Annotated in this window: 58 protein-coding genes (2 of these 58 cut by a window edge); 27 read left to right on the top strand and 31 right to left on the bottom strand. The window is 36.8% G+C overall.

Translation table 11 applies throughout. The features are described 5' to 3' along the window. The 5 genes from NTX65_14630 to NTX65_14610 form a co-directional block, all read left to right on the top strand. Positions 1-318, top strand: partial view of a LiaF-related protein gene (locus tag NTX65_14630; GenBank protein MCX6170579.1) — the 3' end only. The gene continues 450 nt to the left of window position 1, outside the view; 318 of the gene's 768 nt are visible here — the last part of the coding sequence; the start codon falls outside the window, past its left edge; it ends in the stop codon at positions 316-318. 17 nt (positions 319-335) lie between these two features. After that, a complete protein-coding gene (locus NTX65_14625) occupies positions 336-1385 on the top strand; it encodes a histidine kinase (protein ID MCX6170578.1) in 1050 nt (349 codons plus the stop codon). Position 1386: 1 nt separating this feature from the next. Continuing rightward, on the top strand, positions 1387-2145 hold the full coding sequence (locus tag NTX65_14620; protein ID MCX6170577.1) for a LytTR family transcriptional regulator DNA-binding domain-containing protein: 759 nt from the start codon (positions 1387-1389) through the stop codon (positions 2143-2145). Positions 2146-2286: 141 nt separating this feature from the next. Then, a complete protein-coding gene (locus NTX65_14615) occupies positions 2287-3879 on the top strand; it encodes an acetaldehyde dehydrogenase (acetylating) (protein MCX6170576.1) in 1593 nt (530 codons plus the stop codon). 88 nt (positions 3880-3967) lie between these two features. Further along, positions 3968-4159, top strand: coding sequence for a hypothetical protein (locus NTX65_14610; protein MCX6170575.1), 192 nt, complete (start codon positions 3968-3970; stop codon positions 4157-4159). A 165-nt stretch (positions 4160-4324) separates the two neighbouring features. Here the strand turns inward: NTX65_14610 and lptB are convergent, their stop codons facing one another. From lptB to NTX65_14500, 22 genes are all read right to left on the bottom strand, one after another. Continuing rightward, entirely contained in the window at positions 4325-5068 is a 744-nt protein-coding gene (lptB, locus tag NTX65_14605; GenBank protein ID MCX6170574.1) for an LPS export ABC transporter ATP-binding protein, read from the bottom strand. Then, positions 5040-6455 (bottom strand): hypothetical protein, encoded by a 1416-nt coding sequence (locus NTX65_14600; protein ID MCX6170573.1) that lies wholly within the window; start codon positions 6453-6455, stop codon positions 5040-5042. The genes lptB and NTX65_14600 overlap by 29 nt, the downstream gene beginning before the upstream one ends. Continuing rightward, positions 6452-6994: an LPS export ABC transporter periplasmic protein LptC gene (gene lptC / locus NTX65_14595; protein ID MCX6170572.1), complete on the bottom strand. Its 543-nt coding sequence runs from the start codon at positions 6992-6994 to the stop codon at positions 6452-6454. The genes NTX65_14600 and lptC overlap by 4 nt, the downstream gene beginning before the upstream one ends. Next, positions 6991-7968, bottom strand: a complete 978-nt coding sequence (locus tag NTX65_14590; GenBank protein MCX6170571.1) for a KpsF/GutQ family sugar-phosphate isomerase — start codon at positions 7966-7968, stop codon at positions 6991-6993. Before NTX65_14590 ends, lptC begins: the two co-directional genes overlap by 4 nt. Before the next feature lie 71 nt (positions 7969-8039). Continuing rightward, positions 8040-8744 (bottom strand): hypothetical protein, encoded by a 705-nt coding sequence (locus NTX65_14585; protein ID MCX6170570.1) that lies wholly within the window; start codon positions 8742-8744, stop codon positions 8040-8042. Continuing rightward, the gene (locus NTX65_14580) at positions 8728-9225 is read right to left on the bottom strand and encodes an HAD hydrolase family protein (GenBank protein MCX6170569.1); all 498 of its coding nucleotides are present in this window, start codon (positions 9223-9225) and stop codon (positions 8728-8730) included. The genes NTX65_14585 and NTX65_14580 overlap by 17 nt, the downstream gene beginning before the upstream one ends. Further along, a complete protein-coding gene (kdsA, locus tag NTX65_14575; GenBank protein ID MCX6170568.1) occupies positions 9215-10030 on the bottom strand; it encodes a 3-deoxy-8-phosphooctulonate synthase in 816 nt (271 codons plus the stop codon). The genes NTX65_14580 and kdsA overlap by 11 nt, the downstream gene beginning before the upstream one ends. 16 nt (positions 10031-10046) lie before the next feature. Further along, positions 10047-11078 (bottom strand): Holliday junction branch migration DNA helicase RuvB, encoded by a 1032-nt coding sequence (ruvB, locus tag NTX65_14570; protein MCX6170567.1) that lies wholly within the window; start codon positions 11076-11078, stop codon positions 10047-10049. A gap of 17 nt (positions 11079-11095) precedes the next feature. Further along, positions 11096-12199 carry a heparan-alpha-glucosaminide N-acetyltransferase domain-containing protein gene (locus NTX65_14565; protein ID MCX6170566.1) on the bottom strand — a complete coding sequence of 368 codons (1104 nt, stop codon included), beginning with the start codon at positions 12197-12199 and terminating at the stop codon, positions 11096-11098. A 135-nt stretch (positions 12200-12334) separates the two neighbouring features. Next, the gene (locus NTX65_14560; protein ID MCX6170565.1) at positions 12335-12742 is read right to left on the bottom strand and encodes a cobalamin B12-binding domain-containing protein; all 408 of its coding nucleotides are present in this window, start codon (positions 12740-12742) and stop codon (positions 12335-12337) included. Between the two features lie 84 nt (positions 12743-12826). Next, positions 12827-13603 (bottom strand): 3-deoxy-manno-octulosonate cytidylyltransferase, encoded by a 777-nt coding sequence (gene kdsB, locus NTX65_14555; protein ID MCX6170564.1) that lies wholly within the window; start codon positions 13601-13603, stop codon positions 12827-12829. A 6-nt stretch (positions 13604-13609) separates the two neighbouring features. After that, entirely contained in the window at positions 13610-13903 is a 294-nt protein-coding gene (gene gatC, locus NTX65_14550; protein ID MCX6170563.1) for an Asp-tRNA(Asn)/Glu-tRNA(Gln) amidotransferase subunit GatC, read from the bottom strand. Positions 13904-13906: 3 nt separating this feature from the next. Then, entirely contained in the window at positions 13907-15193 is a 1287-nt protein-coding gene (locus tag NTX65_14545) for a VWA domain-containing protein (protein ID MCX6170562.1), read from the bottom strand. A gap of 47 nt (positions 15194-15240) precedes the next feature. Then, positions 15241-16404, bottom strand: a complete 1164-nt coding sequence (locus tag NTX65_14540) for a M48 family metallopeptidase (protein ID MCX6170561.1) — start codon at positions 16402-16404, stop codon at positions 15241-15243. Then, positions 16355-17131: a tetratricopeptide repeat protein gene (locus NTX65_14535; protein MCX6170560.1), complete on the bottom strand. Its 777-nt coding sequence runs from the start codon at positions 17129-17131 to the stop codon at positions 16355-16357. The genes NTX65_14540 and NTX65_14535 overlap by 50 nt, the downstream gene beginning before the upstream one ends. Continuing rightward, positions 17128-18969, bottom strand: coding sequence for a BatD family protein (locus tag NTX65_14530; GenBank protein ID MCX6170559.1), 1842 nt, complete (start codon positions 18967-18969; stop codon positions 17128-17130). The genes NTX65_14535 and NTX65_14530 overlap by 4 nt, the downstream gene beginning before the upstream one ends. A gap of 78 nt (positions 18970-19047) precedes the next feature. Next, positions 19048-19743, bottom strand: a complete 696-nt coding sequence (locus NTX65_14525) for a tetratricopeptide repeat protein (GenBank protein ID MCX6170558.1) — start codon at positions 19741-19743, stop codon at positions 19048-19050. After that, on the bottom strand, positions 19740-20783 hold the full coding sequence (locus tag NTX65_14520; protein MCX6170557.1) for a VWA domain-containing protein: 1044 nt from the start codon (positions 20781-20783) through the stop codon (positions 19740-19742). The genes NTX65_14525 and NTX65_14520 overlap by 4 nt, the downstream gene beginning before the upstream one ends. Beyond that, on the bottom strand, positions 20780-21775 hold the full coding sequence (locus NTX65_14515) for a VWA domain-containing protein (GenBank protein ID MCX6170556.1): 996 nt from the start codon (positions 21773-21775) through the stop codon (positions 20780-20782). Before NTX65_14515 ends, NTX65_14520 begins: the two co-directional genes overlap by 4 nt. Beyond that, positions 21768-22715, bottom strand: coding sequence for a hypothetical protein (locus NTX65_14510; GenBank protein MCX6170555.1), 948 nt, complete (start codon positions 22713-22715; stop codon positions 21768-21770). The genes NTX65_14515 and NTX65_14510 overlap by 8 nt, the downstream gene beginning before the upstream one ends. Next, entirely contained in the window at positions 22709-23584 is an 876-nt protein-coding gene (locus tag NTX65_14505) for a DUF58 domain-containing protein (protein ID MCX6170554.1), read from the bottom strand. Before NTX65_14505 ends, NTX65_14510 begins: the two co-directional genes overlap by 7 nt. 76 nt (positions 23585-23660) lie before the next feature. Next, a complete protein-coding gene (locus tag NTX65_14500; GenBank protein ID MCX6170553.1) occupies positions 23661-24644 on the bottom strand; it encodes an AAA family ATPase in 984 nt (327 codons plus the stop codon). 399 nt (positions 24645-25043) lie between these two features. Between NTX65_14500 and NTX65_14495 the strand changes: the two genes are divergently transcribed. The 8 genes from NTX65_14495 (at position 25044) to NTX65_14460 (ending at position 32206) form a co-directional block, all read left to right on the top strand. After that, on the top strand, positions 25044-25397 hold the full coding sequence (locus tag NTX65_14495) for a hypothetical protein (GenBank protein MCX6170552.1): 354 nt from the start codon (positions 25044-25046) through the stop codon (positions 25395-25397). 45 nt (positions 25398-25442) lie between these two features. Further along, positions 25443-26762, top strand: a complete 1320-nt coding sequence (locus NTX65_14490) for an efflux RND transporter periplasmic adaptor subunit (protein ID MCX6170551.1) — start codon at positions 25443-25445, stop codon at positions 26760-26762. A gap of 14 nt (positions 26763-26776) precedes the next feature. Continuing rightward, positions 26777-27529, top strand: a complete 753-nt coding sequence (locus tag NTX65_14485; GenBank protein MCX6170550.1) for an ABC transporter ATP-binding protein — start codon at positions 26777-26779, stop codon at positions 27527-27529. A 13-nt stretch (positions 27530-27542) separates the two neighbouring features. Next, complete coding sequence (locus NTX65_14480; GenBank protein ID MCX6170549.1) at positions 27543-28763, top strand: ABC transporter permease; 1221 nt, start codon at positions 27543-27545, stop codon at positions 28761-28763. Between the two features lie 40 nt (positions 28764-28803). Continuing rightward, positions 28804-30135 (top strand): TolC family protein, encoded by a 1332-nt coding sequence (locus NTX65_14475; protein MCX6170548.1) that lies wholly within the window; start codon positions 28804-28806, stop codon positions 30133-30135. A gap of 261 nt (positions 30136-30396) precedes the next feature. Further along, positions 30397-31170: a hypothetical protein gene (locus tag NTX65_14470; protein MCX6170547.1), complete on the top strand. Its 774-nt coding sequence runs from the start codon at positions 30397-30399 to the stop codon at positions 31168-31170. 12 nt (positions 31171-31182) lie between these two features. Next, a complete protein-coding gene (locus NTX65_14465) occupies positions 31183-31734 on the top strand; it encodes a YceI family protein (protein ID MCX6170546.1) in 552 nt (183 codons plus the stop codon). 55 nt (positions 31735-31789) lie between these two features. Next, entirely contained in the window at positions 31790-32206 is a 417-nt protein-coding gene (locus tag NTX65_14460; protein MCX6170545.1) for a ubiquinol-cytochrome c reductase iron-sulfur subunit, read from the top strand. Between the two features lie 61 nt (positions 32207-32267). Here the strand turns inward: NTX65_14460 and NTX65_14455 are convergent, their stop codons facing one another. Beyond that, complete coding sequence (locus NTX65_14455) at positions 32268-33443, bottom strand: class I SAM-dependent rRNA methyltransferase (GenBank protein MCX6170544.1); 1176 nt, start codon at positions 33441-33443, stop codon at positions 32268-32270. 357 nt (positions 33444-33800) lie between these two features. On the opposite strand from NTX65_14455, the gene NTX65_14450 reads away from it, so the two are divergent. Beyond that, a complete protein-coding gene (locus NTX65_14450) occupies positions 33801-34673 on the top strand; it encodes an SPFH/Band 7/PHB domain protein (GenBank protein MCX6170543.1) in 873 nt (290 codons plus the stop codon). Positions 34674-34809: 136 nt separating this feature from the next. Here NTX65_14450 and NTX65_14445 read toward each other — a convergent pair whose 3' ends face one another. After that, positions 34810-37254, bottom strand: coding sequence for a prolyl oligopeptidase family serine peptidase (locus tag NTX65_14445; GenBank protein MCX6170542.1), 2445 nt, complete (start codon positions 37252-37254; stop codon positions 34810-34812). 276 nt (positions 37255-37530) lie between these two features. Between NTX65_14445 and NTX65_14440 the strand changes: the two genes are divergently transcribed. From NTX65_14440 to NTX65_14395, 10 genes are all read left to right on the top strand, one after another. Next, positions 37531-38970: an ATP-dependent DNA helicase gene (locus NTX65_14440; GenBank protein ID MCX6170541.1), complete on the top strand. Its 1440-nt coding sequence runs from the start codon at positions 37531-37533 to the stop codon at positions 38968-38970. 96 nt (positions 38971-39066) lie between these two features. Further along, positions 39067-39771, top strand: a complete 705-nt coding sequence (locus tag NTX65_14435) for a GW dipeptide domain-containing protein (GenBank protein MCX6170540.1) — start codon at positions 39067-39069, stop codon at positions 39769-39771. A 279-nt stretch (positions 39772-40050) separates the two neighbouring features. Next, positions 40051-41100 (top strand): mechanosensitive ion channel family protein, encoded by a 1050-nt coding sequence (locus tag NTX65_14430; protein MCX6170539.1) that lies wholly within the window; start codon positions 40051-40053, stop codon positions 41098-41100. A gap of 147 nt (positions 41101-41247) precedes the next feature. After that, positions 41248-41673: a hypothetical protein gene (locus NTX65_14425; GenBank protein MCX6170538.1), complete on the top strand. Its 426-nt coding sequence runs from the start codon at positions 41248-41250 to the stop codon at positions 41671-41673. A 25-nt stretch (positions 41674-41698) separates the two neighbouring features. Next, the gene (locus NTX65_14420; GenBank protein MCX6170537.1) at positions 41699-41911 is read left to right on the top strand and encodes a hypothetical protein; all 213 of its coding nucleotides are present in this window, start codon (positions 41699-41701) and stop codon (positions 41909-41911) included. Positions 41912-42147: 236 nt separating this feature from the next. Continuing rightward, the gene (locus tag NTX65_14415; protein ID MCX6170536.1) at positions 42148-42513 is read left to right on the top strand and encodes a cupin domain-containing protein; all 366 of its coding nucleotides are present in this window, start codon (positions 42148-42150) and stop codon (positions 42511-42513) included. 288 nt (positions 42514-42801) lie between these two features. Further along, positions 42802-44487, top strand: coding sequence for an energy-dependent translational throttle protein EttA (gene ettA / locus NTX65_14410; protein MCX6170535.1), 1686 nt, complete (start codon positions 42802-42804; stop codon positions 44485-44487). Between the two features lie 13 nt (positions 44488-44500). Next, positions 44501-44911 (top strand): hemerythrin family protein, encoded by a 411-nt coding sequence (locus NTX65_14405; GenBank protein ID MCX6170534.1) that lies wholly within the window; start codon positions 44501-44503, stop codon positions 44909-44911. 159 nt (positions 44912-45070) lie between these two features. Next, complete coding sequence (locus NTX65_14400; GenBank protein MCX6170533.1) at positions 45071-46750, top strand: DUF885 family protein; 1680 nt, start codon at positions 45071-45073, stop codon at positions 46748-46750. A gap of 84 nt (positions 46751-46834) precedes the next feature. Beyond that, positions 46835-47251 carry a peptidylprolyl isomerase gene (locus tag NTX65_14395; GenBank protein ID MCX6170532.1) on the top strand — a complete coding sequence of 139 codons (417 nt, stop codon included), beginning with the start codon at positions 46835-46837 and terminating at the stop codon, positions 47249-47251. Positions 47252-47340: 89 nt separating this feature from the next. On the opposite strand, the gene NTX65_14390 is transcribed toward NTX65_14395, so the two are convergent. Genes NTX65_14390 through bshB1 form a run of 3 tightly spaced genes read right to left on the bottom strand, consistent with a single transcriptional unit; the run spans position 47341 to position 49990 of the window. After that, positions 47341-47727, bottom strand: coding sequence for a DUF302 domain-containing protein (locus NTX65_14390; GenBank protein MCX6170531.1), 387 nt, complete (start codon positions 47725-47727; stop codon positions 47341-47343). Between the two features lie 48 nt (positions 47728-47775). Continuing rightward, entirely contained in the window at positions 47776-49251 is a 1476-nt protein-coding gene (locus NTX65_14385; protein ID MCX6170530.1) for an SLC13 family permease, read from the bottom strand. Positions 49252-49270: 19 nt separating this feature from the next. Beyond that, on the bottom strand, positions 49271-49990 hold the full coding sequence (gene bshB1 / locus NTX65_14380; protein ID MCX6170529.1) for a bacillithiol biosynthesis deacetylase BshB1: 720 nt from the start codon (positions 49988-49990) through the stop codon (positions 49271-49273). A 123-nt stretch (positions 49991-50113) separates the two neighbouring features. Here bshB1 and gatB point away from each other — a divergent pair, with 123 nt between their 5' ends. Further along, positions 50114-51556 carry an Asp-tRNA(Asn)/Glu-tRNA(Gln) amidotransferase subunit GatB gene (gene gatB, locus NTX65_14375; protein MCX6170528.1) on the top strand — a complete coding sequence of 481 codons (1443 nt, stop codon included), beginning with the start codon at positions 50114-50116 and terminating at the stop codon, positions 51554-51556. Here gatB and NTX65_14370 read toward each other — a convergent pair. After that, entirely contained in the window at positions 51539-52423 is an 885-nt protein-coding gene (locus NTX65_14370) for an SDR family oxidoreductase (protein MCX6170527.1), read from the bottom strand. The two genes, gatB and NTX65_14370, sit on opposite strands and share 18 nt — an antisense overlap. A gap of 134 nt (positions 52424-52557) precedes the next feature. Here NTX65_14370 and NTX65_14365 point away from each other — a divergent pair, with 134 nt between their 5' ends. Together NTX65_14365 and NTX65_14360 are read left to right on the top strand one after the other, a co-directional pair. Next, a complete protein-coding gene (locus NTX65_14365) occupies positions 52558-53412 on the top strand; it encodes a deoxyribonuclease IV (GenBank protein MCX6170526.1) in 855 nt (284 codons plus the stop codon). Positions 53413-53495: 83 nt separating this feature from the next. Next, a complete protein-coding gene (locus tag NTX65_14360) occupies positions 53496-55316 on the top strand; it encodes a chloride channel protein (protein ID MCX6170525.1) in 1821 nt (606 codons plus the stop codon). An 8-nt stretch (positions 55317-55324) separates the two neighbouring features. Here NTX65_14360 and NTX65_14355 read toward each other — a convergent pair whose 3' ends face one another. The 3 genes in view from NTX65_14355 to NTX65_14345 are tightly spaced (at most 1 nt apart) and all read right to left on the bottom strand, a layout consistent with a single transcriptional unit that may run on beyond the window. After that, positions 55325-56179, bottom strand: coding sequence for a DUF1460 domain-containing protein (locus NTX65_14355; protein MCX6170524.1), 855 nt, complete (start codon positions 56177-56179; stop codon positions 55325-55327). Then, complete coding sequence (gene dnaB, locus NTX65_14350; protein ID MCX6170523.1) at positions 56176-57651, bottom strand: replicative DNA helicase; 1476 nt, start codon at positions 57649-57651, stop codon at positions 56176-56178. Before dnaB ends, NTX65_14355 begins: the two co-directional genes overlap by 4 nt. Position 57652: 1 nt before the next feature. Next, positions 57653-57671 carry the end of a uracil-DNA glycosylase gene (locus NTX65_14345; GenBank protein ID MCX6170522.1) on the bottom strand. It continues 734 nt past the right edge of the window, so the window shows 19 of its 753 coding nt (coding positions 735-753); the start codon falls outside the window, past its right edge; it ends in the stop codon at positions 57653-57655.

The raw sequence follows: 57671 nt of genomic DNA, 5'->3' as shown, positions 1-57671 counted from the left end.
ATCTTTAACTCAACTAATAAAGTTATCCGTTCGGATAATTTCCGCGGCGGTAATATTACGACAATATTTGGGGGAACAAAATTGGATTTAACAAATTCAAAACTTTCACCAAGTGAAAACATTTTAGAGATAACCACATTATTCGGTGGAACGAATATTCGTGTTCCGCAAAATTGGAAAGTAATATTAAATGTCACTTCTATCTTTGGCGGCTTCGAAGATAAACGGTTCGCACATATTCATAGCGAGGAAAAAAGCGAAGGCATGTTAATTATCAAAGGTGTTGCGTTATTCGGCGGCGGCGAACTGCTTTATTAATAATTCAAGAGTAAAAAATGAGCAACCCATTTATTAGTAATAAAAAAATCCGTGCACTTTACTTCAGCATCTGGTTTTTTATCTCTCAAGCGCAGGTTCTATTACTTACATATTTCTTAAATGTAAAACTGCTTAATGCCTATTGCGACAGCTTGGTTTTTAATTTCTTGTATATGGCGCTTGGTCTAAGTTTTTGGTTCACGGTTAGTTTCAATTCCTTGGAAAATTATTCCACGTCAAAAGTTTTTCTAAATCATATTGCCGCGGCAGTAATTACTTCAGGTTTGTGGATTCTTATTGGATACTATACAATTATTAATCTCATAACGGGCGATAAAGTTTACTCGGATTTTCTTCTTAAATCTCTCGTCTGGAGATTTTTAATTGGCATTCTCTTCTATACGGTAATTATTGCAGTAGATTATGTGATCATTTACTACAATAATTTTCAAGAGAAACTTTTGAAAGAAGTTGAGTTGAATGCTCTTGTTAAAGAAGCCGAATTGAAAACTTTAAAATATCAGATCAATCCACACTTTATCTTCAACAGTTTGAATTCGATCAGCTCATTGACTATTTCCAATCCAATACAAGCACAGGAGATGACGATAAAACTTTCTTCATTTCTTAGAAGCATCTTATCTAAAAATGAGAAACAAAAAAATAAACTTATCGAAGAAATTAATAACGCAAAACTCTATCTCGACATTGAAAAGGTGCGTTTTGCCGAAAAATTTGAATTCATTGAAGATATTAAAATTGAATGCAAGGAGATGGAAGTTCCAAGCATGATACTTCAACCGATTTTAGAGAATGCTATAAAACACGGTGTTTATGAAAGTTTGGACAAAGTCACAATTAAACTTTCTTGCGGAATGGAAAATGAATATTTTAAAATTACAATTGAAAACAACTTTGATCCGGAATCAATTCCGCGGAAGGGTGAAGGAATTGGACTTAAAAATATCCGTAATAGATTAAAATTAATTTATAATCAAGAAAATCTTTTAACTGTTCAAAAAGAGACTAATCGATTTAGTGTAAACATTTTTATACCGGTTGGATGACATGGGACCAAAAAAGAAGATAAGAGTTGTAATAATTGATGACGAAACGCTCGGTCGTGAAATAATTAAAAGCTACTTGAAAAAGTTCGAAAATGTTGAATTGCTCGCCGAATGTTCAAATGGTTTCGAAGGAATCAAACAGATCAACGAACTTAAACCGGATTTAATCTTTCTCGATATTCAAATGCCTAAGCTAACCGGATTTGAGATGCTGGAAATTTTAGAAGAACCGCCGGTAATCATTTTTACAACCGCGTTCGATCAATATGCTCTCAAAGCTTTTGATGCCAATGCAACGGATTACCTTTTAAAACCATTCTCTGAAGAAAGATTTGCCGAAGCATTTAATAAAGCCCTTAAACTTATCACCAATATATCTCCGGCTAAACAGAAATTGGACGGGCTGGTAAAAGCCGTTGAAAAACGTGATGAATTTTTGGACCGCGTGGTAATAAAGAACGGACAGAAAATAATTATCATCCCGACAGATGATATAAGATATATTGAAGCTCAGGATGACTACACAATGCTTTACACCGAAAAAGGAAATTTTCTTAAACAGAAAACGATGAAATATTTTGAGGAAAATTTGAATGGTGCGGAGTTTATCCGAATTCACCGCTCATATTTTGTTAAGCTTACAGCAATCAAACAGATAGAATTATTTGAAAAGGATTCGTACCGGGTTCTGCTTCATGATGGAGTGAAGTTACCGGTTAGTAAAAGCGGCTATCAGAATTTAAAAGAAATCATCAAATAATTTATTTGTAGATCTCCGGATATTTTCATTTTAGTACTTCTTAATCCTCTTAGAGTAAAAGATCAGATTGTTCATCAAACCCAAGATTGAACTTTGTCCCCTCTTGCTTTATATTTAGCCCAGAAAATAACAGGCGCATTTATGAATTTTGACAAAGACCTTCAATCTATACAGGAAGCCAGAACACTTGCCGCAAGAGCAAAAGAAGCCCAACTAGAATTTAAGTATTACAATCAAGAACAAGTTGATAAAATTGTAAAAGCTATGGCAGATGCCGGATTCAAAGAAGCCGAACGCCTTGCTAAATTGGCTTATGAAGAAACCGGTTTTGGAAAAGTGGCTGATAAAGTTATCAAAAATCAATTCGGCACAAGAGATGTCTGGGAATCAATAAAGGATTTGAAATCCGTCGGTGTGATTGACGTTCAAAAAGACGGCAAAATTATTAAGATAGCCGAACCAATGGGAGTTGTTGCAGCGCTTGTACCTTCAACAAACCCAACTTCCACTGCGATGTTCAAAGCAATAATTTCTTTGAAATGCAGAAACGCAATTATTGTATCGCCCCATCCAAAAGCTCTTAGATGTACAACCGAAGCATTGAAGGTCGTAGCGGATGCCGCTGAAAAAGCGGGCGCACCTAAAGGATTGATACAATGTTTATCAATTCCAACTCTTGAAGGTACAAATGCGTTAATGAAAGATAAAAACATTGCTGTAATTCTTGCCACGGGAGGAATGCCGATGGTTTATGCTGCTTATAGCTCCGGCACACCTGCATATGGAGTTGGTTCAGGAAACGTTCCGGCATTCATAGAAAAAAGTGCGAATTATCAGAAAGCGGTTGCAGACATAGTTTATGGAACTACTTTTGACAATGGAACGTTATGTTCTTCCGAGCAGGCAATGATTGTTGACCGTTCTATTAAAGATAAAGTTATTGAAGAAGCTAAACGGATCGGTTGCTATTTTGTTAATGATGAAGAGAAGAAAAAATTAGAGGACAAAGTTGCCCGCGGTGCAAAATTAAACGCAGATATTGTTGGAAAATCCGCAGCATGGATTGCAAATTATGCGGGTTTCACTGTTCCGGATAAAACAACAGTTCTTATTGCAGAATGCAGTAGTGTTGGAAAAGAGGAACCGCTATCAATTGAAAAATTATCTCCGATGCTTGCGTTTTATACTGTTGACGGCTGGATGGAAGGATGTCATCGCTCTATTGAGCTTTTACAATTTGGCGGAATTGGTCATACAATGGCAATTCATTCTAACGATAAAGAAATAATTATGAAGTTTGCTCTTGAGAAACCAGCATTTAGAATTGTTGTAAACACACCGTCCTCGGTTGGCGCTGTGGGTTATACAACCGGATTAATGCCTTCAATGACTTTAGGACCTGGTACATGGGGTGGCTCAATAATTTCAGAAAATGTAACAGCCAAACATCTGATGAATATTAAAACACTTGCTTTCGAAATACATCCGGTAAACCCCGGCAATTGTGTAAACTCTTTTGATCTTCCTTCGACAATAAACATGAAAAGCGGATACCAGGAGGGGAATTTTACAAAACAAATTGAAGAAAGATTACGGGCACGCGCAGGCAATCCAAATGTAAGTTTGATGAGTAACACCGGTCAAAAATTTAACAAAACTTCAGAGAAAGCAGTTTTGGGAACCGGAATATCAGAAGAAGAGATACAAAAAATTATTCGCGAATTTAATAAATAATTTCTAATTGAAATTTTATTATATAATTAGATTAGATCCAACACATATAAAAAAAATAATCTCTTAGAAAATGGGGATAACGGAAACAATGAACAAACTGAATCGAAACAATTTTTATAAATGGTCTGTTGACAAAGGTGATTATAAACGGGATGAGGAATCAACTATAACTTATATGAGAAAGTTGATCTGGAAAAAAAGGATGAAAACTACAGGCTGGATTTTTCTCTATTTTTCTTTTGTGATTGTGATTTCCTATTTAATATTCGCCAAATATTAAGTATAACCGGTTGTGTGAAGTAGAATATAAACCGTTAAAACGGTTCTAACATTGCGTCTTGTGTTTCTAACCCCGCGATTAATCGCGGGGTTAATCAATGAAAAAGAGTTTTCTTTAACTGTTTCAACAGTTTATTAAACAATGTTTTTTAATTCACGCAACACGTTAAGTATAACGATCCAACTTAAATTTTTCCCCAAGATATAATTTTCTAACATCTGCATCCTCTGCCAGGACATTTGCAGTCCCATCTTTAAATATTTGTCCGTTAAGCAAGATATATGCACGGTCAACAATACTTAATGTTTCGTGAACATTATGATCCGTAATTAATATGCCGATCCCTTTATTTTTTAGATTTGCAACAATATTCATAATATCTTCAACGGCAATAGGATCCACGCCCGCAAATGGTTCATCCAGTAAAATAAATTTTGGATTAGTCGCTAACGCTCGGGCGATTTCGCAGCGTCTTCTTTCCCCGCCGCTTAATTGAAAACCAAGATTCTTTCTGACTTTCACGATTCCAAGTTCCTTCAATAATGATTCCTGTTTCTCTTTTCTTTCGTCATTGGTAAGCTTCATCATTTGCAATACCGCCATAATATTGTCTTCCACACTCAACCTGCGAAACACAGATGCTTCTTGCGGCAGATATCCTATTCCCATCTTGGCGCGTTTGTACATCGGTTCATCAGTAATTTCTTTACTTTCCAAATAGACTTTCCCGGCATTCGGTTTTATCATTCCCACGATCATATAGAATGTGGTTGTTTTTCCTGCACCGTTAGGTCCAAGTAAACCGACCACTTCTCCCTGCTGGACTTGAACAGAGACATTATTCACCACGGCTCTTTTCTTATAAACCTTTTTAAGATTATCACTTCTTAGTGTTAAGTTTTCCGGCATAATATTGTAAATCCTTAATTAAGTATGTAAGAATATCCTGCCGATTGAAAAGCAGATTCTCTTTTGTTGGTCTATTTGAAAATAACCTAAATGTTGGAATAGTAAAATCTTTTTCTTTACCAACAATTAAATTTTCGGGATGAAATTCTGTTACCGGCTTACCATAAAATCTGACATTGGAAACATTTTTATTCTTGAATAAGATTTTTGCCTTTGCTGAGCTCGATTTAATTAATCCGTTCGGTTCATTCTCTTCGTACATATAATAAATACTTAATGCGTTCCCTTCTACTTCGGTTCTTTCCAACCCGTCTTTATTGAAAAACAATTTAATATTTTTACCGGAGATTTGGTCAAATCGGTTTACAGAATCCTTGTTGGCTGTAATGATCGAAGCATTTGCTTCAATATTTATCATTTGCAACCGTTTATCTTTCATAAATAACGAAATTGAATCGCCTGACATTTGTGTTTCTTCATTCCATATAACGGGAGGTAGTGCATCGTTTTCTCTCCGGAAAGTTTCGATGCGATCACCTTTTTTATAATAAAATGTTTTACCATTGAGCGATGCAAAATTTTTACGGACTATTTTCACCGAATCGGTTATAACAAGCTTATTTGTGCTGTCGTCAAATGATTCCATTGTCTTGGAAGAAATTACAAGCGTATCGAGTTGACCGGTTTCGGTTGTGTCAATCCTGACTAAAAATGGTTTATCTGTAATTTTGGAATAATTCTTTTTGCCAAAGTCTTCAAGTTTATTTCCAAAAATTGCCAAACGATTGGAAGGATTATAGATTCTTATATTTTTAAATGCATACGTCTCATCAGTATTCCGGAAATGAATTAAACTATCGGCAAAAACGGTTGATGAGGTGTCGGTTACCTGAACATTGCCGACTGCAACTGCTTTATCGTTATCATCAAAGTAATTGAGATGATCTGAACTCATATTGGATGCCGAATCGTGAAGTTTTACATCTTCATAAAAGTAGGAGTGCTTTTCATCGAAATAATAATACCCATTTTTAGATTCCAGTTGAACATGTCCGTCTGTTAAAGCAATACCGACTTTCGAGAATGCAACTTTTTTATTGCCGTCATAAAAACCGTGTTCAGTTTTAATAATAATACTGTCTTGAGTTACAATTACATTTCCAATTAATTCCGCTTCGTTGCGCGCAACAAACTGGATTGCCTTATTGCAGGTGATTCTAACTGCACCTTGAATTATTATAACATTTCCTTCAAACTCTTGAATGGTCTCTCCATTTACAACACGGCCGGAAAAAGAGGCGCCTTTAATTTGAAGCGGTTCAGAAGATTGTGCACAAATGCTTCCGACCAAGATCAAGAAAAATAATATGATAAAGCGCAGAGTCATTTTACAATACCAGGCCTAGTTTTGGAATAGGTAACGTTGAAGATTTTGTAGTTCTCCAGAAATTGATCCGATTCCAAACCAAATCCTTGGATAATTTCTTTTGGTGATGTAATGGTAACAAATTTATCGGTAATAATTTTCTGATCTTTATTGCGCCACATCAATTCGCTTGTTTTGACCACGGTGCCGCTGTCGTTCAAAGCCACAACACTGTCAATTGCGTACATATCTTTTGTCAAATCGTTAACTTTACCCCTGAGCGAACTTAACCATGAAGTATTTTTTTGTTCTTTATTATAAAAATTAATCTTAACCCCATCGAGCAGAGTGAGTTTTTGCTGATCAAACATTTTTAAATGATTTGAATAAAGAATTGCTTTTATCTTCCCATCATCAGAAAAAATCATTTTGGAATTCCAGCTTTCGTTTGAAGGTATTTCTCCTTGAACAATAGACTTTTCTACCTGCGGCTCAATTTTTTCTTTGGAACAAGAAAGAAGGAAAGTTAAAACGATCAAAGAAAAAAAATATTTTTTCATCTTGATTGTAAACCAAGTTTCACTAGATCATGCAAATGTAGGATACCTTCCGGTTTATTGAGTTTATCCGCTACAATCAATGATGTTATATTAAATTTTTCCATTTGCTGAATTGCGAACGAAGCTAAAAATTCTTTACTGATTGTCTTGGGATTCTTAGTCATCAGATCAACTGCGGTCAAATTTTTGATATCGAGAGTCTTTTCCAAAAGTCTGCGTAAATCTCCATCAGTTATAACACCGGTCAAAATTCCATTTTCATTTACGACGCAAGTCGTTCCAAGTCGCTTTGAGGTAATTTCTAATATTGTATCCTTAATGGATGCATTTTCAATTACAACCGGAACATCCTTTCCCTTTATCATGATTTCCGAAATTTTGAGTGAGAGCCGTTTGCCCAAACTGCCGCCTGGGTGAAGGAGTGCAAAATCTTCTGCAGTAAATCCGCGCATTTCTAAAAGAGTAATGGCAAGCGCATCTCCCATAACAAGCGCCGATGTTGTGGATGCCGTAGGTGCAAGATCGTACGGGCATGCTTCTTCTTTAACGCTTACATTAAGGACAATATCGCAATCCTTCGAGAGTTTGGAATTCACTTCTCCAAGCATTCCTATAATTGTAACATTGATTCGCTTTAACATTGGCATTAGTTTGTGTAATTCTTCCGTATGCCCGCTCTTCGAAATAAAAATTACTATATCATCGTTGCGAACCATTCCAAGATCGCCATGAAGCGCATCAGTTGGATGCATATAAATCGCGGCAGTACCTGTAGAATTCATTGTGGCTACGATCTTACGGGCAATTATTCCGGATTTGCCGATACCCGTAAAAACAATTCTTCCCTTTGCATCATAAATTTTTTGAACAGCTCTAACAAAATTATTATCAATACTGTTGACTAAATCCTGGACAGCTTTAGATTCAATCCTAACAACCTCAATTCCTTTATTAATAATCTGTTCTTCTGTCACACATTCCTCTATTTATTTGTGATTCTTCCTACAGGAAAGAAGAAACTAAAAAATGTTTATTACGATCTTACTTATTTTTGAAAATAACTGTAATCCAGTTCAATTCTCTGCCAATACTTGTTGTAAGCCAAGAATCCTTGAACTAACTGCTCGTCTGTAAATTCATCAAGGTTAGTAAATAATCTGCCCGGGTTCAGCGCTTTCTCCGGATCCTTAATATTAAGAAGTATCATCATTTCATTAAAATAATTAGTTACTGGCACAAAGTGATTAATACCACTCTTAGCATTATAAACCCAAACTTTTTTATGAACAGGCGCAATTGCCAGAATAATTTCATTCTTGATCAATTTGACTTCTCGAACGTATGATTTATCAAACGGCGCTTTATCACCCGGCAACCAGTTCGAGTAAGTCCATACTTTTGCTTGTGTCAAATCATCCGGAATATTTTCACCCGCAGTTACTTTGATATCAACTTCTATTTGCCCTTCCTGTTCTTCGTGGATTGTAACATATACTTTACCGATATCAAAAGTTATATTTGCGACCGCAAGAATCGGAGAGGATGAAATATCGAGATCAATCTGATCATCTTTTTCGCCAAGTATAAAGTTTCCTTCACCAAATCTGCCGTAACCAATAACCAGAAGATTTTCAATTATATCGCGGTATTGTTTGTAGCCCAATTTATTTTCAGGCAAGGCAGCAAAAAGCCAACTTTTTTCTCTAGGGCTAAGTTCTCTCGGAAATATTTCGTTAATATTTTGTTGCACGGCTTGCTGGCTCCTTTGATTTTTTATAGTAATTTAATATTTCTTTCAGCAGCTCTTCGCAATTATCTGCGTTTGTGCTGAATGAAACAGCTCTCTTTACTTCCCTTCTTGCGCTTTTCGGAGCGCACGATAAACCGCATTTTTGTAAAAGAGGAATATCTAATATGCTATCCCCCATATAAAAAACGTTTTGATAAATGATCGATCTGGAGTTTAAAAAAACATTTACCATTGAGACTTTATCCAAAGTTCCGTTCAAGACAAAACAATTTTCTATAGTTTTTAATTTGTCGATCAACTTATCATCCGATCGAGCAGTAACGATTCCAAACATTGCATCAAGCAGTTTAAATTCATTGCAGATCCCGGCGACAGATTCTGTACATTTTTCAGCCGATTCACCATCGTTCATGAGAACACCATCAAGATCGAATAGAAATATCTTGATCTCCCGGAATTTATTCAGGAGTTCACTTTTCATTTTTCACTAATTCATCTATCTGTTTAATCAAGACTAAAAGTTTTTTAAGTGAATGAAGAGGTAGCTGACTTGCAGCATCGCTCAATGCTTTTGTAGGATCGGGATGAACTTCAAGAAACAATCCGTCTATTCCAACGGCGGCGGCGGCTCTTGCTAAAGTTGGAATGAACCGTGCTTCACCGCCGGAAACATTAGAATCGCTTGGCAATTGTACGGCATGAGTTGCATCCATAATTACAGGGTAACCTAAACCTTTCATAATATCGAGAGAACGCATATCAACAACAAGATTATGATAGCCGAATGTTGTGCCGCGTTCCGTTAATAGAATTTTTTTGTTTTTTACCGATTCAATTTTTTGGATAACGTGCTTCATATCCTCCGGTGCAAGAAACTGACCTTTCTTGATGTTGATAATTTTTCCGGTTCTTGCGGCTGCTAATAACAAATCGGTTTGTCTGCAAAGGAATGCCGGAATCTGTAATACATCGGCAATTTCAGAAACTGCTTCAATTTCTTTTTCATTATGAATATCTGTTAATATCGGAACTGAGAATTCTTTCTTAACCTTTTGTAAAATTTTAAGTGCTTTTTCAAAATGAATACCGCTGAAAGAATTAATATTTGTACGGTTTGCTTTTTTATAACTCGATTTGAAAATAAATGGAATATTTAAGTCGCCGGTAATTTTTTTAATTTCCTCGGCAGTATTCATTGTGATCTTTTCGTTCTCGATTACGCATGGACCGGCAATTAGTACAAATGGAGAATTACTTCCGATTTTAATTTTGTTTACATGGATCATAACAGTGTCACCTTATTTATTCAAAAAGACTTTCTTGAGATTTTTGAATTCCACGTTTTTTATTGAACCGGATATAAGCCAGATCTGTGGCTTCTCTTCCGCGAGGTGTTCTTTGTATAAATCCTTGTTGAATTAGAAACGGCTCATAAACTTCTTCAATTGTTCCAGGGTCTTCATTCACGGCAACGGAAACGGTATTCAATCCAACCGGTCCGCCGTTAAATTTTTCAATGATGGTAAGAATTATTTCTTTATCCATTTCATCAAGACCGAACTCATCAACTTCTAAAGAATTAAGTGCTTTTTTTGCAATCGAAATATCAATTATTTTTTTTTGTTCATAATCAGCAAAATCACGGGTCCGGCGCAACAGACGGTTTGCTATTCTCGGTGTGCCGCGAGAACGTTTTGCTAATTCAATAGCCGCGTCTTCATCAAGTTTTATGTTGAGTAGATCTGCAGAACGATGGATTATTTTTTTTATTAGATCGCTTTCATAATAGTCGAGACGGGATTTAATTCCAAACCGGTCGCGTAAAGGAGCTGTTAATAAACCGGCACGTGTTGTGGCACCGATTAATGTATAATGAGGAAGTTTAATCTGAACAGAGCGGGCGTTGGGTCCGCTGTCAATCATAATATCAAGTTTATAATCTTCCATTGCCGAATAAAGATATTCTTCTACAACGGGACTCAAACGGTGAATTTCATCAATAAATAAAACCGATTTTTCTTCGAGATTTGTTAAAAGACCGGCAAGATCACCAGGTTTTTCTAAAACAGGTCCGGATGAAACTTTAATTTTAACACCAAGCTCATTTGCAATAATATGAGCGAGAGTGGTTTTGCCGAGTCCCGGAGGTCCTGTAAGAAGAACGTGATCGAGACCTTCGTTTCTAATTTTTGCAGCACCGATAAAAACTTTTAGATTATCTGTTATTTTGGATTGACCGGTGAACTCATTAAATTTTTGCGGACGAAGAGAGTGCTCAATTTTTATTTCTTCCTCGTTAATTACGGGATTAAGATTCTCCGATTTTCTTTTCACTCATTTCTCCGATAAAATTAAATCTTAACCGATACAATTTTTTTGCGCCGATAGCTTTTCAATAGTTCAAGTAAAGAGATCATTCCAAACATAGTAACTATTAGAAGAATTGCAGCAAGAATAGAGAGAGGAATATTCAAAGTTTTGGGATAAAACATAGCAAAACCTGGAATCCAGGCACTGCCATAAAGAACAACAATATGAACAACATAGATGAGAAGTGTATTCTTTCCTACTTGCTGAATAATCTCCGGTATAGTCTTAAGACTAAGCGCAATGTAAGACATAATACTGTTGAGTATTAGAATAAAACCCAGGCGGTAAAAAATTAGAGCTGAGTTATCTGTCCAAAAAGTTTTTTGCCCGTATAAGTAGTTTTCAATTTGATGGATAAAAAAGCAGATAACCAGAGAGATCAAACCAAAGCCGAATAAATTGTAGCTGAATTTTTTGGTGTTATATGATAATGGATTTTTCGCAAGATAGGTGCCGAGTATCCCCCCGCTAATAACATAACCACTCCAAGGAAATAGAGGAAAGAATGAACCGGTGCCGTGATAAAAATAAGCGGCAAAAGGGATCGGCAAAAAATTTGCCCAGCTTATCTTTTCAGTCACAAGGAACATAAAAAAGAAGAATAAAGCACCTAATGAAAAAACTAAATAGTCGCTTGCTTTATACTTTTCGGCAATAAAAGAAAGAAACAAAATAAATAACAAACCGAATCCGATTAATTGTAAAGCATCAACAGTAAAAAATACAAGCCATTGCGCTTTTGTAACCTCACTAAAATCGAACATGCGGGGAGTTGGAAACCGAAGAAGGTAGCCGATTAAAACCAAGATAATAAATCGGTGAACTCCTTTCAGCACACGCGGATTTTGAAAAAACGGTTCTTTGTTCGACTTCAGCAGATACGTGAATGCAACACCTGAAGTAAACATAAAGATTGGCGCTGTGAACCCGCGTATAGTAAACCAAATATTGTAAAGAGGTGAATCAAACGATCTGAATTGATCGCCAAGAAAAGCATCAATAGTGTGCCCTTGAACCATCATTAGTACAGCTAATGCTCGCATAAGATCTAAAAAAATTATGCGTTTTCTAGGATTTGAAGACATCAAAAAATTTTCCAATTAATCTGGTTATAAAAATAAATAAAGAATACCACTTAAAAAACGGTAGAAATGAATTTGACTAAAACAAAAAATGCCTCCTAACAATTGGAGGCATCCATTTCAAAAATGATTTTTCAATTAATTCCGAGGGTGATTTTCAGTCCACTCTTTTAAAAATTTTATTATATCCTGTGTCGAAGTACCCGGAGTGAATAACTCACCAACCCCAAGTTCTTTTAATTTTGCTAGATCTTCTTTTGGAATAATGCCTCCGCCAAAAAGAAGAATATCATTAACATCTTTATCTTTCATTAGATTCAATATTCTCGGAAATAAAGTCATGTGCGCGCCGGAAAGAATACTAATTCCAATAGCATCAACATCTTCTTGAATTGCCGCTTCAACAATCATTTCGGGTGTTTGACGAAGTCCGGTGTAAATTACTTCCATACCGGCATCTCGCAGAGCCGCGGCAACTACTTTTGCGCCTCTATCGTGTCCGTCTAATCCTGCTTTTGCTACCAACACCCTTATCTTTCGTTCCATCAATTATCTCCTTAGAATTTTCAGAGATTAATAAATCTCTATCCAAAAATAACATTGCTGCTGTGAAAAGACAATCTAACAAATCTATTTTCTCGGACCTCTATCCTGCAATTTAAAATGCTTTTCGTAGAAACGGCGTGCAAGTTCCAAATCTTTAGGAGTATCAACCGACAAACTATCATACTCAGTTAACACAATTTTCATTTTGAAACCGTGTTCAAGAAAGCGGAGTTGTTCTAATTTTTCAATCTGTTCCAAATCGGTTGGTCTAAGTCCGTTAAATTTTAAAAGAGTATCTCGGCGGTAGACGTACAAACCGATATGTTTATAAATTTCTGCAGTTTGAATACGCGCCAGATTCGTTTTTGCTTCCCTAACAAATGGAATTGGCGAACGTGAAAAGTATAAAGCAAAGTTTTTGTAATCGAAAACAACCTTTACTACGGATGGAGATTTCATTTCTTCCACATTTGTAATTCTCCGTGCAAGCGTTGAGAGATTAACTTTTTTATCGAAGAGAAGCGGCTCGATTGCCTCGTCTATCATCTTTCCTTTTATAAACGGTTCATCACCTTGAATATTAACAATGATTGTTGCATCCGGAATTTGTTCGGTTACATATGCTATCCGGTCGGAACCGCTTGCGCAACTCTGCGGCGTCATATATGCTTCGGCGCCAAAACTTTTAACTACTTGAAAAACTTTTTCATCATCAACTGCTATTACAACTTTATCCAGCAGTTTAGATTTTTTTGCGCCAATGTAAGTGTGTTGAATCATAGGTTTACCGCCGATGTCTGCAAGCGGTTTTCCAATTAAACGTGTTGACGCAAATCGAGCGGGTATTATTCCAATAATCATCTGGTATTAGTCTTTATTAATTACTTTGGGTACTTTGAAAAATTCATCCGTTCTATCCGGAGCGTTTTTTAATGCTTCTTCCCTTTCTATTGAAGGCTTGAGTTCATCATTACGAAATTTATTAATCTCTTCTATTGGATGAGATAACGGTTCAATATTTTCCGTATTGAGCTCGTTTAATTTATCAACGTAATTCAATATTTCGTTTAACTGAGAAGTGAAATTTTCCAATTCTTCATCTTTGAATCTGAGCCGTGCCAGCTGAGCAATATATTCGACTTCTTTACGGGTAACAGACATAAACTATCTCAAGCCTATTTTAGAAAAAAATCCGGCGCTGCTGTACTTTGCAAAAATAAAAGAGAAGGTACCGGTATAAGGATTTCCTTTCACACGGACTGTAAGTGCGTAATCTCCGCCGCGTCTCGGACTTTTATAGTTCAGTTGGTAAATGCTGTTTGCTCTCACATTTATACTTTGTTGGATAAGCGTAAATTGTGCATCCAATTGTGAAATATCGTTTATTGGAAAATAACCGGAAGTACCTAATCTCTGCAAAGTTTCTTCATCAAGCGGGTCTTTGCCGCGTAATCCAATTGTGAATACCGATTTATTACTGACAGCATTTATCGCTTCCTTCAGAGCTTCTGTTGTCGGCTGGGCGGTTTCATTTCCGTCTGTGAACACAATCATCGTGCCTTGCAAAATTCCATCAACTGAATAATTGTCTTCCCAAAGTGACGCACCAACAGTTACGGCATAATAAAGACTTGTCGATCCCGCACCGGATCTGTAATTATTAATCGCAACATTAAGATTATTTTGATTGCTTGTAAAATCGGAAAGTATTTCTATATTTTCCGAAAACTGATAGATTGCAACTTCCTGGTTCGGAGTCATTTTATTCACAAATGAGGAAGCGGCAGTTCTAATCTTTTCAATCTCAACATTAGTTAAACTAGTACTGTTATCCAGCATCAATACAGTTCTAATTTTGTTTGGCAATTCATTTAGTTTTTTTATCTCAGCTAAAGATTCAGATTGAAGCGGAAGTCCGTCTTCATAAATTTCAAAATCATCCCTGCTCAACGTTGTTACACCAACATTGAATAAATCTACAACTTGAAATGACAGATTGACATTATTCGGCAATTGAGTTTCCTGCCTTTTCAATTTCAACGCATATCCGGCTTGACTTGGATTTAAATTTGCAATCGTTGTAAACTTGAACACCGGTGAACTTGCCTGAGAACCGCCAGAAAAATTTGCCACTACCCTCCAGTAATAAGTAGAATAGTAATCCAAAGAACTTGTTAGAGCAAAGAACTTCTGATTGATTTTAGATGCAACAATTTGAAGAGGCGGGTTTCCCTTATCAAGGTAAACATCATAAGAAACAGCGTTATCAGATTCCCACTTTAATGTTTGAATAATATTTTGATCCGTAGAATTGTTCAAAGGCTGAGCTGCCGAAGGTATTGTGGTGTCAGTTTGTGAAGTATCAGTCGGCCCGCCGGAAAATTTACAACTGACAAGGAGAATTGCCAGTAGTAAATCAATACAGATTAGACCAATAATTCTTCTTACCATTTACAATAATTTCTCTTGTTGATTCACTGCAAATATAAGTAATAAAATCATTTTTGTAAGTGAGAAGTAATTGACTTGATGACAGAGATTCTGTTCGTGATTGAAGGATGACTGTAGAAAAACCACTCAACTATAGGGAGCGGTTCACGGTCGCCAAGGTTTTGATCGGTTAATTTTTCTAAAGTATTGATGAAGGATTCGGTTTTATTTGTTGAGACTATAGCATATTCATCTGCTTCATATTCAAATTTGCGTGATATGAAATTTGAAATTGGCGTTTGAATCAATCCTATGATTCCTCCCCATAATAGAAGAAGCGGAAGTGAGGATATTTGGACAATCTCTTTAAAACCAAATAGACTCAGCGATAATCTGTGAAGTTGTGCAATAAGGAAAAAAGTTAAGAAGCTGAAGACGGTTCCAATAAAAATATTTTTAACAATATGCTTTTTTTTGTAATGCCCTAATTCATGTGCTATAACAGTTTCAATTTCATCATTAGTGTAATTATCAAGAAGTGTATCGCCTAGAAGAATTCTTTTAGTTTTGCCAAGCCCGGTAAATGCGGCATTAGCTTTCTTTGTATTCTTACTCATATTGAATTTAAAAACATTCTGCACTTTTAATCCGGCATCCTTACTAAGCGCAACAATTCTTTCTTTAAAGTCATCATTTTCTATCGGAGTAATTTTGTAGAAGATTGGTAGGATGATTATTGGTACAATCTGAGCAAGTACAACTGAAAGAATAAACATCAGCACAGCGAACGGGAGCCACCACATTAATCCGAAACTTTTCATAATAAAATAAAAAAGGAGCAATACGGGGATTCCGATTACGGTTCCAACCAAAGTTCCTTTTAAACCTTCCCAGATCCATTTCCAAAACGTTTGGTTAGAAAGATTGTATTTGTGTTCCAGGTAAAAACCGGTGTAATAATTAATCGGCGAAAAAAGAATTGAAGAGAAGATTCCGAGGACTAAAACATAAGCTAAGAGTAGTAAGTAATCGTTAGTGATTGCTAACCGTAAATAGTTTTCAAGCTTTATGCTGAGACCAAGCAGAATAAAAAGAAAGAGGAGAACAAATGAAATAACAGCTTCAGCTATTCCAAGAATAAGTTTTGTATTACTGTATTTCTTTGCCTGCGTGTTGTCCAAACTATATCTGTCCAAATGAACCTTTTTGGATCCATCCGACTTTACCGTCAATCAAACGAATTTTTGTCCAATCGTTCACATGATCTTCAATTGCAAATTTTATTCCTTCGTGAATAACAAACGCGTCGTTGCTTTTGGAATCCGGCGAGACTTTTACCGAATACATTTGATCCAACAAAATTCCGTAGTCTGTTGCGGCTTCACGGTTAACGCGTGCAAAAAGTAAAACGGCCGCAATGATCAACAGCGCAAGAGAAGTTGAGCTGCTTAGAAAAGAAATTTTCTGAAGGATTGACCTGCGTGAGAAAATATAAACCGCAATACTTGCAAGTAAAATCCAGAATATAAGAATTACAATGAAAGACCAGCCAGAAACATTTAAGGACGTAACCAATCCTTCCCACCAAGAAACAAGAAATAACTTTGGCAACTCGGTAATTTTATCTACAGTTCTTGAATTGGCAATTTTTAGGTTGTAAGCCAAATCTTCATCATTAGGTTCAATCTTTAACCCTTTTTCATAACTGTAAATCGCAGAACCAAGTTTGCCGGCTTTGAAATATGCATTGCCAAGATTATAATAAAGTGCGCCGCTCTCAAATCCTTGTCCCAATATTTTTTGATATGATTCGGCTGCAAGCTGGTAATTCCCTTCCTGATAATATTTATTTGCACTCTTCATAAGATCATCATGAGATTGTGCGAATGAATTATTACCGGTTAAACACAGTAAAGTAATTAAGAAACTAATAAAAACTTTTGCCGTTTTTGAAATCATCTTTTCTTCCTCGCATCAAGTGACGAATCAACCTCTATAATTACCTTAACAGTCTCATCATAAAATTCAGGCGCCACGGCAGATGTTTCGCCTTCGGGTGCAAAACGCGCGTATTCGCATTTCTCTGCAATTCTCTTAACACGGTCAATTAAAGCATCGTCAACATTTCTATGCAAAAGTTTTTCAACAGCTCCTTCAACGGTGAATTCCGATTTTTGAATTCCCAATTTATCTTCAAGATAGCCGAACAAAGCCAATGATAATTCAGAATAAAAATTTGTAGTATTATTTTTATCAAGCGCATCTTTGGCAAGTTTTAATCTCTTACGCGCCGCCTTCTCTGCTTTCTGATACCGCATCAATTTAACATTTCCGGTAAGTTTATCATGACGTCTTTTGAAAACAATTGTACCGATCATTCCAAAAAGCGGAAGTATAATTGAAAACCAGAACCACGGCTTGATAAGTGAGATATCCTGACGCGGTTCAAGATTAAAATCCGAAGTCTTAATGAAGCGAATATCTTCGCTAAGAAGTTTTACATCTTCTCTCACAAATCCTTGTGAAGCAGTTTCATTTCCGGCTACACCTTGACGCACATTTATTTTGAACGGCGGTGATTTTAAAGTAATATATCTGCGGGATGACGGATTGAAGTAAGTAAACTCGATCGGAGGAATTTCCTTTTCACCGGCAGTACGCGGCACGATTAAGTAATCAATTATTTTTTGACCGGAAATCAACGCACCGCGGTTAATATTTTCAACCGTCTTCGGTTCATATTTTTCAAAGCCGCTCGGTAGCTGGGGTTCGGGTACTTTCAATAACTTTATATTTCCGTTACCGCTTAATGTTAATCTTAGCGTTATACTTTCATTTGTAACTACATCTTTCTTATCAACTTCCGCTTTGAAATTCAGATCGCCTACAGCACCGTTGAATGAAGCCGGTGCGTTTGATGGTAGAGGATCAACTTCAACTTTAATTGTGTTTGACTTTGCTGGGAATTCAACAGTCTCTGTTCTTCCGAAAAAAGAATCATTAAAAAATTCATCGAAAACATCATTGCCGGTTTTTTTCTTTTTAACAATCACAGGTATATTTAATTCGAAAGGCGTTACGGAAAGTGAGCCTGTCTTTGATGCAAAGAGTGCGACTTGCTTGATTTTAGCAACGCGGTATCTTTCACCTTTGTACATTCCGATTTCAAAATTTATATTTTGAAGAGGACCAACTTCTTCGGCCCAGAATCCTTCGTATGACGGAAGTTTTGATACTTGCGGTGAAGAAATATTTAATTTTGTATAAAGTTTGTATGTAACGGTTATTTGCTCACCAAGCAGTGCGCGTGTTTTGTTTGCTTCTGCAACTATGAAAACATTTTTTGCAAGTTCCTCTTGTGTATATCCGCCGGTGCTTTCCTTTTGTTGCTGCGGTGTTCCTTTCCCAACTTTGACTTTTATCGGCTCCGTATGAAAAGTTTTTCCACTGTAGTCAACGGATGCGGATGCAATTGTGAATTCGCCCAGAGCGCCGGGCTGCAAAATATAAGAGAACGTAACCGAACCGGAAACTTTTCCGTTTATGATCTGCATACTGCTGGATTGATTTGGACCGCTCAATATTTTGAATCCGCTAAATGCAGGAGCTCGAAAATTACTCAGTCCATTCACATCTCCGCCGTCAAAAGTAAAGTAAGCTTGAAAGCGGTCGTACTGTCCAACTGTAGTTTTATCAACCGTTGCGTTAAACTGCTGCGCATTTATTGAATGGACAAAAATGCCGCACAGAAGAATTGTCACAGCTAACAAATATTTTTTAGATTCACTTATCAACATTTATATTCTCGATGCTTGATACTCGATACTAACTACTAAATACTAGATACTAAATACTTGTCACAAGTTACAGGTTTCTTACCAATCCTTATCCGTTGCAACCGGTTTACCTTTTACTTTTCTCAATTTTTTCTGAGTATTCGTTTCGTTATTCTTTAATGCTTCCAATATCCGCTGCGCTTCTTCTTTAGATATTTGATTTTTCTGCTGTTGTTGCTGCTGCTGATTCTGTTGTTTATCTTTATTCTTGTCATTTTGATCTTGATTCTGCTGCTGTTGATCTTTATTCTGATCCTTATTCTTGTCTTTATTTTTATCATCCTTATTTTGCTTCTGCTGTTGATTTTGCTTCAGCATATCTAGCGCGTAAGAAAGATTATATTTTGTTTCAAGATCATCCGGGTTTTGTTTCAGCGAATTTTTATAAGCACCGATACCGTCTTGATATTTCTTCTGTTTCAGCAAAGAATTTCCGATGTTATGATAAACTTGTGCCTGTCTTTCTTTGTTATCTGTAAACTGCAAAGAATTTTTGTATGATTGGATTGCTTCATCGTAACGGCCTTGTTTATAATAAGCATCGCCAAGATTGAAATGACCTTGAAACATTTCCGGATCTTTTTCCAAACCTTTTTTGAATTTCACTTCCGCATCGGTAAATTTTTTGTCTTTGTAAAGATCCACACCATTGTTGTTCAAACTTCTTTTACTTTGAGCAGATAAGACCGACGTAAGAAATAGTAGACCGATAAATAATATATTTTTCTTCATCATTGTTTTACCTCGCGTAATTTTTCGAACTTTGCGAGCCATTTTGATTTATTCGAAGAGATGAAAAATTCACCAATTAAAATTAATAGAGCCGGAATTAAGAAATAATAAAATCTGTCTTCATAATCTGTTATTCGTTTCGATCCGTATTCAGACTGCTGAATTTTTGCCAGATCATTGTAAATTGCATCAAGTTCATCTTCGGTATTGCTGCCGCGGTAATATTTCCCAGCAGTCTTTTCGGAAATTGTCTTTAATATAGTTTCATCAAGTTTTGTCAGAACAATATTACCTTCATTATCTTTCTTGTATCCCGTTTGAACGCCTGAATCATTATACTCGGGAATCGGCACTCCGGCAGGCGAACCAAACCCGATTGAATAAATAGGAACTTCTTTGGACTTCGCTTCATCAAGAGAAGGATCAATATTTCCTTCGTGATCTTCTCCGTCTGTAATTACAACAACCGCCTTCTTAGTATCGTCATCATACTTAAACGATTTCAATGCTAAATCTATTGCCGGCCCTATTGCTGTTCCCTGCTGTGGTACAGAATTAAAATCAACGGCGTTCAAAAATAAATTAGCAGCGGAGTAATCGGATGTTAATGGGAATTGAATAAATGCATCACCCGCAAATACAACCAGCCCTATTTTATCACCTTGTAATTTTTGAATCAGCTTTGAGATTTCGAATTTTGCTTTTTCTAAACGGCTCGGTTTGATATCTTCCGCAGCCATGCTTTTAGAAACATCAAGTAAAATGTATACTTCAATACCAATCTGCTTAACGTCTTCAATTTTTGTTCCTACTTGCGGATTAGCCAGAGCTACAATTATTAAGAGAATCGCAAAAAGAGTTATTCCAAATTTGAGCGATGATTTTAGTTTACTTCTCAACGGAAATAGTACGTCGTGCATTTTTGTGCCGGCAAATTTTTCAAGAATCTTATTCTGCTTCTGCATTGTAAACCAATACAATGCGATTAATGCCGGAATAATCCAGAGCAGATAAAGATACTCGCTATTTGCAAATCGTATCACGGAAGTTTTCTCAAATAAGTTCTTGATAAACCGATATCGGTAACAAGGAGAAACAAACCGATGAATGCCCAGCCGTAAAAAAGTTCTTTCGCTTGTCTATATGATGTAACTTCAACGCGTGTTTTTTCCAACCGGTCAATCTCGTCGTAAATCTGAACCAATTTTCTGTTGTCGGTTGCCCGGAAATATTTTCCGCCGGTGATTTTAGCTATTTGCTGTAAACTATTTTCATCAATATCGACCGGAACCATCTGATAGCGAACTCCGAACGGAGTTTGAAACGGATACGGCGCTTCGCCAACAGTTCCAACACCAACTGTATAAATTCTTATTCCAAATTTTTGCGCAATTTGTGCGGCGGTAAGAGGATCAACTTCGCCGCGGTTATTCACACCGTCGGTCAGCAAAATCATTACTTTACTTTTTGATTTGCTGTCTTTCAATCTATTTACACCGTTGGCAATAGCATTTCCAATTGCGGTTCCGTCTTCAATCATTCCGGTATGAATTTCTTTGAGCAATCCGCGAAGAACCGAATAGTCAACCGTGAGCGGGCATTGTGTAAAACTTTCCCCGGAAAAAATTACAAGACCGATTCTATCATTTGTTCTGCCTGCAATGAAATCATCAATAACTTTCTTTGCCGCTTCAACGCGGTTAGGTTTGAAATCTTCCGCCATCATACTTCCGGAAATATCGAGCACCATTGCAATGTCAATTCCTTCTGTATGAAGATTTTCTCCGCTTGAAAAACTTTGCGGTCGAGCCGCGGCTACTATAAAAAAAGCGAGTGAAGCTATTTTTAACCATGAGGGAAGATCAGCGAGCTTTTCTTTTAACTTTTTTGGAATATTACCGAATATTTGAATTGATGAGTAAGTAAAATCGGGAGAAATTTTATCTTTCTTTTTCCAGTACCAGTATGCGAGTGCCGGCATAAGAAGCAGGAACCACAATACAAAAGGATAAGCGAATGTTACATCCCTAAACATTTTTCTCCTCGCTTACAATTTGCGGTACAGCTGCCGGAAAAGTTTGATTGACAATTTCATAAGCTTGTTTCATCATTTCTTCATTTACTTTAGGCATCGGTTCAAATTTCGCAAACTTTACAAGATCTGCATTGCTAAAGAAATTTTCAGATGTTCCGACTATCTTTTTTCCGTCTTCCATATAACTTAACACGGCAAGAATCTCTGCGGATGTCATTTCCAAAGCACGGAAGTTGAATCTGTCTTCAAAATACTGGCGGACTATTTCGGTTACTTCACTATGAAATTGTTTTACAAAACCGTTTTGCCATAATTTCTTTTGTTCCAGTTCTGCAAGCTTCGCAAGAGCAGCTTCGTGAGGCGGAATTTTAATTTCCGGTATTATACTTTGTTTCAATGCATTTCTCTTTTTATAATATCTGTAAACGAAATACGCCGCAACCAGCAGAGCAAAAATCAAAAATACTATCAGCCCAATTAAGAGCCAGTTCAACGGCAACTTAAGCGGCTCTTTAATATCGCGAATATCTTCCTGTGTATTAACCGGTAGAGTGCGAACCGTTATTGTAATAGGATTTGTCTTGATATTTTTTTTAACCGAACTCCATTCAGTATAAGCAACGGTAACGGCCGGAATTGTTACTTGAGCAGAATCATACTTTGAAAAGATAAAACGGTATCGTTCAATTACTTTATTATTGGCTTCATTTTTCTCTGCCGGGAAAGCTTGTATGAACTCGAGAGTCTTAATACTGTCCTTAATCGACGGAAGATAAACTACAATTCCTTTTTCATGAGTTATTTCAATCTGGTATTTTATAAAATCGCCGACTTTATAAATTGTTGTATCTGTGGTTGCACTAACAGAAATATTCTGCGCATTAATAAAAGAAAGAGAAAAGAGAATCCATACAAAAGAGAACCGTAAGAATTTTACCATCTTTTTTCCCTCAGTTTGAAGAAATCAACAAGCGGTTTTATATATGAACCGGAAGTTTCGATATCGATTGAATCCAATCTGCTCGAAAGGAAAAGTTGACGGCGGTATTCCATCCAGCGCTTGTGTTCATCTGCTATTGATTTACGAACAGATTTATCACCGGTATCTAAAAAACGAATCTCGCCGGATTCCGCATCACGGAATTTAATTAATCCGGCATCAATTAAAGATTTTTCACGAACGTCTCTGAGAACCACACCGATCAGGTCATGCTTCTTTCCGACAATCCGTAAAATTTTTTCGTAACCGCTGTCAATATAATCGGAGATTAGAAATACGATTGCTTTCTTTTTAATAGTATGATTAAAATATTCTAAAGCTTGACGAATACTTGTTGCTTTTCCTTCCGGTTCGAATGAAAGAACTTCCCGTATAATTCTTAGCGAATGACTTTTCCCTTTTCTAGGCGGAACAAATTTTTCAATTCTATCTGTAAATAAAATTAATCCGACTTTATCATTGTTCTTCAATGCAGAGAATGCAAGTATTGCGCTCAACTCAGCGGCAATTTGTTGTTTTGTTTTTTCAACAGAACCAAAGACAAGCGAACCGCTCATATCAACAAGCAGCATTACGGTTAATTCACGTTCTTCTTCAAATATTTTGATGTAAGGATGGCCAAACCTTGCGGTTACATTCCAATCAATGTTACGAATATCATCGCCGAAATAATATTCACGGACTTCCGAGAATTCCATTCCTCTTCCTTTGAAAACCGAATGGTATTCACCGGAAAAGACATCGTTCACAACTCCGCGTGTTCGAATCTCGATTTGTTTAACTTGTTTTAATAATTCTTTAGTCAGCATTTTAAGAGCTCTCAGCTTTCGGCATACAGCTTTCAGCAATTAAAAAGGACTGCTGACAGCTGATAGCTGAATGCTATTAAGGTACTTCAATTTTGTTAAGTATTTTTGAAATAATTGTTTCGGAAGAAATATCTTCTGCTTCGGCTTCATAAGTGACCGCAATACGATGACGCAAAACATCGGAACAAATCGAACGAACATCTTCCGGAATTACATAGCCTCTGCGGCGGATGAAAGCCATAGCACGGGCACCCAATGCAAGATTAATAGATGCACGGGGCGATCCTCCGTAACTAATTAAATCTGTCAATTCATCCAATCCAAAATCTTTCGGATTTCTTGTAGCGAAGACAATATCAAGAATATATTTCTCAATTTTTTCATCAACATAAATTTCTTGAACAAGTTTGCGGGCTCTTAAAATATCTTCCGGATTAATCACAGCATTAATTGTTGGATTATCGGAAGTTGTATTCATCTTCATAATTTTTTGTTCTTCTTCCCGGCTTGGATAAGTGATCTTCACCTTCAGCATAAATCGGTCTACTTGCGCTTCCGGTAATGGATATGTTCCTTCCTGCTCAATCGGATTTTGAGTAGCAAGAACAAGAAACGGATCATCCAACTTGAAAGTTGATTCGCCAATTGTTACTTGCCGTTCCTGCATTGCTTCAAGTAACGCACTTTGAACTTTGGCGGGCGCACGGTTAATTTCATCGGCAAGAATAAAATTAGCAAAGATTGGTCCCTTCTTAATTGCAAAGTTTCCGTCTTTCTGATTATAAATCAATGTTCCGATTAGATCTGCCGGAAGAAGATCCGGAGTAAATTGTATGCGTTGAAATTTTGCTTTCATTGACGAGGCGAGAGATTTGATTGCAAGAGTTTTTGCTAAACCCGGTACGCCTTCGAGTAAAACGTGACCGTTGCCAAGTAAACCAACAACAAGTCGCTCAAGCATCGCTTTCTGTCCAACAATTGTTTTACCAATTTCGTTGAAAAGAACATCAATGAAATCGCTTTCTCTTCTGATTTTTTCGTTGAGTGCTGTAATATCCAATTTTAACCCTCACTGTTTTTGTATATCGAATGGTTTTCTACAAACATCCGGAAACTATTGTTTCTGAATTCCGGTTAAAAATTGTTAATTCTTCATTTTTTTTGCGGTGACAAATATAAGAAAATGAAAAATAGAATTGCGAGGTCTCCAATTATTGCCCGATCCAAATGTTAAAAAATCTTAAAAATTTTCCGTAGGCTGGACTCTTAACGGTAACATAGCTAATAATAGTTCGCAAATTTTAACAAATATGCAGAAATGGAAATTTGTAAGGTTATTGTGACGGATTTTGCAAATAAAATTGATTAAACCAGTATTATTTATGATGTGTATAAGTGTACACAGGATAGAATCCACTTAACAAGTTTATTTATTAAACAAACATCTATGGAGTAAAAAATGAGACGAGTAACTTTATTTTTGACATTAATTCTTTTTGTTTCTTCGATGGCAATTGTTGCCCAAGGTCGGATGACTCACGAAGAAAGAGTTAAGCAATACCAAGAAAGACTCAAATTGAATGCTGATCAGACTAAAAAAGTTGATGCCATTTTAGTAAAGGCAGAAAAGAAAATGCAGGAGATGAGAGACAGCGGAAACAGAGATAATTTTAGAGAAGAAATGATGAAAATCAACCAAGGAACAAATGATGAAATAATGAAATTCTTAAAACCTGCTCAAAAAGAAGAGCTTAAGAAAATGATAGAAGAACGAAAGAACAAAATGCAGGGTCAGGGCAGGAATAGACAGTAATAATTTTTTTTAATTAAATATCACACATAGAACTTGAGAACACTTATGAAAAAGAAATCAATCATTGTTTCAGCAGTAATTATAGGGTTATTAATAATTGCGTACTTTTTGTTTTTCAGCGGAGATGGTAAATCTACAAAATTCAGTTACGTAGAATTAACAAAAGGTAATTTGAATGTGATTATCAGTAGTTCCGGTACAATACAGGCAATTAAAACGGTTGATGTCGGAACCCAAGTCTCTGGTAAAATTGACAGACTTCTTGTGGACTTCAACAGTCAGGTTAGGAAAGGACAATTGATTGCAGTTCTTGATACTGTAGTTTTAGCCGCATCTGTAAGAGACGCCCAATCCAGCCTTGATAGAGCCAACGCGCAATACGATCAGGCTTTAGCGGTTCATGAAAGAAATAAAAAACTCTATGAAAAGAATTTTATGAATGAAGTTGACTTTATTGCTTCTAAAACAAATGTACAAGTATTACTTGCATCTAAGAAATCTGCTATGACAGCTCTTGAGAGAGCAAGATTAAATTTGAATTACGCCTTTATCTATGCTCCAATCTCGGGAACAATAATTAATCGAGCAGTGGAAGAAGGTCAAACAGTAGCAGCTAGTCTGTCATCACCTACTATATTTACTATCGCAGAAGATCTTTCATCAATGAGGATTTTAACTAATGTTGATGAAAGCGATATAGGACAGATTAAGATGGGGCAAAAGGTTCAATTCACAGTTCAATCTCAGTCGAATAAAAGATTTGACGGTGAAGTGGATCAAATCAGATTGAATCCAAATGTTGTATCAAACGTGGTTAGCTACGTTGTAGTTGTTAAAGCTAATAATCAAGATAGACTATTATTACCGGGAATGACCGCGACGGTTGATTTTTATGTTGACTATAGAGAAAACGTACTTCTTGTTCCGAATGTTGCTCTTAGATTTCAACCGACTGATGAAATGGCTGCCGAGTATCAGAAAAATAGAGAAAAGGAATTGGCAAGCCTTCCGGATAGCGTTAAGAAAAAAATGCAAGAAAGAGGCGGCGGACAATTCGGTCAAGGATCAACAGGCGGAGGCGGAAACTTCGGCGGGCAGAATGCAATGGGCGGTGGTAACGGAGGTCAAAGAAGACGTACTGCTACCAGAGTCTGGTACTTTGATGAAAACAATAAATTACAGATGAGCATGTTTGCTGCAGGATTAACGGATGGAAAAAATACTGAAATTCTTAGGAGCAGAAACCTAAAAGAAGGAATGAAAGTAATTAGCGGAATTATTGAGAATGACGCTCCAGCTTCAACAAGTACAAATCCATTTAACCCAACTCAGGGTGGTAATCGCGGTCCTGGTAGAGGATTTTAATTAGGAGACAAACTTTGGAAAATATTTTAATTAAAACTGTTGACCTTACCAAAACCTATACTGTCGGCGAAGTTGATGTTCATGCATTGAAATCAGTTAATATCACAATTCAAAAAGGTGAATTTGTTGCCATAATGGGTGCCTCGGGTTCAGGTAAGTCAACACTAATGAATTTGCTGGGATGTTTGGACATGCCTACTTCAGGCGATTATCTTCTTGACGGAATAAACACAAGCAAACTTCCTCAGAATGAGTATGCTCATATCCGTAATCAGAAAATTGGTTTTGTTTTTCAAGGGTTTAATTTACTGCCGCGTACATCTGCTTTGGAAAATGTCGAACTTCCTTTAATGTACGATCGCTTGGAAAAAATTAAAGATCATCAGAAACAAGCTACTGAAGCATTAAAGAGAGTGGGTCTTGCAGATAGAATCCATCATATACCAAGTCAGCTTTCCGGAGGTCAACAGCAACGGGTTGCTCTGGCAAGAGCTTTAGTTAATGAACCCTCTTTGATTCTTGCAGATGAGCCAACCGGTAATTTGGATAGCGTTACTTCTGTAGAGGTATTTAATCTCTTCCAAAAATTAAATGAAGAAGGGATTACAATTGTAATGGTTACACACGAAAGAGACTTTGCCGCATTCGCTAAAAGAATAATTGAAATGCGGGATGGCAGAATAATAAAAGATAACATAATTAAAGACCGGCTTAGTGCTGAAGAAGAATTAATTAGAGTTAAAGCTGCAGCTGAAATAGTAGAATAGAAGGAAACATTTTATGAAAGCTAAAATTATATTAAAAGTTGCTACGAGAAGCATTTTGAAATCTCGAATGAGAAGTTTGCTTACTGCGCTTGGTATAATTATCGGAGTTGCGGCAGTAGTAGTAATGGTTGCTATCGGGGACGGAGCTCAATTAAAAGTTGAACAGCAGATTGCTTCACTCGGTTCTAACTTAATCATTATTACGCCGGGCGCTTCAACAACGGGCGGTGTTAATAGAGGTTCCGGTACTTTTAACAGATTTACATGGGAAGATGTTGATAAAATTAAGAATGAAGCAACCCTAATTAAAGGCGCTACTCCAATTGTATTTTCGGGAGGACAAGTAATCGGCGGAGTAGGAAATTGGTTTACAAGAATCCAGGGTGTTTCCCCGGATTATCTAGAAATTCGAGCATGGCCTTTAGCAAGTGGCGAATTTTTTACGGAAAGAGATGTGATGGCAAGATCAAAAGTTTGCGTTCTCGGTGCCGATGTAGTTAAAAACTTATTTCCTAATGATGATGCAGTAGGACAACAAATTAGAATTCGAAGTGTTCCGTTTAGGGTAATTGGAACACTAAAACCAAAGGGACAAAGCGCACAAGGTACAAGTAACGATGATATTATATTAGCTCCATCAAGAACAGTAGGAGACCGGCTCTCCGGAGATCATATGCGTATCGGCTCAATACAAGTAAGCGCAATCTCTAACGATAGAATTCCTGCTGTAATAGCAGAATTAAAAAGTTTAATGAGGGAATCACATAAGCTTAGCCCCGGAGAAGAAGATGATTTTACAATTCAAGATCAATCTGATTTATCTGAAACTGCAACAGCTACCTCCCGTATCTTAACAATTCTACTTGCATCGGTTGCGGGTGTCTCTCTGGTAGTCGGCGGAATCGGAATTATGAATATTATGCTTGTCTCTGTAACGGAAAGAACAAGAGAAATTGGAATTAGACTTTCAGTAGGTGCAAGGGCTTCAGATATTCTAGTTCAGTTTTTAACCGAAGCAATTGTTCTTAGTTTATCCGGAGGTGTTATAGGCGTCGGCCTCTCTTTCTTGATCGCTTATATATTGAATAATTATACAGATCAATCGGCATATATTAGACCACAGATAATAATGATAGCATTCGGGTTTGCCGGAGCGATAGGAATCTTTTTTGGTTTTTATCCAGCCCGTAAAGCATCGGCACTCAATCCTATTGATGCATTAAGGTATGAGTAAAAAAAATAATTTGTTCATTAATAAATTTCAGGATGATCTGATGAAGTATGTAAAAATAATTTTCATCTCTATTTTCACATTGACAAGTTTTATTCAAGTTAATGCGCAAGAAAAAATAACTTTGAGCAGCGCTATTACAACGGCGTTAAATCAAAATACTTCAATTGTAAAAAGCGGCAACAATTTAGAAATCTCCAACGCGGCAGTGAAAAGTGCCTACGGTAGTTTTTTGCCGACGTTAAATCTCAACAGCGGATGGAACTGGCAGCGGACTAGCAGTTCGGGCAGTACGGTACTTGATTTTTATGGTCAGCCTCAAAACCTTCCCGCATCCGAATCCGATTCGAGAAATTATAGCGTCTCTCTTGGCGGAAATGTTACTTTGTTTGATGGACTTTCGAACATAAACACATTGAATCAAAAGAAAAATGATCTCCAATCGGCAAAATATGATTTGAATAAATTGCGGCAGGATGTTGTCTTGCAAACAGTAAGTCTATTTGTAACAGTCGTTAACAATGAGAAGATACTTAGCTTCCAAAAGGAGGATCAAAAGTACAACACGGATCTGCTTCAAAAAGTGAAGGAGATGTTCGATTTGAGAATGGTTGCGAATGCTGATTTATATTCACAAGAATATCAGACTTCCAATTCACAACTTTCTTATCTGCAAGTGAAGAACAATTATGAAAAAGCAAAAATCAATTTGTTGAATTATCTCTCTAAGGATGTATTGAAAGATTATATTTTTGTGATGGATTCCGCATATATGCCGGAGACTTCAACATATTTAGACAACATTGATAGTGTTTACCAAACCGCTCTCAATAATAGGAACGATTACCAAAGTCAAAAAGCTAAATTGCTTAGTGCCGAGTATCAATTGTCAATTGCAAAAAGCGGTTTTTTACCAAGTTTATCAGGCAACTATAATTTTTCGTCAAGCGCAACTCAACCTTCAAATTTATTTAATCGAAAAGTTTATAGCGTAGGACTTTCATTCAGCTTGCCGATTTTCTCCAGATGGAGCACAGATTTTGCAACACAGTCGGCTCAAGTCCAAATTAAAAACAGTAATGAAGATCTAACTGCATTAGAAAGACAGATTAAAAGTGATGTCAAGAATGCAGTTATAGATTTGCAATCTGCCAAATTAGAATTAGAAGTTACTAAAGCCGCCTTAAAATCTGCAAAAGAAACATGGTCAATTAAAAAGGATTCGTATGTTCTAGGCAGTGCTACTTTTATTGATCAACAGCAGGCTTACAGAGATTATCTACAGGCAAGCAACAATACTATAGCAGCCGAATCTAACTACGTGTTCAGACAGTTTGGACTTATGAGCGCATTAGGAATTTTAAAAACAGAGTAGATACATTTAAAAAAATACTTTATATTAAATTGTACGCTTACAACTTCCTGAAAATATGTTTAGCTACTTTTCTCCCGCTAATGCGGGAGAGAGTCTGTTTATTTCGAAATATTTCTCCATTAATAACTTTTGCTCATTAAGGTAAAAATTGATACCGCAATTATAGTTTTGGAACTTATAATTCAAGAACTGTGTTGGACTTTTAAATTATAGAGAGGATCAAGGAATAATATGTGATACTATTAAATAAATGAGGTAAAAATGGACTCAAACCTTTCGTTGCAAATCACCCCGTTTCAAGTTTTATTAAAATTTATTTATAACAACAAATATTTTTCTAAAATATTTCTTATCATTTTTTTAAGCGCACCATTTTTATTTGCACAAGAACTCTCTTCAATCTTAGAACTAAGAAGCCGAATATTACAATTCCCAGATTCTCTTAATTCAACAGAAACATCTTCAATTTCAATTTCAGCTCAACCGGATACTACCATCCAAGTTTTTAAACCAAAATTGTTGCCGGACAATATGAGTTTGATGGAAAAGGGATTATGGGGCGAGCACAGCATCCTACGAGGAATCGGTATAGCACCGGAATTGACACGTGAATCAAGAATGAACGAACTCAAAATACGCAGGACTATGCTTTCTATTCATCAAATCGGAGGTTTCGCATCGCTCGGTTTAATGCTGGCAACTTGTTATTACGGTCAACGGATTGTTGATGGAGACTTTAGTGTTATACAAACTAAGCGAGCTTTAGTTACGGCAACAATCGCCACATATTCTCTCACTGCGTTGTTATCAATTCTTTCACCCCCGCCACTAATTCGCCGTGATGAATTCAGTACGACCTCTCTTCATAAAACTCTTGCTTGGTTCCATGTGGCGGGAATGATAATTACTCCTATACTAGGAAAATTAATTGATACGAGACGTGCATTTCATATGGACAAAGCACATTATCATCAGATTGCGGGATATATAACAACAGCGATTTTTGCCAGCGCAATGATAGTAATAACATTTTAGAAGGAGATAAATGTGAAGAGAAAAATAAATGTAATATTAATCGGGCTCTTTGTTTTGAATTCAATTTTATTTGCGGAGATAAAACAAATAGAAGCTGTAAAAAAGGAATCTACAATTACATATCAACTTACACATCTGCTTCATGAAGTAGAATCAACTAGCAAGGAAGCCTACTGTACTATTGATGTTGATCCTACCACGAAAGAAATTAAAAAAGTTACCGTACAGGTGGATGTTACTACTTTTGACAGCGGAAATTCTAACCGGGATTCGCACGCTATGGAAGCAGTTGACGCTCTCACATATCCCGATACAAGATTTGCAAGTACAAGCATTTCTCAAAAGGGTGACAGTCTAAAAGTTTACGGTAAACTCACATTTCATGGGATTACAAAAGATATTGTAATCTCGGCCGCCACTAAATGGACAAACAATAAATTAATTGTTAATGGAAATTTTAATATTAGTCTAACGGCATTTAAAGTGGAGAGACCGTCGTTGCTGCTGATACCCGTTAAGGACACTCTTAAATTCAGTCTGACTCAAGTTTTTAATATTCAATAAATCATTAACTAATTATCGATTCCGGTATTGATAACTAATCTTAGAGGCAAACTAAATGGATAGAAAAGAATTTTTAACAACTCTTGGGAAAGGAGCTGCAATTGCCGGCTTAGTATATTGTGTCGGATGTAGTGCAAATGGTAATGATGTACCAACAGCACCAACAAATGTAGATATGACACTTGACTTAACTCTATCTGCCAATGCAGCATTGACTACCGTTGGCGGATCGCTTGTTTCTGACGGCATTATTATTGGCCGTGTCAATCCAACTTCATTCGTTGCCGTTTCTAAAGCTTGTACTCACCAGGGAACAACAATAGAGTTTCAGTTAAATAACAATAGGTTTTTTTGCCCTCTTCATGGTTCAACCTATGCGTTGGACGGAACTGTTACAAACGGACCAGCACCACGATCACTTGTTAAATACAACACATCATTCTCCGGAAACAGCTTGAGGATTTTTAGTTAGTTATTAAGCAGAATTAGATTATTAGAAAAAAGCTGAAGCAGACTATTGCTTCAGTTTTTTTTTATTTGGATGAAACTCTGAAAGCAGCAAATTTAAGATAAACAGTTTCATCCATTACCGGCAGTGATGGATGATCTAATGAGGCATTATTGAAATAGAAAAGCTGAATGTTCTTTCCGGCTTTCAATGCAGCATTATTGATTGCTTCCAAAAACAGATCCGTTTTCACATGATGCGAACATGATGAAGTGAATAATAAACCACCGTCTTTTAATAATTCCATAGCAAGACGGTTTAACTTTTCGTAACCTTTTAGAGCTGTTGCTATAGTTTTTTTACTCTTTGCAAATGCAGGAGGATCCAGATTTATCACATCAAAAGTTTTTTTCTCAGATTTACATTTTTCCAGATAATCGAATACATCAGATTGAATGAAATCAACTTTGCCGTTAAATCCATTAAGAGAAAAATTCTCTTTTGCGTTTTTCAGTTCTTCTGATGATGAATCTACAAATTCCACATATTCAGCGCCGCCTTTAGATGCATGTAAACCAAAACCACCGGAATTACAGAAACAATCAAGTACAGATTTATCATTACAAAATCTACCGAAGAATTCCCGATTATCGCATTGATCAAAATAGAAGCCGGTTTTGTGTCCGGTTGAAAAATTAATTTTGTATTTGATTTTACCGTCGGAAATAATTTCTTCGTTCATCTCACCAAGATAAATTTGGTTCTCGACCGGTAAACCTTCCAGTTTGCGGAAATATTCTTCACCTTTCGAAAATATATTTTTTGCCGAGAAGTCATCTTTCAAAATATTTACAATGTATTCGATTCCCTTCTCTATTCCGGCAGAGTAAACCTGGAGAACAAATGTATCGTTGTATTTATCAATAATAAGTCCGGGCAGAAAATCACTTTCGCTAAAAACCATCCGGTATGAATCTCTTTCCGGATAAATTGCTTTTCTAAAATTATATGCCGAGTGTAAACGGTCGTGGAATAACTTTTGCAGATCAATCTCTTCTTTATATGAGATGATTCTAACAGCTATAAGTGAATTAGCATTATAAAATCCGCACCCGATAAAATTGTTCTTGGAATCGTATACTTGAACAAGGTCACCATTTGAAGCTTGTCCTTCAATCTTTTCTATTTCGTTACTGAAAATCCAGAGGTGTCCTTGTTTTACTCTACGTTCTTCGTTTTTTCTTAAAAATACTTTTACCACATTTTTTCTCGTTTGTTGTTGCAAATATACCTGTAAATGGATCATTTGACTAACTAAGAATTTGGGCTCTTTTCGTATCAAATCGGTAGATTTATAATATTCCAACTTAGCTATTGATTAACTTTTACTTAAGACATATGTTTGATGCGGATTTTGGGGAATTTCCGAAGTGCTTTTACAATACAAAAATTCTTATTCTTCTTTTATCTCTTCCTTATATGAAAGTCTCTTGACACTTTCTTGTTTGCATTTATCTTCGGTGCATCTTACTTCAATAAATTTCAATCGGCTCAAACTCAAGAATAAATTATCTATCATTTTGAATAGATAGAAAATCTAAAATAAAAGGAGGAGAAGATGGAAGAGAGTTCAAGTGCTGCGTGGCTTATTATTATTGTTGTACTAATAATTCTTATTTTTTTCTGGGGAATAAGAATTGTCCGCCCAACAAGAAGAGGATTGGTCGAACGGCTTGGAAAATATCATCGTTTTGCCCACCGAGGATTTAATTGGATAATCCCAATGATTGACAAACTATATTTAGTAAACATTACTGAACAAATGGTAGATGCTGAACCACAGGAAATAATAACAAACGACAACCTTAATGCGATGGTCGATGCACAAATTTATTATAAGGTCAAAGATGATGAAGACAGTGTAAAGAACTCACAATACAACGTTAATAATGTTAACTACCAGATTGTAAATCTCGCAAGAACAACTCTAAGAAATATTATCGGTACGCTCACACTGAAATCTGCAAACAGCGAGAGAGGAAAAATTAATGAAGAACTTCACACTGTATTAATTAAAGAAACGAAGAATTGGGGAATTGAAATTGTAAGAGCGGAATTGAAACAAATTGATCCGCCAAAAGATGTTCAGGATACTATGAATAAAATTGTTAAGGCGGAAAATGAAAAAATTGCAGCTGTTGATTTTGCGACTGCGGCAGAAACAACTGCGGATGGTTTAAAGCGTGCCGAAATTAAAAAAGCAGAAGGAATCCGCCAGGCAAGAATTCTTCAAGCTGAAGGTGAAGCCGAAGCAATTAGATTAGTTAACGAAGCCGCCGAAAAGTATTTTGTTGGAAACGCTCAGATTCTTAGAAAACTTGAGACTGTTCAGAACGCTCTTGCGCAGAATACAAAGATCATAGTTCCTCAGGATCAAGATCTTGTCAATGTTATCAGCGATATGGCAGGAATTGTTCCGATCAAAAAATAATATGTTAATTGTGATGATGAACTATTGGATTGATGCACACATCATCTACCGGAAAAATTATTTGAATATTATATAGCTCATAATAAACGAAAAGCCATCCTAATAAGATGGCTTTTCAAAGAAAATCAATTGACTATTATTTGCGGTTCTTTACATACTTATCTAACCAAGAATCCATTTCCCACAACATGTGCAAAATATTTTCTTTTGCGGCATAACCGTGAGATTCATACGGCAGAAATACTAATCGTGCGGTACCGCCAAGTCCTTTTAATGCGGCAAACATTCTTTCACTGTTAATTGGAAATGTACCGCTGTTGTTATCAAGCTCCCCGTGTATTAATAAGATTGGCGTTTTGAGCTTATCTGCATAATTGAACGGAGACATTTTATCGTATACATCTTTTGCCTGCCAATAAGTTCTCTCTTCAGATTGAAAACCGAAGGGAGTTAATGTTCTGTTGTACGCACCGCTGCGTGCAATTCCCGCGGCAAACAAATCTGAATGCGCTAATAAATTTGCCGTCATGAATGCGCCGTAAGAATGTCCCATAACTGCCACGCGCTTGGGATCCACAACACCCATATCATCAACTGCTTTAATTGCAGCGCGGGCATTGGCAACTAATTGTTCAATGTAAGTATCGTTCGGTTCTTCATTCCCCTTTCCAATTATCGGAAACGCTGCTCCTTCCATTATAGCATATCCGCTTGCAGCCCAGAATACAGGTGAGCCGTAATTCAATGAAACAAATCGAAATGGTGAATCACGAACCATTCCCGCGGCGCTTGCATCTTTAAATTCCGTTGGGTAAGCTTCCATCAACATTGGCAGTCTTCCCTTCGATTTATCATATCCAGCCGGCAAATATAAAGTTGCAGAAAGATCAACCCCGTCTTCACGTTTGTAAAAGATTTTTTGTTTTGAAACATTTTCGAATGACTTATACGGACTTGAAAGAAAAGTTATCTGTTTGGGATTTTCATTTGAAGCAATGTTTCTGATAAAATAATTCGGGAAAATTTTAACTCCTTCTATTCTTGTCAGAAGAAGATTTTTTTGAATGTCTATTATCCTCGTTATTGATTCGTAAGTATCTTTTCCTTCAGCTCTCCAAAGTCTTTTTTTCTCACCGGATTTAATATTGTACTCATCAACGAACGGTTTGCTTCCCTCCGGAGAGAATCCTTCTCCTATCAGATATAAATTTCTTTTATCTTCGCTGAAGAGAAGGGTGTACTCGTTAAATTTATTCGGTTCGGTAACAAATCTTCCGGGATTATTATAAAGATCTTCGCTCGATCCGTCATAAATTACTTTTGGGTTTTCATCCGCAAATTCCGGATTGAATAGATATGATTTCGTATTTCTGTTCTTACGCCACGAATCATTCATAACAGCAATAGAATTATCACCCCATGTGATATTTCTAAATCTGTTTAATGTTGCTGTTAAAAATTTCCCTTCACCTTTGAAGGGTGCATCAAGTTGATAAATTTTATCTCTCTTAACAGCCGGTTTTGCAGGATCACCTCCGTCTTGAGCTTCACACCAAACTACTGTTGCCGGTTTATCGCCGCGCCATGAGAAATCTCTCATTCCGGATTCAACAGCATCAAAACTTGTGGGGATTTTGTCCTGCAATGGTTTTGCTGCCAGTTGTTTTACAAGGACTCCATTTTTATCGTAAGCTTTCACGTTATAAGGAAACAAATAATAAGGCACTTGAAATGAAAACGGTTTGTTCACTTCTTCAGTTAAAATGTAATTACCATCGGGCGATGGTTCAAAACTTTTATAAATGTTTGACTTCATGAAAGGAGTTTCTTTTCCATCAAGAAATATTTTGACTATTGAAGCCGTGGCATAATATTCAAACTTCTGTTCATCGTTATTATTTTTTAACAAATCCTGGTATGTTCTAACCGGAGCTTTGGTTCCAGTTGCTTCCTGAACCGCAGGACCTTTAGGTAATTCTTTCTCTTGAAAAGTCGGCTTAGAAGTATTCCGTGCAAAACAATAGAGAAATTTTTCATCGGGTGACCATGTATAAGGACTGCCGGTTACCGCAGATAGTTTTGTTGAAGAAACTTTTTTCGCATTCCCGTTCTTTACATTAACTATCCACAATTCCATTCCTTTATCAGATACATTAACAAAAGAGAAATAATTGTAGTTAGGCGAGAAGGATGGGTATTCAATTTTGTAATCTTTCGGCAATCCGGTTATTGGTATATTCTTCCCGGTCTGCGCGTTCTGCATTGTCATGCCTATGAAATAAGTTCCTCTTGAACCATCGAATGTGTGTGTGTTAATTCGAATTCCCGCTAATCGAAGTTCGTTCTCCGATAATTCTTTCAACGACTTAAATGTAGGACGTTCCATAAAAAAAATGTAATTCACATTCCGGTCGATTATTGGTATCGGCGGTTGTTTGATGTCGACTAGTTCTAAAATTTCTTTTGGCGGGACTTGAAAAGTTAAATCTTCCTGCGCATATGCTCTGCTTACAAAGAGAGTTGAGACCAAGAGATAAACTAGAAATGGTATAAATCGTTTTTTCGCTTTTTCCGTGATCATACTTTATCCTCATTCATTATTTAAAATGGATTAATTAGATCTGTCTATTAAAAGATTTGTTTTAATATCAGTAAAAATAATTTCACCTACAATTAAAGAGAGAACTATGAAAATGTTAATAAAGGTTAATTTTTTATGAATCAAATCGCAATAGGTACTCAAGCGATGTTTAAAGTGATCTAATACGCACTCATTTTTTTTTGTGATTTATGCTTCATGTACTATTAAAAGTATCGTTTAAGTAATAAATTGATTCCACGATTTTTGAGAGTAAGGATGACCAACCCATTAGAGGTATTAACAAAATATTTTAGTCATACTTCCTTTAGAGGCGAGCAGGAAAAAATTATTAACAGACTGCTTACCGAACGGAAACATTGTCTTGTCCTTATGCCGACGGGCGCGGGCAAATCAATCTGCTACCAGCTGCCGGCTCTAATGTTCGAAGGAGGTACAATTGTAATAAGTCCTCTTATTGCGCTTATGCAGGATCAGGTTGATGCATTGAAGAAGAAAAATATTCCGGCGGAGTTTATCAACTCAACCGTAACCGCCGAACAGAGAAAAGAAAGATTAAGAAAATTTGTTGAAGGCAAAGCAAAACTTTTGTACGTAACCCCCGAAAGATTCCGTAAGCAGGAATTTATTGATGCTTTAAAATCTGCACAGATTTCAATGCTTGCGGTTGATGAAGCGCACTGCATTTCCGAATGGGGTCATGATTTCCGTCCTGATTACTCACGTATCGCAGAATTCAGAGAACTTCTTAACAATCCGCTTACAATCGCTTTGACAGCTACCGCAACTCCTGAAGTTCAGAAAGATATAATTTCCAAACTTGGTCTTACAAAAAATGAGATCAAAATTTTTCATGAAGGAATTGAACGACCGAACTTACGTCTGGAAACAACAGATGTTTATGATGAAAAAGAAACTCTGAATGCTATTTACAAAGTCTTGGATAAATACAAAGGGCCTGGAATAATCTACTTTGCTTTAATCAAAAAGCTGGAATTCTATTCGCAGATCCTCGGCGATAAAGGATATAAACATGGAATCTATCACGGTAAGCTTGAGCCGCAGCAAAGAAAAAGAACTCAAAGAGAATTTCTATCCGGAAAACAAAATTTAATTTTGGCAACCAACGCATTTGGAATGGGAATTGACAAACCGGATATTCGATTTGTTATTCACGCGGAAGTTCCATCTTCAATTGAATCGTACTATCAAGAAATTGGAAGAGCCGGAAGAGACGGAGAAGATTCATTATGCATGCTTCTTTACAATCAACAGGATCTTTACACACAAATGGAATTTATTAAATGGGCTAATCCCAATGCAGAATATTATCACCGCATATTCGATCTATTGAAAACAAACTTAGAATCTGCAAATTCGTTAGGCGTTGATTATTTAAGAGAACAAATGAGTTTCAAAGATAAAAGCGATTTCCGTGTTGAAACAGTTCTTGCCATGCTTGACCGTTACGGTGTAACGGAAGGAACAATTGAGAATAAGAACTTAGTTATTACTGATGAACTTCCTCACGAACTCAGCGATGATAAATATCTTAAAGAGAAATTGATGAACGATAATAAAAAACTTCTTTCGGTAGTGAACTACTTCAAATCAATTACATGCAGAAGAGTGTTTATATCGGATTACTTTGGTTTTCCGGGCGAATTGCCCTGCGGTAACTGCGATGCGTGTAATTAAAGATATAAAAACGACATTCAGCGCGTGAGAGGAATTTAGGCAGAGGTTTTGCTTATATTTGCCTCGCAAATTTTTAATAATTTATAAGGAAACAGAATGCGACTCAAGTTTTTAATTTTACCGATTGTACTCTTAATCGTTTTATCAGCGTGTACTAAAAAGGAAGATCAGCCACAGCAGCAGGCACAAATAAAATCTAACGTACATCAGGTAGTAGTTCAAGAAGCAATTCAAGTCAGCGGGTATACCTATGTAAGAGTTAAAGAGGGAGGTAAAGAATATTGGATGGCTGCAACTACAATGGATACGAAACAGGGTGAAACTCTTTATTACGAAACAGCAATGGAGATGAAAAATTTCGAAAGTAAAGAGCTGAAAAAAACATTCGATTCGATCTACTTTGTAGAAAGTCTCAGTCCAATTCCTCCTGCAACAGCAGCTCCGGGCACTAAAGCAACACCGCAAAAACCAACAATTGAAAAACAAGATGTTACCGTTGCACCTGCGGCGGGCGGAATAACAATCGCTCAATTGTTTTCTAACACAAGTTCGTATGCCAATAAAGTTGTTAAAATAAAAGGCAAAATCGTTAAGGTTAATAACGGGATTATGAGTAAGAACTGGGCTCATATTCAGGACGGAACTAGCAGCGGTAAGGATTTTGATCTTACTGTTACATCAAATGATATGGTAAACGTTGGTGATGTTGTAACGTTCACCGGCAAAATTGCATTGAACAAAGATTTCGGATTCGGTTATTCTTACAAAGTGCTGCTTGAAGATGCGAAAGTAACGAAATAATTAGATCTTATTTTAATTAAGAAAGCTGTCTCTTAAAACTCTATTGGTTATTTGGGACAGCTTCTTTTTTTTAAACAAAAAAGGAAACACTGCTGAATTTGACAATAACGTTTTCATCTATACCAGATAATTATCTGCAGCCGTTTTAAGTAAATACTATTTACATATTTTTTATTTTGTGGTAAGTTTACACAACTTTGTATTAGTATGTTTTCAAAATAATATCCGCCGAGCTAATCAAAATGATTAAATCAATTACTGACAAAACCGAGAGAAAAGGTGAATAATATTTTAGATAATAAATATTGGGGCAATACGCTTCAGGATTATGTGATTGCCGTTTCTATAATTTTAATCACAATAATCGCTAGCCAGGTCATAAAAAGAATCATTCTTACAAGGATTCAAAAGAATGGTAGCGAAGAGAATAAAAACCGCACTAAGTTTATCTCAAAAAGCATAAACAGGTTTGTGATACCGGCTCTTTATTTCGGAGCGGTTTACGCTGCCTTGGAATTTCTGAGTTTTGGAAAATCATCCAATAAGATAATCACAATAGTTTACTCTGTACTTTTGACTTTTTTTATTATCAGATTTCTGATTGCAGCGTTAAACCACTTCTTAAGTAAATATTTCGAAGAAAAAAGAGGCGAAGAGGACGGACATCGTTTAAAGCCATTGATTTCATTTTTGAATTTCTTTGTCTGGATTATCGGGTTATTGTTTCTCTTAGACAACCTCGGCTTTCAGATTTCAACAATTGTTGCGGGCTTAGGTATTAGCGGAATCGCAGTCGCTCTTGCTGCGCAAGCTATTCTTGGTGATCTATTCAGTTACTTTGTAATTTTTTTCGACCGCCCGGTGGAAATCGGTGACTTCATTACATTCGATTCTAAAGAAGGGACGATAGAAAAAATCGGAATCAAAACAACCCGTGTACGTGCATTATCAGGTGAACAACTGATCGTTGCGAATTCTAAACTCACAAGTTCTATTCTTCATAATTATAAAAGATTGGAAACCAGAAGAATAGTTTTTAAACTCGGAGTAACTTATCAAACAAAATCAGATCAATTGAAAATGATTCCCGGCATAGTCAAAGGCATCATTGAGAAACATGAACAGATCCGTTTTGACAGAGCTCATTTTAAGAGTTACGGGGATTTTAGTTTGAATTTTGAAATTGTCTATTATGTATTGAGTTCGGATTATACATTCTATATGGATATACAGGAAAAAATTAACCTGGAGATCTATGATCAATTTGAAAAACTCGGTATTAAATTCGCGTATCCCACTCAAACATTGTATTTAAATACTCAAAAATAATTTGCAGGCTTAAATTATTATACAGGTAGTACGTTTAATCACCTTATTTCAATCAAGAATAAAATAAATTATTTGTGCAATTAAAAATCCATTTACAGAGACGGTATTTCTTTTTAAGTTACACTCGATTCAAACGGCAATCATAAAATGATTTCACAAAAACATCGATCAGATACTTCAATTAATTTTTCGGCTTTCTATCTCAGCATAATTATAATTTACTCGGTATTCACTTCATGTTCAGATCTCAATTCCCTTCCCACTCTGCCATTAAAGTATCCAAATGTTCTTGAGGGACAAGTCTACAATCTGAGCCATCCAGGACCAATTCCCGTTGACTGGGTAGCACCGCCTTATGAAAATGTTTGTACTGTAATTATACAAGATGTTGATCAAGGAATAAAACAGGAAGCGAATACGGACAGTAAAGGAAAATTCCGGATAATGGTTCAAGACGGAAATTATTTTCTAAGGGTAAAGGAATCCATTCTCTCTTCAGTTACCGGTCCGTATCATGCGAGTAATGGATCAACAATAAATGTGAAAGCATACTTTGATAACGGGATGAGATAAAAAAATAAATTAATGGAGTGAGAAAATGTTTCGTTATTCAATTTCTTTTCAAGCGGTACTTTTCATGATTGCCCTCTTCGTGGCATATTGGATTTCGCATACATTAGTAAGAGAGTTAAATTCAACTGTTTCATTTATCTCCCTTGCGGTAATTTTTGTTTTAGGCGGAACTGCAGGCTCAACTATCACAATAATTGTTATGAGAATGATGGAAGAAAAAGAGGAAGAGAAAAAATAAATGAATAATGGGGTTAAGATTATTCAAAATCTAATTCTCATTACTGTCGGTATGTTAATTTTGATATTCCACAATTGGATATTAGAATATCAGGAGAAATTTTGCGTATTGTGGAAAATAAATATTATTCGTCCTAGATTTCTGCGAGACAAGGTTTTATTCTGGTAGGTATTTTTTTTATGATTGTCGGTTTTATAGGAATAGTAATACATTCTCAATAAAATTTTGGTGAATCAATGGAACATCAACCTATTAATCTGGAAGATAAACTGAATAAATTCACCGAGTATTGGTCGCCTAAGATTGTTGCCAAGATGAACAACTATCATTTTAAACTCAGCAAATTTAAGGGCGAGTTTGTGTGGCATAACCATACAACTACTGATGAAACCTTTCTTGTTCTTGATGGTGCGATGACAATTGAATTCCGTGACGGCAAAGTTGAACTGCAGAAAGGTGAAATGTTTGTCGTTCCAAAAGGTGTTGAGCACAAACCATCCGCTGAAAATGAATGCAAAGTTTTACTTATTGAACCGGCTGGGACAATTAATACCGGTAATGCCGGCGGCGAATTAACAGCCAAAGATAATGTGTGGATTTAGGTTTTGTAAAGACGCCAAACAAAGTATTTCTACTTTAATATTATTCACATGAAAAGGGGTCGAAATAATTCTAATGTTGTAGAGACGCCATATATGGCGTCTCTACCTTTATACATTCGATCTATTTCCGATTCGCTAACTAATTCTTCTCTTTCTATTTCATAATATATTAGCGGTATAATTTTCACTAAGACTTTAGTCGCAATAGAAATTTTATCAAACGGATTCTGCGTAAAAATTCTTTATTTTGCCTATCGAATTAACACAAAAAGAAAAGCCGGAGTAAAAGTGGCAGCAAACGAACCAAATAAAATCATCTATTCAATGATCGGTGTAAGCAAATTTTACAACAACAAACCGGTATTAAAAGATATATACCTTTCATATTTCTACGGCGCGAAGATCGGCGTACTCGGCTTAAACGGATCAGGTAAAAGTTCTCTTCTAAAAATTCTCGGCGGAGTGGATAAAGATTTTAACGGAGAGATTGCAATATCACCCGGCTTCACAGTCGGTTTGCTTGAACAAGAACCAAAACTCGATGAGACAAAAACTGTCCGGCAAATTGTTGAAGAAGGAGTTCAGGAAGTTGTTGATACTCTGCGCGAGTATGATGAGATCAACGCAAAGTTTTCCGAACCGATGAGCGATGATGAGATGACGGCACTTCTCGACAAACAAGGAAAGGTTCAGGACAAGCTGGATCATCTCGGCGCTTGGGATCTTGATTCAAAACTTGAAATGGCGATGGATGTTCTCGGTTGTCCTCCGGGCGATACATCGATTAAAGTATTATCGGGCGGCGAAAGAAGAAGAGTTGCATTGTGCAGATTGCTTTTAAAAAAGCCGGACATTTTACTTCTCGATGAACCGACTAATCATCTTGATGCAGAAACAGTTGCGTGGCTTGAAGCAGAACTAAGAAGATATCCCGGAACAGTTATAGCAGTAACACACGATAGATATTTTCTTGATAATGTTGCCGGATGGATTCTTGAACTTGACAAAGGCGAAGGAATTCCCTGGAAAGGAAATTATTCTTCGTGGCTCGAACAAAAACAGCAGCGTTTAAAATTGGAAGAGAAAAAAGAAACAGAGCGGCAGAAAACTTTGAACCGGGAATTGGAATGGATTAAAATGTCTCCGCGCGGAAGACATGCGAAATCCAAAGCGAGAATAAGTTCTTACGAAGAAATGCTGAATGAAGAAAATGAGAAACGTCAGAAAGATCTGGAGATTTATATTCCCGCCGGACCGCGTTTAGGCAACGTTGTAATTGAAGCAGAGAATGTTGCTAAAGGTTACGGTGATCGTCTTCTTTTTGAGAAGATGGAATTCAAATTGCCTCCCGGAGGAATTGTCGGAGTGATTGGACCGAACGGCGCCGGTAAGACTACGTTATTCAAAATGATTGTCGGACAAGAAAAACCGGATAGCGGTTCATTTAAAATCGGCGATACTGTAAAACTAGCATATGTTGATCAAAGCCGCGATATACTTGATCCGGAAAAATCCGTTTGGGAAATGATCTCCGGCGGAAGCGATATAATTCAGCTCGGTAATAAAGAGCAAAACTCGCGCGCTTATGTAGGACAATTTAATTTTACAGGAGGCGATCAACAAAAGAAAGTTGGAGTACTATCAGGCGGAGAAAGAAACAGAGTTCATCTTGCCGTAGCATTAAAATCCGGCGCGAATGTAATTCTTCTTGATGAGCCGACTAATGATCTTGATGTTAACACAATGCGCGCTCTTGAGGAAGGTTTGCTGAACTTTGCAGGTTGCGCTGTGGTTATAAGTCACGATAGATGGTTCCTTGATAGAATCTGTACTCACATTCTATCCTTTGAAGGCGAGAGCAATGTTTATTGGTTTGAGGGAAATTTTTCCGATTATCAAGAGAGCAGAAAAGAACGTCTTGGTAAAGACTCGGAAATTCCGCATAGAATTAAATACAAAAGATTAACTCGGTAACGAAAGGCGCAAAATGAGAAGAATGATTTGGACACCCGCTTGCCGCACGGGTTTTGAAGAGATTGATTCACAGCATAGACTTCTATTTGCAATATCCAATGAGCTGCTTGAAATTGGTAATCCCAAAAGCCAGGAACTGGAAATAAAATATCTGCTAAGGCATTTGAGAGATTACGTTGAAAAACATTTTTCAAACGAAGAAAAATTTATGGAAGAGATAAAATTTCCGGGTTTGAGTGATCATAAAATTAAGCATGAAAAAATTGTTTCCGAAATTAATAACTCCTTAACCAGCTCCGTTAGCATGACGGAGTTGAAAGAGAGTCTTGAGACTTTGCTTAATGCATGGATACGAAGCCACATTCTTGTTGAAGACAAAAAATACGCTGACTGGGCAAAGTTCCATAAATTAACCGAAGAATAAATTCATTTAATGCTTCTAATTATGATCCGGTATACGATCCGAAAATTCATCTAAATGTTTCGTCTATTAAAAAATATGAAAACCTTTTTAACAAATAATTTTTAGCAATCACTGGAGAGCTGAAGCCATTCTAACTTTAAAAATATTTTCGGATTTACTATGAAAAAAATTCTTCTCTTTTTCTTAATGATTCCCGTTTTGATTTCCGCTCAATTAAATGATAAGCTCCAGTCCTTAGCAAAAGAATTCTGGCAATGGCGCTTTATCACTCAACCAGCAACAATGGATGATATAAATCGTGTTGAAAGACCGGATAACTGGAAACCGGATTTCTCGGATCAATCACTTGAATCAATTAAAAATCATTATAAAGATTTTAGTACACATTTGAATAAACTTAACAAATCGGGATGGAGCCGTGCCGATAGCGTCGATTTTCTCTGCCTCCGTTCGGCAATCGAAAGAGTGAACTGGGAAATAAATATTCTGAAGATACCTTACCGCAATCCCGATTTTTATGTGCAGCAGACTATAGGCGCTTTTTATGAATTACTTGTAATGGATCTTCCATTTGACAATCAGCATACCGCCAATTTACTCACTGTGCTGAAATCAATCCCTCAAACATTAGCTGATGGTAAAGAAAATTTAATAGAACCCGCTGCTCCGTTCGCAAATATAGCGCTTGAAAATCTTAACGGAATCAAGTCCAAACTTCTTCTTGTAAACAATGCATTAAAAGAAAAAACTTCTAAAAATTTTCATAATGAATTGGATTTTGCATTTCAACAGACAATCACTTCTCTTGAAGATTATCAGAATTGGTTAAATGAAAAACTGCCAGTTATGAAAAGTAATTTCGGTGTTGGTAAAGAAGCTTATGTGTACTTCCTCAAAAATATTGCGTTGATTCCTTACACACCGGAAGAGATATTAAAATACGGTCGAATGGAATTTAACCGCGCTGCTTCATTTGAATTAATTGAAAAATTAAAAAACAAAAATAGACCAAGGCAAAAAATATTCAGCTCAATTGAAGAAGAAATTGCACAGGTCGAAAAAGATGAAATAGCAATTAGAGATTTTTTGGTAAAGAATGAAATTGTATCGGTGCCGGAATGGCTTCGGCATTACGAATTCAAAAAGACTCCGGAATATTTAAAGCCGCTTACATTTATAGGCGAATCGGATGATTTCACTTCGGAAAATCGTCTTAACCAAAACGCGGTACGTTATACAGTTCAGCCGGATTCAAATTTGCCATTCTTCCCACTATCAATTGCAAAAGACCCGAGACCAATTATAATTCATGAAGGAATTCCGGGTCATTTTTTTCAGTTAGCACGCTCTTGGAAAAACTCCGATCCGATAAGAAGAAGATTTGTAGATTCAGGTTCGAATGAAGGAATCGGTTTTTATGTAGAAGAGATGCTTTTACAATACGGACTTTTTGATGATCGACCTTTTGCAAAAGAAATTATATATAGTTTTATGCGGCTTCGTGCATTAAGAGTTGAAGCAGATATTCAACTCGCACTCGGGAATTTTACTATTGAAGACGCTGTTGATTATCTTATGCAGAATGTTCCGCTTGATAAAGAATCCGCATTGGAAAGTGCTTATTTCTATGCTTACAATCCCGGGCAGGCAATAAGCTATCAGATTGGAAAAATTCAACTGACGGAATTTTTAAGCGAATCAAAAATAAAACTCGGTGCTAAATTCAATCTAAAAGATTTTCATGATTATGTAATGATGAATGGAAACGTTCCAATTTCATTATTACGATGGGAATATTTAGGTTTGCGCAGCGAAATAAATCAATTTTTTGAAAACTAATAGTTAAAAAGGAAGAAAATGGAAAAACAATGGAACACTCCTCCGGCAATGCAGATTGATTCAAAAAAGAAATACACAGTTTCGATGAACACCAGCAAAGGTATCATTGAAATAGAACTTTATCCCGAGCATGCACCTAAGACAGTAAATAATTTTGTCTTCTTAGCAAAAGAAGGTTTTTACGATGGTATTTTATTTCACCGTGTTATTAGTGATTTCATGGTTCAAGGCGGCGATCCAACCGGTACAGGCCGCGGCGGACCGGGTTATAAATTTGAAGATGAATTTAAAAATAATCCTTTGAAACATGAACGCTGCGTAATTTCGATGGCTAATGCCGGACCTAATACCAATGGAAGCCAATTTTTCATTACACATTCGCCTCAACCACACTTAAATGGAAAACATACTGTATTCGGAAAAGTCACAAACGGTCAAGATGTTGTTGATCTGATTGAACAAGGTGACAAGATGGAAAAGGTAACTGTGATTGAAGAGTAACTGAGTGATTGAGTAGCTGAGTGCCTGAGTATCTAATTAACTAAAACACTTAGTTACTTAGGAACTCAGGCACTCAGTTTCTCTAAGACTTACAAACTTTCCAAAACTCTTTTCAATTTTTCAGAAATCTCTTTAGCAACATCAGCTAATTTATCATTCTGAACAGCTTGCATTGATTCCATCGGATTCACAATACTCACTTGAATCTTACCATCTTCTCTTTGCTGAACAACAACATTGCATGGAAGAAGAACACCGATATTTTCTTCTGCTTGCAATGCTTTGTAAGCATTCGGCGGGTTACATGCGCCTAGAATTTTATATTTTCGGAATTCGACATCTAGTTTTTTCTTTAGAGTTTCCTTCACATCAATTTCCGTAAGAATGCCGAATCCTTCTTTTTGAAGTTCAGTTGTTACATTTGCAATTGCATCTTCAAATGGAGTATCAACTATTTTAAAATTGTAATAAGACATATTATTTCCATTCCTTTACAATAAGATGTAAAATAGAAGTAAACGATTCTATAAAAAGAAAATTTTAGTGAAGATAATTATGACTATAATACCAATAACATTTAACAGGAACCCGGCCTGGACCATGTCCCAAACTTTAAGTCTCTGACTGCTGAAAACAATAGCGTTAGGCGGAGTTCCTACAGGCAGCATAAACGCTAATGAGACAGAAAATGTGGCGGGTACCATAATCATAAGAGGATTAATACCGATCTCTTTAGACAATGAAGCAAGGAGCGGAAGCATTATAGTAGTCTGCGCAGAGTTTGATGTTAGTTCGCTTGAGAATACTACAATAGTACAAATTATAGCTACTAATGCTAACGGAGAAATGTTTTTTAGCATCATAAATTCTTGACCGATTAGTTTTGATAATCCGCTCTGAACAAAGCCCTCGGCAATTGCAAATCCGCCGCCGAATAGGAGAACAATATCCCATGGAATCTTTGGAATATCATCCTGATCTAAAAGGAATTTATGTTTATTTCCAAATGAGCCGCATGGAATAAGAAAAAGGAGTAATGCCATTGTTACAGCAACCGTGCTGTCTTCAATAAACGCAGACGAAGCAAACAAATTAGACCAACCCGGAATCTTCAACGATCCCAATTCTAAATCGCTTCTGAAAATCCATAAAAAGGAGGTTAATGCGAAAACAACCATAACGGCTTTTTCTTCATAAGTCATCTTTCCCAATTTTTTCTTTTCTTCATGTATAATTTTTCTATCCAGTACAAGTTTCTTATCAGACTTGAAAACAATTTTTGTAAGAACGATCCAGGCGATGATCATCATAACAACTGCAAGCGGAACGCCGAAAACCATCCACTCGCCAAATTTCATCAACGGACTATTGGGAAAATTAATTTTGTACATTCTAAGAAAAATTAAATTCGGAGGGGTTCCTATTAACGTTGCAATACCGCCGATTGTACTTGAATAAGCTATTGCGATCATCAGAGCTTTTGAAAAATTTGAACTATTCTCTTTACCGAATTCATTTTCAACTTTATAAATTATTGAAAGACCAATCGGTAGGACCATCAAACATGTTGCAGTATTTGAGATCCACATAGAAATAAACCCGGCGGCAACCATAAAACCAAAAATAATTTTTGAGGGACTGCTGCCGAAAAAAAGAATAACACTTAGTGCAATGCGTTTGTGAAGATTCCATTTCTCCATAGCCACCGCTATTACAAATCCGCCTATGAAAAGAAAAATTGTAGTATTCATGTACTGCTCCGCAGTGGATGCGGAAGATAGAACACCAATAGTAGGGAATAAAATTAAAGGGACTAACGATGTAACCGCAAGCGGGACCGCTTCAAAAATCCACCATGTTGCCATCAACGAGGCAACAGCAGCAACCAATTTTGCGTTATGAAATTCCGAACCGAAATCAACAAAGAACCATACGAAGATGAATAAGCCGATTCCAAGAAAAAAACCGAGACTCTTGACATGAAAGGAATTTAATTTCAACCAACCTCCCTTTTTTCGTTCAATACTTGAGTGCCGCAATTAAATCATATTCAAGTTCTTCTTCACAGAAAAATGCTTCTCCGTAATCTTTGCCGATTTTAAATCCAAAAGATTTTGCGCGGGCTTCAATAAATTTTAAAAAGTTTGGCTGACTTATAAATGTTTCCGGTTCAAGACTTTCCGGATTATGGAACTGAGTTTCATAAGCAAATACGGCTTTCATTTTAGAATCGAAGAAACCGCTGATATCAGCAATGAATGTTGGCTTGAATTCGTAAGTCTGCATATAATAAAAAAGTTTCTGAGGACGAAAAGTTGGCTGAATCCTATTGTTTTCCTCAGTATTTATTTTTGGTAACCCGGTAAAAAACATTGCCTCTTTTATAAGCTGCGAAGTACCGATATGATCGGGATGACGGTCGTTGAAATAAGGCGCAAAAATTATCTTCGGTTGAAACTTGCGGATCTTAGAAATTATTTTATTTAAGTATTCTTCGTTAAACTTAAGCGAGCCGTCTTTAAATCCTAAATTTTCTCTATGAGATATCTTCAAAATTTCGGCGGCGTTTTGCGCTTCCTTCATTCTTATTTCTGCCGAACCGCGCGTTCCAAGTTCACCTCGGCTTAGATCTATAATTCCAACTTTTAATCCGGTACTTGCAAGTTTTGCAATAGTTCCACCCATAGAAAGTTCCGCGTCATCCGGGTGAGCAGCAAAAACCAATACATCAAGAATCATATGCCCTCTAAAAGTGTTTGATTTATTCTGTTTCAATATGAAGAATAATTATTAAAAAGTAAAATACTAACGTATATCTCGAAAATAATTATATTCGCCAGAGTAAAATCAATCTTGGACAGGATGAATCAAAAATACGAAGCTGTTATCGGTTTGGAAGTTCACGCTCAATTGCTGACAGATACAAAAATTTTCTGCGGCTGCTCAACAAAATTTGACGCGCCTCCGAATACAAATGTCTGCCCTGTTTGTTTAGCTCATCCCGGTGTTCTGCCCGTGATGAACAAAAAGGTTGTTGAGTTTACTGTGCTCATGGGACTTGCGAGCGATTGCGTTATAAAAGAGCGCTCAATATTCGCACGTAAAAATTATTTCTATCCCGATCTTCCAAAGGGATACCAAATTTCTCAATTTGAAGAGCCAATTTGCGAGCATGGTAAAATCATAATCGAATTAAAAGATGGTTCTAAAAAGGAAATCGGTTTAACCCGCATCCATATGGAAGAGGACGCCGGTAAATCAATTCATGATCAAGGATTTGATACATTGATTGATGTTAACCGGTGCGGAACACCGCTGATGGAAATTGTAAGCGAGCCAGATCTTCGTTCTGCCGAGGAGGCGTACCTCTACTTAACAAAGTTAAAGCAAATTGTAACTTATTTAGAAATTTGCGATGGCAACATGGAAGAAGGTTCTCTTCGATGCGATGCGAATATTTCTGTTCGTTTGAATGGAGAAACAAAACTCGGAACTAAAACTGAAGTGAAGAATATGAACTCATTCCGGAATGTCCAGAAAGCGATCGAGTTTGAGATAGAAAGACAGATAAACATTTTAGAAGACGGTGGAAGAATCGTTCAGCAGACTCTTTTATGGAACGCCGATCAAAATAAGATTATTCCGATGCGCAGTAAAGAAGAAGCGCATGACTACCGCTACTTCCCGGATCCCGATTTGATGCCCGTTATTGTTGATCAGAAATGGAAAGCTGATATTTCTAAAATGATGCCGGAACTACCGGAGAGACGAAGAGACCGTTTTATTGAACAATACTCAATTCCAAGATATGATGCGGATATTCTAACTTCCTCGCGGGATCTTGCCGATTACTACGAAAGAATATTAACTGTCACCGATGATTATAAATCTGCAAGCAACTGGGTGATGACCGAAGTCCTTAAAATTTTGAATGAACAAAAACTCTCGGCTATTCTATTCCCCGTTTCTGCGGAAAATCTTGGTAAGTTGATTAAGATGATCAATCAAAATATTATCAGCGGAAAGATCGCAAAAGAAATTTTTTCGGAGATGCTCAAAACCAATCAAGATCCGACTGAAATTGTTAAAGAGAAAAATCTAATTCAGATTACAGATACTTCGGAAATTGAAAAAGCAATTGATAAAATTCTTTCTGCGAATCCAAAGCAAGTGGAAGAATTTCTTAGCGGTAAAGATAAGGTACTTGGATTTTTTGTCGGGCAGATTATGAAAGAAACAAAGGGAAAAGCAAATCCAGCCATTGTGAATGAGTTGTTAAATATAAAATTAACCGCACTGAGATAGTATTTCCCGTATTGCTTCTCTTATACCTTGGGGAATGATTCCAAGCGATTTCAATTTATCGGTATTCAAAGAAACATCCGCAACTTTGTAAGTAAGTCCTGATTCTTCCATCGTTTTTTTCACAAGCAGATTTTTGTCGAAGCCAGCTTCCTCGCAAAGAATTTCTCCCAATTCGTATCTGGATAATCTTTCGGTTCCGCCAAGATTAATAATTTCTCCATGAATATTTTTTTTAATCAACTCTTCAATTATCCTGGCAGAATCGTGTAATGCAAGCGGAGTGCGAAATTGATCAACAAATAGACTGACCGGTTTATTGTCGGCAAGATTTTCATACATCAGATGAAAATTATTTTTCGAATGATTCAATCCAAATCCTATTAGAAGAGCCTCTCGTAAGATTATATAATTATCAAAAGTCTCTTTGATTTTCACTTCACCCATCAATTTTGTCTCGGCATATAAGGAAATAGGAATTAATTTTGCATCTTCTCTTAGATATGAACCTCTATAACCGGCATAGACTAAATCGGTCGAGAGATAAATCAACTTCGCACCATATTGCGAACAGAGACGGGCAAGATCGGCAGACGCGTTCACATTTATGTCATAAACTTCATCGGCAGAAAGCTTATCTGCTTTTTCCGGATTGGAAACTGCTGCTGTGTGAATTACAATTTCCGGTTTGAAAGAAGAGAATATCTTTTCCAAAGCCGTGTAATTATTGATTGCTAATTTTACATTATTATTATTTCCGCAGTTGCCGATCTTCGAGTTATACTGGGTAAGTATATCGTGATTCCTGCCAAGGTCAATATTAAGGTATTGTCCCAGCAAACCGCTTCCGCCGGTAATAAATATTTTCATTTCAATCTGCCATTCTTTAAATTCTTCCTAGCAATAATATTATCTTTGAATCAAAAACAAAATTTATTCTTGATCATTAAAAAGAAAAAGATCATGATCAAGATCAAGAACATGATTAAATGAAAGGATTAGTAATGAAACATTTAATGGGAGCTCATACTTTTGTTTCCGGCGGTCCCGCATCTGCAATAGAAGCAGCGGAAAAACTAGGTTTTACCGCAATTCAGATCTTCACGAAAAATAATAATCAATATTTTGCACGCGATCTATATGAAAAAGAAATTACGGATTACAAAGAAAAATTAAGTCAGTCTAACATAAAAGTCGTCGTCTCTCATGATTCATATTTAATAAACCTCTGCGCGAAAGATCCAGAAAGTCTAATGAAATCTAGAACTTCTTATATAAAGGAATTGGAACGGTGCGAGCAGCTTGGAATTCCCCAGTTGAATTTTCATCCCGGTGCGCATACTGGACAGGGCGAGGAAGACGGAATAAAAATTATTGCCGAATCTCTTAATTATGCCCACGCACAAACAAAAGGATTCAAAACCAAAAGTATGCTTGAAGCTACCGCGGGTCAAGGTACAACACTCGGTTACAAATTTGAACAACTCAGAGAAATAATTGATCTTGTTGACGAGAAAGAAAGAATGACGGTCTGCATCGATACATGCCATATCTTTGCCGCCGGATATAATATTAAAGATCCAAAAGAATATAAGAAGGTAATAAAAGAGTTTGATGATATCATCGGCTTGGATTTGCTGAAGTGTATCCACATGAACGACAGCAAGAAGGATTTAGGAAGCAGAGTTGATCGGCATGATCATATCGGCAAAGGATTCATAGGATTGGAAGGTTTTACAAATATTATGAACGACAAAAAACTTGAGAAAGTACCAAAGATTTTAGAAACTCCAAAAGGAAAAGATCAACAAGAGGATTTGGAAAATATTGCTGTTCTTCAGAGTCTAATCCGGAACTAAATTTCAACCAATCAATGTTATTACATACAAAGGAGGTTCTTTAATCTCCTGATCACAATTCATCACAAGTATAGAAAGAGTATGTGAACAACGAAAGTACGCCCACGCCCGCCGAATCATCTTCAATGCAGACGGTAAATTCGAGTCATACTTATTTTAATAAGAGAGCGTTTTATATTTCCGGTTTATCTGTTCTTCTTGGAGTTGCTTCTGGTTTTGTCGCAAAAATATTAATCAGCTTAATCGGAATAATTACCAATCTGGCTTTCTATGGAAAATTCTCTCTCAGTTTTACCTCGCCAAAAGATAATCATCTTGGTCTCTTTGTAATAATCGTTCCAATCATTGGTGCGTTGATAGTTGGTCTAATGGCACGCTACGGCTCAAAAGGAATTCGCGGACATGGAATTCCTGAAGCGATGGAACAAGTCTTAACAAACAAAAGTAAGATTTCACCAAGGTTGACAGTTTTAAAACCAATCTCAGCAGCAATATCTATTGGAACAGGCGGACCATTCGGCGCTGAAGGACCAATCATAGCAACCGGAGGCGCACTGGGTTCATTCATAGGACAACTTTTTCCGGTAAATGCTGATGAAAGAAAAATTCTTCTTGCGGCGGGAGCGGCCGGTGGAATGGCTGCTACATTCGGCAGCCCTATCTCCGCAATTCTATTGGCAATTGAACTCCTTCTCTTTGAATTCAAACCCAAATCACTTTTGCCCGTTACACTTGCAAGCGGGAGTGCAACTGCCGTAAGATTTATTACAGAAGGAGTTAAACCCGTCTTTGCTACTGCACCATTTTTACTTTCACCTACAGAGGGTTCTCTTATAGCTTATTTTATTTTAGGAATTGTAATCGGCTTTGCGTCTGTTCTTGTTACAAAATCTGTCTATGCGATTGAAGATATGTTTGAAAAATTGCCGATTCATTGGATGTGGTGGCCGGCATTAGGTGCAATAGCAGTAGGAGTGATCGGTTTTTTTGTCCCGGCTACTCTTGGTGTTGGTTATGATAATATTACAAACATTATTAACGGAAATATTTCCGGACCGATATTAATCGCATTGTTCATAGCAAAATTTTTCTCATGGTCAATCTCATTGGGAAGCGGAACATCCGGCGGAACCTTAGCGCCTTTGTTTACAATAGGCGGAGGACTTGGTGCTGCTTTAACAACTTTTGCTTTATTCCTTTTCCCCAATCTTGGAATCGATCCGCGGATGGCTGCACTTGTTGGAATGGCGGCATTATTCACCGGAGCTTCCCGGGCAATTCTCACTTCAATTGTTTTTGCTTTTGAAACTACGATGCAGCCCGCTGCAATTTTACCTTTACTTGCCTGCTGCAGCGCATCGTATCTGGTTTCAATTCTGTTGATGAAACAAACCATAATGACAGAGAAAATTGCGAGGAGAGGAATCAGAGTGCCGCATGAATATGAAGCAGATCATTTAAACCAAATGAACGTCGCCAGGTTTGCAACAAAAAATGTTGTTTCAATTTATTCAGAAGATATTCTGATGAAAGTTAGAGAGTGGTTAACAAAAGAAGAGATAAGATTCCACACATTTCCTGTGGTTGATGCCGAATCCAAACTTACGGGAATTGTTACGAAGAAAGGTTTGCTTTCCATAGATCAGAATGAAGAGGAACAAATCAAAAATATGATTGCAAAACCGCTGGTTGTACTTCTTGAGAACGATACTATCAGAGAAGCGGCTGATCTAATGGCTGAGCACGATCTTAATTCAATTCCGGTAGTGGAGGATTTAGATTCTATGAATTTAACCGGAATAATTTCAAGGAGTGATATTTTAAGGGCACGAAAACAAAAGATTGACGAAACAAAAGATTACGAGAGAACAATTAGATTTTCTAATCCATGGGATACGAAATAATAATTATCTTATAAATCGGCGGGACGGAGAACCATTATCCCAGTTTGTTTCTTATTTCCTTTAATATAGTCGGCAAGCGGTTTTTCTGTGATCTGAACTTTGTAACCAACATTCGGTGCGTGCATCAGATGAATTCTTCCATCGTCCATACGAATTGCAATTCCTGTATGGGCTATATCAAGTCCTTCTACATTTGTCGTGATTCCTATTATGTCCCCGCTTTGAATTTTATCTTCAACTTTCGAAATTTCTTCTTGAGGAACGTAATAATATTTCCGTGAAGAAATTTCTTTTTCAATTTTCGCAATCTCATCCACAAATTTCGGATTATTTTTTAATTGACGGTAAGCATCTATATGTGTGCTCATAAAATAAATTTTCTTATCGTAAGGTTTGCCACCGATTTCTTTAGTAATGTCTTTACCTATTCCCCGTTTGTTCATATCATAGATCCAATCGGAGAAGTAATGAAGCCGCGAAGGATATTCATCCAGTTTTCCTTTCCGGTAACGAATGTTTGTAAGTTCATTCTGATAATCATCAAAACTGTTTTTGCCTTCCTTAATACATCTGGCAAAGACAAGAGACGATTCAAGAAATGTATAACAATCTAATCCGGTTAGATGAACTACAAGTTTTTCTTCATCTCCTTTTTCGAGTGAACCAGCGGAATAATCTGTTCCGAGAAAACTTTTTCCGATTTCAATTATTACTTGATTGATTGGAAGCGATGAGAGATTTATATCAACTGCTAACTGAAACTTGGAATTACAAATATCCACATCTTGCTGAGTGTAAATTGTTTGCGTGAAACTATCGGACGAGAACCACAATACAAAAACAAGCAAAAATATTTTTTTCATATTGGAAAATCCTCGGCTCCCGATGTGATTGCCGCCTGTTCAGCTCCCGCTGGTAACTGCTGCCTGAAGCGGTCTAGATTTTCGAACCGTGCATAATCTTTTATGAAGCGTAATTTCACATCGCCTATAGGACCGTTTCTTTGCTTGCCGATTATTACTTCTGCAACACCTTCAGTAGTTTCACCATTCATATCACCGCTAGAGAATTGTGTAATGCCGTAAACTTCCGGACGGTATAAAAATATTACAACGTCCGCATCCTGCTCGATTGAACCGGACTCGCGCAAATCCGAAAGCATTGGTCTCTTATCTGTTCGTGATTCAACTTGACGGTTTAACTGTGAGAGCGCGATTACAGGAATGTTCAATTCTTTTGCAAGAGCTTTTAATGAACGGGATATTGTAGAAATTTCACGCTCCCGGCTTTCCATATTGTAAGAAGCGCTTAATAGCTGCAAGTAATCTATAATTATCAAACCGATATTTTTTTCATTCTTTAACCGTCTTGCTTTAGCGCGAAGTTCAAGAATTGAAATTGCGGGCGTGTCATCAATATAAATAGGCGCTTTGCTCAATTTGTGAACTGTGCGGCTAATCTTTGCGCCTTCTTCCGGTTTAAATTTTCCGGTACGAACGTTATGTGCATTAATGCGTGCTTCGGCAGAAATTAATCGTGTCGCAAGTTGGATCGTAGCCATTTCCAAACTGAAGACTGCGATTGGAACACCGTGATCGATTGCGGCATTGCGTGCGGCGGACATAGCGAATGCAGTCTTACCCATAGAAGGACGTGCCGCAACAATAATCAAATCAGATTTTTGGAAACCGCCAAGTAGATCATCCAATTCAAAAAATCCGGAAGGAACCGCAAACGTACCTATACTTTTAGAATGGATTGCCTCAATCAATTCGAGCGCTTCTTTAACGGCTTTATCCATTGATTTAAACGATTCTTTAATTCCCTTTTCGGAAATTTGAAATATCTTTGCTTCGGCAGCATCTAACAGATCAAAAACATCTTCTCTTCCTTCATATGCAGCGCTTGCAATTTCAAATGATGAATGAATCAGCTGGCGTAAAATCCATTTTTCAAGAACCACACGAGCGTGGTAATCAATATTTGCTGCAGAAGAAATATCTTGAGTAAGTTTACTAAGGTAAGCGGCACCGCCGGCTTCATCTCCTTTGCCTGCTTTTTTCAACTCTTCATAAACCGAAACAGTATCAATCGGTTCATTCGATTCATAGAGTGCGGACATCGATTCAAAAATAATCCGATTTCGTTTATCGAAGAACGAATCCGGTTTTAAAATTTCAATCGCTTTGGGAACAGCTTCGTTATCAATCAGCATTGCACCAAGGACAGCCATTTCAACTTCAGGAACAGATGGAGGAATTTTTGAAGCAGCTTTTAGTTTTTCAATATCACCGTCTTTTTTCCCGCTTTGCCGGGTAATAATTCGTTTTGCCATTTCAGTTTGCCGTTAATTCA

The sequence above is a fragment of the Ignavibacteriales bacterium genome, assembly GCA_026390795.1.
Taxonomy (GTDB): domain Bacteria; phylum Bacteroidota; class Ignavibacteria; order Ignavibacteriales; family Melioribacteraceae; genus Fen-1258.
Note: the sequence above shows the minus strand (reverse complement) of the source record. Positions and strands in the feature narration are given on the sequence as shown.

Bases quoted from the DNA above. Each gene is read 5' to 3' on its own strand.
- NTX65_14625 (MCX6170578.1), top strand. From the start codon at position 336: ATGAGCAACCCATTTATTAGTAATAAAAAAATCCGTGCACTTTACTTC.
- NTX65_14620 (MCX6170577.1), top strand. From the start codon at position 1,387: ATGGGACCAAAAAAGAAGATAAGAGTTGTAATAATTGATGACGAAACG.
- NTX65_14615 (MCX6170576.1), top strand. From the start codon at position 2,287: ATGAATTTTGACAAAGACCTTCAATCTATACAGGAAGCCAGAACACTT.
- NTX65_14610 (MCX6170575.1), top strand. From the start codon at position 3,968: ATGAACAAACTGAATCGAAACAATTTTTATAAATGGTCTGTTGACAAA.
- lptB (MCX6170574.1), bottom strand. From the start codon at position 5,068: ATGCCGGAAAACTTAACACTAAGAAGTGATAATCTTAAAAAGGTTTAT.
- NTX65_14600 (MCX6170573.1), bottom strand. From the start codon at position 6,455: ATGACTCTGCGCTTTATCATATTATTTTTCTTGATCTTGGTCGGAAGC.
- lptC (MCX6170572.1), bottom strand. From the start codon at position 6,994: ATGAAAAAATATTTTTTTTCTTTGATCGTTTTAACTTTCCTTCTTTCT.
- NTX65_14580 (MCX6170569.1), bottom strand. From the start codon at position 9,225: ATGAAAAGTGAACTCCTGAATAAATTCCGGGAGATCAAGATATTTCTA.
- kdsA (MCX6170568.1), bottom strand. From the start codon at position 10,030: ATGATCCATGTAAACAAAATTAAAATCGGAAGTAATTCTCCATTTGTA.
- NTX65_14565 (MCX6170566.1), bottom strand. From the start codon at position 12,199: ATGTCTTCAAATCCTAGAAAACGCATAATTTTTTTAGATCTTATGCGA.
- NTX65_14560 (MCX6170565.1), bottom strand. From the start codon at position 12,742: ATGGAACGAAAGATAAGGGTGTTGGTAGCAAAAGCAGGATTAGACGGA.
- kdsB (MCX6170564.1), bottom strand. From the start codon at position 13,603: ATGATTATTGGAATAATACCCGCTCGATTTGCGTCAACACGTTTAATT.
- gatC (MCX6170563.1), bottom strand. From the start codon at position 13,903: ATGTCTGTTACCCGTAAAGAAGTCGAATATATTGCTCAGCTGGCACGG.
- NTX65_14545 (MCX6170562.1), bottom strand. From the start codon at position 15,193: ATGGTAAGAAGAATTATTGGTCTAATCTGTATTGATTTACTACTGGCA.
- NTX65_14535 (MCX6170560.1), bottom strand. From the start codon at position 17,131: ATGATTTCAAAAACGGCAAAAGTTTTTATTAGTTTCTTAATTACTTTA.
- NTX65_14530 (MCX6170559.1), bottom strand. From the start codon at position 18,969: ATGTTGATAAGTGAATCTAAAAAATATTTGTTAGCTGTGACAATTCTT.
- NTX65_14525 (MCX6170558.1), bottom strand. From the start codon at position 19,743: ATGATGAAGAAAAATATATTATTTATCGGTCTACTATTTCTTACGTCG.
- NTX65_14515 (MCX6170556.1), bottom strand. From the start codon at position 21,775: ATGTTTAGGGATGTAACATTCGCTTATCCTTTTGTATTGTGGTTCCTG.
- NTX65_14510 (MCX6170555.1), bottom strand. From the start codon at position 22,715: ATGGTAAAATTCTTACGGTTCTCTTTTGTATGGATTCTCTTTTCTCTT.
- NTX65_14505 (MCX6170554.1), bottom strand. From the start codon at position 23,584: ATGCTGACTAAAGAATTATTAAAACAAGTTAAACAAATCGAGATTCGA.
- NTX65_14495 (MCX6170552.1), top strand. From the start codon at position 25,044: ATGAGACGAGTAACTTTATTTTTGACATTAATTCTTTTTGTTTCTTCG.
- NTX65_14490 (MCX6170551.1), top strand. From the start codon at position 25,443: ATGAAAAAGAAATCAATCATTGTTTCAGCAGTAATTATAGGGTTATTA.
- NTX65_14480 (MCX6170549.1), top strand. From the start codon at position 27,543: ATGAAAGCTAAAATTATATTAAAAGTTGCTACGAGAAGCATTTTGAAA.
- NTX65_14475 (MCX6170548.1), top strand. From the start codon at position 28,804: ATGAAGTATGTAAAAATAATTTTCATCTCTATTTTCACATTGACAAGT.
- NTX65_14470 (MCX6170547.1), top strand. From the start codon at position 30,397: ATGGACTCAAACCTTTCGTTGCAAATCACCCCGTTTCAAGTTTTATTA.
- NTX65_14460 (MCX6170545.1), top strand. From the start codon at position 31,790: ATGGATAGAAAAGAATTTTTAACAACTCTTGGGAAAGGAGCTGCAATT.
- NTX65_14450 (MCX6170543.1), top strand. From the start codon at position 33,801: ATGGAAGAGAGTTCAAGTGCTGCGTGGCTTATTATTATTGTTGTACTA.
- NTX65_14445 (MCX6170542.1), bottom strand. From the start codon at position 37,254: ATGATCACGGAAAAAGCGAAAAAACGATTTATACCATTTCTAGTTTAT.
- NTX65_14440 (MCX6170541.1), top strand. From the start codon at position 37,531: ATGACCAACCCATTAGAGGTATTAACAAAATATTTTAGTCATACTTCC.
- NTX65_14435 (MCX6170540.1), top strand. From the start codon at position 39,067: ATGCGACTCAAGTTTTTAATTTTACCGATTGTACTCTTAATCGTTTTA.
- NTX65_14425 (MCX6170538.1), top strand. From the start codon at position 41,248: ATGATTTCACAAAAACATCGATCAGATACTTCAATTAATTTTTCGGCT.
- NTX65_14420 (MCX6170537.1), top strand. From the start codon at position 41,699: ATGTTTCGTTATTCAATTTCTTTTCAAGCGGTACTTTTCATGATTGCC.
- NTX65_14415 (MCX6170536.1), top strand. From the start codon at position 42,148: ATGGAACATCAACCTATTAATCTGGAAGATAAACTGAATAAATTCACC.
- NTX65_14405 (MCX6170534.1), top strand. From the start codon at position 44,501: ATGAGAAGAATGATTTGGACACCCGCTTGCCGCACGGGTTTTGAAGAG.
- NTX65_14400 (MCX6170533.1), top strand. From the start codon at position 45,071: ATGAAAAAAATTCTTCTCTTTTTCTTAATGATTCCCGTTTTGATTTCC.
- NTX65_14395 (MCX6170532.1), top strand. From the start codon at position 46,835: ATGAACACCAGCAAAGGTATCATTGAAATAGAACTTTATCCCGAGCAT.
- NTX65_14390 (MCX6170531.1), bottom strand. From the start codon at position 47,727: ATGTCTTATTACAATTTTAAAATAGTTGATACTCCATTTGAAGATGCA.
- bshB1 (MCX6170529.1), bottom strand. From the start codon at position 49,990: ATGATTCTTGATGTATTGGTTTTTGCTGCTCACCCGGATGACGCGGAA.
- gatB (MCX6170528.1), top strand. From the start codon at position 50,114: ATGAATCAAAAATACGAAGCTGTTATCGGTTTGGAAGTTCACGCTCAA.
- NTX65_14370 (MCX6170527.1), bottom strand. From the start codon at position 52,423: ATGAAAATATTTATTACCGGCGGAAGCGGTTTGCTGGGACAATACCTT.
- NTX65_14365 (MCX6170526.1), top strand. From the start codon at position 52,558: ATGAAACATTTAATGGGAGCTCATACTTTTGTTTCCGGCGGTCCCGCA.
- NTX65_14355 (MCX6170524.1), bottom strand. From the start codon at position 56,179: ATGAAAAAAATATTTTTGCTTGTTTTTGTATTGTGGTTCTCGTCCGAT.
- dnaB (MCX6170523.1), bottom strand. From the start codon at position 57,651: ATGGCAAAACGAATTATTACCCGGCAAAGCGGGAAAAAAGACGGTGAT.